Origin of the sequence: Caulobacter segnis (assembly GCF_023935105.1) — a bacterium.
Lineage (GTDB): Bacteria > Pseudomonadota > Alphaproteobacteria > Caulobacterales > Caulobacteraceae > Caulobacter > Caulobacter segnis_B.
The window spans coordinates 999,504-1,057,174 of the sequence record NZ_CP096040.1; the positions used below are offsets into that span (position 1 = coordinate 999,504).

A 57,671-nucleotide genomic window follows, 5' to 3' on the forward strand; every position below is an offset into this window, starting at 1 on the left:
TCTCGCTCAGGCTGTCGCCGCCTTTGCCAGGCGCGGTGAGAAGCACGCCGGCCTTGATGCGGGGCTCGAGCAGGTTGACGTCCTGGGCGTCCGGATCCTTCGGGTCGGTGAGCCGAGCGCCCAGCAGCATGCCGGCGGTTTGACCGCCCATGGAATGACCCACAACCGCGACCTTGCCGTGATCCAGACGTCCCTTGAAGGCCGGGGCCGCCGCCTCGATCTCGTCGAGACGGTCTAGGATCAGGCGCATGTCCTCGACGCGAGACCGCCAGAAGAGCGGTCCGCCGGCGGCGCCGGCCGGAAGCCCCGCGACCTTGGAGTTCAGATGGGTGGGCTGGATCACGACGAAGCCGCGCTCGGCATAGAAATTGACCAGCGGGCCGTAGCCATCCTTGGAGGGGATGTAGTTCGAGGGGCCGTGACCGTGTGACAGCAGCACGATGGGCAGGCCGTCGCCTTCGGCGGGGCCCGTGACGCGCAGTTCGAGCGGCAGCGGCCGCTCCGTCGTGGCCAGGGTGATCGGACTGACCGAGATCGTCGTCCGGGCCTCGTCCACCGGGATGTGACGCGCGTCTTTGATGAGGTTGTTCATGGCTGCCTGCTCCGGGATCATGCCGCGCGGCGATGAGCGCCGGCGTCGTGATGGAAGCTAAGGCGTCCGCGAAATGCTTCACTCACGGAGCGCGCCATTCAACTGGCGGAATGCGCCAAAGGACTGGCCGCGGAGCGCCACGAATAGGATTCAAACCAAGCGTCGGAAGCTGCCGCGCTCGCCTTCGGCTTGGTGTCATTGACGCCTCTTGAACTCTTTCCCGTTTCGCCCGAAGCCAAGGTCCTCGAACCACCTCGGCAGGGCTTCATGAACCGCAGAGACGTCATCCTCGCCGGCGCGGCCATGGCGGCCACCCCTGCCTTCGCCGCGCCGGGGATCGGCGGGATCCGCATGCCCGCGTCCGTCGCCGACAGCGAGTTGCGTGGCCTGTCGCCGACGGGGGGCAAGACTTACTGGGCCTCCGGCTCCAAGGGCTGGCTGATCCGGGGTCGGGACGAGCGCCAGGATCCGATGCGGATCATCGGGGCCGAGGATCTGGACTTCCGAGGGCTGCACGCCTTCGACGACCACCACGTGCTGGCGATGAGCGCGGGGCCGGGCGGCGCGTCCCAGCTGTGGCGCACCCAGGATGGCGGCAAGACGTGGAAGCGGCTGGCGGCCAACCAGGACCCCGATGGCTTCTGGGACTCGATCGCCTTCGTCGACAAGCGGCGCGGCTTCATCCTGGGCGACCCGACGCAGGGGCGCTTCACCGTGCTCTATACAGCCGACGGCGGCGAGACCTGGGCGCGGTTGCCGCCGGAGGGCGTGCCGCCGGCCGCCGAGGGGAGGGGGCGTTCGCCGCCAGCAACGGCTGCGTCGCCATCGGCCGCCATGGCCAGGTGGCGTTCTGCACCGGCGGGGCGGGCGTGGCGCGGGTCTATCTGTCGCGCGGCGGCGGCGGGGTCTTCGTGGCGATGGACACGCCGATCCTCGCCGACGCGCCCTCGCGCGGGGCTTTCGCCATCGCTTTTGGACAGCGCGGCGAGCTGTGGGTCTGCGGCGGCGACTACAAGAACCCCAGGGGCGAGGGCGTGAACCTGGCCTGGCTGGCGCCGGGCAGCCTGGCCTTCCAGCCGGTGGCCGCCCCGGCGGGCTATCTGTCGGGGATCTCGGTCGAGGGCGAGACGGTGATGGCCACGGGCCTGGCCGGCACGATCCTGGCCCGCGATGGCCGCCACTTCGAGCGGGTCTCGGCCGCGCCGATGAACAGCGTGCGCCTGACGTCGGAAAAGTCCGGCGTGCTGTGCGGCCCGATGGGATCGATCGGCCTCTGGCGGGCGTGATGGTTCGGTGTGGTGGAACGCTTCGTCCCGCCCCACGTTCACCCCGCATGCTCAAGCTCGCTGGTGTCCTGCTCGCCCTCATGATCCTGTTCGGGATCCTCGGCTTCGTCGTCAACGTGGCCGGCGCGATCACCAAGGTGGCGTTCTTCGTCTGTCTGATCGCCCTGGGCGTCTCGCTGGCGATGAAGGCGTTGAAGAAAACGCCATAGCGTCCGGGCGACGCCTTCGCGGCGGATGACGGCGGGCCGAAGGCCCGGCCGGCCGCCTGTTTACGTCGCCTGACGAATCCCCCTTTTCTTCCGCCTTCGCATCCCCTATATCCCCGCGTTCACGATTACATCGGCGGAGCGCTCGCGCGCGTCCGTATTACGCCCCGAGGCGCGATCAGCCGCCCTCCGATCAGCGCGAAGGGGCGCCCGTCAGGCTTCCGATCCCGGTCGCCCGACAGGGGAATTCCAGCGTCCGCAGCTTCCCGAACAGGGAAGCAGCGAGGGTGGACGCTAAGGACATTCGAATTTCACACGCGGAGTCCGTCCGCGTTCAGGGAAACAACATGGCGCAATCCTTCACCGGCAAGAAGCGGATCCGGAAGTCGTTCGGCCGCATCCCCGAAGCTGTGCAGATGCCGAACCTCATCGAGGTTCAGCGCTCGTCGTACGAGCAGTTCCTCCAGCGCGAGGTCCGTCCGGGCCAGCGCCGCGACGAGGGCGTCGAGGCGGTCTTCAAGTCGGTGTTCCCGATCAAGGACTTCAACGAGCGCGCCGTGCTCGAATACGTCTCGTACGAATTCGAAGAGCCCAAGTACGACGTCGAGGAATGCATCCAGCGCGACATGACCTTCGCCGCGCCGCTGAAGGTCAAGCTGCGCCTGATCGTCTTTGAAACCGAAGAAGAGACCGGGGCTCGATCCGTCAAGGACATCAAGGAGCAGGACGTCTACATGGGCGACATCCCGCTCATGACGGACAAGGGCACCTTCATCGTCAACGGCACCGAGCGCGTCATCGTCTCGCAGATGCACCGCTCGCCGGGCGTGTTCTTCGACCACGACAAGGGCAAGACCCACGCTTCGGGCAAGCTGCTGTTCGCCGCCCGCGTGATCCCGTACCGCGGCTCGTGGCTGGACTTCGAGTTCGACGCCAAGGACATCGTCTATGTCCGCATCGACCGTCGCCGCAAGCTGCCGGCCACGACTTTCCTCTATGCCCTGGGCATGGACGGCGAAGAGATCCTGACCACGTTCTACGACGTCGTCCCGTTCGAAAAGCGCGCGGGTGGCTGGGCCACCCCGTACAAGCCCGAGCGCTGGCGCGGCGTGAAGCCGGAGTTCCCGCTGGTCGACGCCGACACGGGTGAGGAAGTCGCTCCGGCTGGCACCAAGATCACCGCCCGCCAGGCCAAGAAGTTCGCCGACGCGGGTCTGAAGACCCTGCTGCTGGCCCCGGAAGCCCTGACCGGCCGCTACCTGGCCCGTGACGCCGTCAACTTCTCGACCGGCGAGATCTATTCGGAAGCAGGCGACGAGCTGGACGTTCCGGCGATCCAGGCCCTGGCCGACCAAGGCTTCGACACCATCGACGTGCTGGACATCGACCACGTCACGGTCGGCGCCTACATGCGCAACACCCTGCGCGTGGACAAGAACGCCGTCCGCGAGGACGCGCTGTTCGACATCTATCGCGTCATGCGTCCGGGCGAGCCGCCGACCGTCGAAGCCGCCGAAGCGATGTTCAAGTCGCTGTTCTTCGACGCCGAGCGCTACGACCTGTCGTCGGTGGGCCGCGTGAAGATGAACATGCGCCTGGAGCAGGACGTGTCGGACGAAGTCCGCATCCTGCGCAAGGACGACGTCCTGGCCGTGCTGAAGGTCCTGGTGGGCCTGCGCGACGGTCGCGGCGAAATCGACGACATCGACAACCTGGGCAACCGTCGCGTCCGCTCGGTCGGTGAGCTGCTGGAAAACCAGTACCGCGTCGGCCTGCTGCGCATGGAACGCGCCATCAAGGAACGCATGTCGTCCGTCGACATCGACACCGTGATGCCGCACGACCTGATCAACGCCAAGCCGGCCGCCGCCGCTGTTCGTGAATTCTTCGGCTCCTCGCAGCTGTCGCAGTTCATGGACCAGACGAACCCGCTGTCGGAAATCACCCACAAGCGTCGTCTCTCGGCCCTCGGCCCGGGCGGTCTGACCCGCGAGCGCGCCGGCTTCGAAGTCCGCGACGTTCACCCGACCCACTACGGCCGGATCTGCCCGATTGAAACGCCGGAAGGCCCGAACATCGGTCTGATCAACTCGCTGGCCACCCACGCGCGCGTCAACAAGTACGGCTTCATCGAGAGCCCGTACCGTCGCGTGAAGGACGGCAAGCCGCAGGACGAAGTCGTCTACATGTCGGCTATGGAGGAATCCAAGCACGTCATCGCGCAATCGAACATCTCGGTGGCGCAAGGCGAGATCGTCGACGACCTGGTCCCGGGCCGCATCAACGGCGAACCGACCCTCCTGCAAAAGGAGACGGTGGACCTGATGGACGTGTCGCCGCGCCAAGTCGTGTCGGTGGCCGCCGCCCTGATCCCGTTCCTCGAAAACGATGACGCCAACCGCGCGCTCATGGGTTCGAACATGCAACGTCAGGCCGTGCCGCTGGTGCAGTCGGACGCCCCGCTGGTCGGCACCGGCATGGAAGCCGTCGTCGCCCGTGACTCGGGCGCCGTCGTCATCGCCAAGCGCACCGGCGTCGTGGAGCAGATCGACGGTACGCGTATCGTCATCCGCGCCACCGAGGAAACCGACGCGGCCCGCTCGGGCGTCGACATCTACCGCATGTCGAAGTTCCAGCGCTCGAACCAGTCGACCTGCATCAACCAGCGTCCGCTGGTGAAGGTGGGCGACAAGATCAGCGCCGGCGACATCATCGCCGACGGTCCGTCGACCGAGCTGGGCGAACTGGCCCTGGGCCGCAACGCGCTCGTCGCGTTCATGCCCTGGAACGGCTACAACTTCGAAGACTCGATCCTGATTTCCGAACGCATCGTCCGTGACGACGTCTTCACCTCGATCCACATCGAGGAATTCGAAGTCATGGCCCGCGATACGAAGCTGGGTCCGGAAGAAATCACCCGCGACATCCCGAACGTCGGCGAGGAAGCCCTGCGCAACCTCGACGAAGCCGGCATCGTGGCGATCGGCGCCGAAGTCCAGCCGGGCGACATCCTGGTCGGCAAGGTCACGCCGAAGGGCGAAAGCCCGATGACGCCGGAAGAAAAGCTGCTGCGCGCCATCTTCGGTGAAAAGGCCTCGGACGTCCGCGACACCAGCCTGCGCCTGCCCCCGGGCGTCGCCGGCACGATCGTCGACGTGCGCGTCTTCAACCGCCACGGCGTCGACAAGGACGAACGCGCCCTGGCCATCGAACGCGCCGAGATCGACCGCCTGGGCAAAGACCGCGACGACGAGTTCGCGATCCTGAACCGCAACATCTCGGGCCGCCTGAAGGAACTGCTGATCGGCAAGGTTGCGCTGTCGGGCCCGAAGGGTCTGTCGCGCGGCGAGATCACCGCCGACGGCCTGTCGCAGGTCGCCTCGGGCCTGTGGTGGCAGATCGCCCTGGAAGACGAAAAGGCGATGGGCGAACTGGAAAGCCTGCGCCGCCTGTTCGACGAGAACCGCAAGCGCCTCGACCGTCGTTTCGAAGACAAGGTCGACAAGCTGCAGCGCGGCGACGAACTGCCTCCGGGCGTCATGAAGATGGTCAAGGTCTTCGTGGCCGTGAAGCGCAAGCTGCAGCCGGGCGACAAGATGGCCGGCCGTCACGGCAACAAGGGCGTCATCTCGCGCATCCTGCCGATCGAGGACATGCCGTTCCTCGCCGACGGGACGCACGTCGACGTCGTTCTGAACCCGCTGGGCGTGCCTTCGCGCATGAACGTCGGTCAGATCTTCGAGACCCACCTGGGCTGGGCCTGCGCCAACCTTGGCAAGCAGATCACCAACCTGCTGGAAGACTGGCAGCACGGCGGTCAGAAGCAGGCCCTGATCGATCGCCTGCGTGACGTCTACGGTCCGGACGAAGAACTGCCGGAGTCGGAAGAAGAGCTGGTCGAGCTGGCCCGCAACCTCGGCAAGGGCGTTCCGATCGCCACCCCGGTGTTCGACGGCGCGCGCATGGACGACATCGAGGACCACCTCGAAATGGCCGGCGTGAACCGCTCGGGTCAGTCGATCCTGTTCGACGGTCTGACCGGCGAGCAGTTCAAGCGCCCGGTCACGGTCGGCTACATCTACATGCTGAAGCTGCACCACCTGGTCGACGACAAGATCCACGCCCGTTCGATCGGTCCGTACTCGCTGGTCACCCAGCAGCCGCTGGGCGGCAAGGCCCAGTTCGGCGGTCAGCGCTTCGGGGAAATGGAAGTGTGGGCTCTGGAAGCCTACGGCGCGGCCTACACCCTGCAGGAAATGCTGACGGTGAAGTCCGACGACGTGGCCGGCCGGACCAAGGTCTACGAGTCGATCGTCCGCGGCGACGACACGTTCGAAGCCGGTATCCCGGAAAGCTTCAACGTGCTGGTCAAGGAAATGCGCTCGCTCGGCCTGAACGTCGAGCTGGAGAACAGCTGATCCGGATCTCCCTCCTCCGCCCCCTCTTTCTGAAGAAGAAAGTCGGCGGGGGAGGGGCCTCCCCTTCAGCCCATTCTCCACTTTGAATTTTCGCGGGTGATCCCGCAGAAGGAACCAAGATGAACCAGGAAGTCCTGAACATCTTCAATCCGGTCCAGGCCGCTCCGACCTTCGACCAGATCCGCATCTCGCTGGCCTCGCCGGAAAAGATCCGCTCGTGGTCGTTCGGCGAGATCAAGAAGCCGGAAACCATCAACTACCGTACGTTCAAGCCCGAGCGTGACGGCCTGTTCTGCGCCCGTATCTTTGGCCCGACCAAGGACTACGAATGCCTGTGCGGCAAGTATAAGCGCATGAAGTACAAGGGCATCATCTGCGAGAAGTGCGGCGTCGAAGTCACCCTGGCCCGCGTCCGTCGCGAGCGCATGGGCCACATCGAACTGGCCTCGCCGGTCGCCCACATCTGGTTCCTGAAGTCGCTGCCGTCGCGCATCGCCATGATGCTCGACATGCCGCTGAAGGACATCGAGCGCGTCCTGTACTTCGAGTACTACATCGTCACCGAGCCAGGCCTGACGCCTCTGAAGCAGCACCAGCTGCTGTCGGAAGACGACTACATGCGCGCCCAGGAAGAGTACGGCGACGACAGCTTCACCGCCGAGATCGGCGCCGAGGCCATCCAGAACCTGCTCAAGGCCATCGACCTCGAAAAAGAGGCCGAGCGTCTGCGCGAGGAACTGTCCGGCACCGTCTCGGACATGAAGCAGAAGAAGTTCAGCAAGCGCCTGAAGATCCTGGAAGCCTTCCAGGAGTCGGGCAACCGTCCCGAGTGGATGGTGCTGACGGTCGTTCCGGTCATCCCGCCGGAACTGCGTCCGCTGGTGCCGCTGGACGGCGGCCGCTTCGCGACCTCGGACCTCAACGACCTGTATCGCCGGGTCATCAACCGTAACAACCGCCTGAAGCGCCTGATCGAGCTGCGCGCGCCCGACATCATCATCCGCAACGAAAAGCGGATGCTGCAGGAGTCGGTCGACGCCCTGTTCGACAACGGTCGTCGCGGTCGCGTGATCACGGGCGCCAACAAGCGTCCGCTGAAGTCGCTGGCCGACATGCTGAAGGGCAAGCAAGGCCGCTTCCGTCAGAACCTGCTGGGCAAGCGCGTCGACTATTCGGGCCGTTCGGTCATCGTGGTCGGTCCCGAGCTGAAGCTGCACGAGTGCGGCCTGCCCAAGAAGATGGCGCTGGAGCTGTTCAAGCCGTTCATCTACGCGCGCCTGGACGCCAAGGGCCTGTCGGGCACCGTCAAGCAGTCCAAGCGCATGGTCGAGCGCGAGCAGCCGCAGGTGTGGGACATCCTCGAAGAGGTGATCCGCGAGCACCCGGTGCTGCTGAACCGCGCCCCGACCCTGCACCGTCTGGGCATTCAGGCGTTCGAGCCGAAGCTGATCGAGGGCAAGGCCATCCAGCTGCACCCGCTGGTCTGCGCCGCGTTCAACGCCGACTTCGACGGCGACCAGATGGCCGTGCACGTCCCGCTGAGCCTGGAAGCTCAGCTGGAAGCGCGCGTCCTGATGATGTCGACCAACAACATCCTGTCGCCCGCCAACGGTCGCCCGATCATCGTGCCGTCGCAGGACATCGTCCTGGGTCTGTACTACCTGTCGGTCGCCCGCGAGGGTGAGCCGGGCGAAGGCAAGATCTTCGCCGACCTGGGTGAAATCGAAGCCGCCATGGACGCCGGCGTCGTCTCGCTGCACGCCAAGATCAAGGCGCGCCACACCGAGATGAATTCGGAAGGCGTTCTGGTCCGCAAGGTGATCGACACCACGCCGGGCCGCATGAAGATCGCCGCCCTGCTGCCGCAGCACCCCCAGATCGGCCACCGCCTGATCGAAAAGGCGCTGACCAAGAAGGAAATCGGCAACCTGATCGACATCGTCTACCGCCACTGCGGTCAGAAGGCGACGGTCATCTTCGCCGACAAGGTCATGGGTCTGGGCTTCAAGGAAGCCGCCAAGGCGGGCATCTCGTTCGGCAAGGACGACATCATCATCCCGGTCCGCAAGACCGCGATCGTGGAAGAGACCCGCAAGCTGGCCGAGGAGTACGAGCAACAGTACGCCGACGGCCTGATCACCAAGGGTGAGAAGTACAACAAGGTCGTTGACGCCTGGGCCAAGGCCACCGACCGCGTCGCCGACGAGATGATGGCCGAGCTTCAGACGAAGCATAAGGACGAGAACGGCCGCGAGAAGGAAATCAACGCCATCTACATGATGGCCCACTCCGGCGCCCGCGGTTCGCAAGCCCAGATGAAGCAGCTGGGCGGCATGCGCGGCCTGATGGCCAAGCCGTCCGGTGAAATCATCGAGACCCCGATCGTTTCGAACTTCAAGGAAGGCCTGACCGTTCAGGAGTACTTCAACTCGACCCACGGCGCTCGTAAGGGCCTCGCGGACACCGCGCTGAAGACCGCCAACTCGGGCTACCTGACCCGTCGTCTGGTCGACGTCGCGCAGGACTGCATCATCGTCGAGGAAGACTGCGGCACCACCCGGGGCATCACCCTGCGCGCCGTGGTCGAAGGCGGCGACGTGCTGGTCTCGCTGGGCACGCGCGTCCTGGGCCGCTTCACGGCCGAGGACGTCAAGGATCCGGGCACCGGCGAGCTGGTCGTTCCGGCCGACACCTATATCGACGAGAACATCGCCGACGCCATCGAGGCGGCGGTCGTCCAGTCGGTCAAGGTCCGCTCGGTCCTGACCTGCGAAGCCAAGATCGGCGTCTGCGGCGCCTGCTACGGTCGCGACCTGGCGCGCGGCACTCCGGTGAACATCGGCGAAGCGGTCGGCGTCATCGCCGCCCAGTCGATCGGTGAGCCCGGCACGCAGCTGACCATGCGGACGTTCCACATCGGCGGCACCGCCCAGGTGGCCGAGCAGTCGTTCTTCGAGGCCTCGAACGAAGGTACGGTCCGCGTGATCGGCCCGACGGTCGTGGGCGCCGACGGCGCGCTGGTCATCATGAGCCGCAACACCTCGGTCAGCGTACTGGTCGACGGCAAGGAGCGCGAAACCTACAAGCCGCCGTACGGCGCCCGCCTGCGGGTCAAGGACGGCGACGCGGTCAAGCGCGGCCAGCGTCTCGGCGACTGGGACCCGTACACCACCCCGATCATCACCGAAGTCGGTGGTCGAATCCGCGCCGAAGACCTGGTCGACGGCCTGTCGATCCGCGAGGAAGTCGACGAAGCGACGGGTATCGCCCAGCGCGTCGTCGCCGACTGGCGTACGTCGGCCCGCGGTTCGGACCTGCGTCCGGCCATGGGCGTGCTGTCGGAAGACGGCTCGTACAAGCGCCTGTCGAACGGCGGCGAGGCTCGTTACCTTCTGTCGGCCGGCGCCATTCTCTCCGTCGCCGATGGCGACGAGGTGAAGCCGGGTGAAGTGATCGCGCGTATCCCGACCGAAGGCGCCAAGACCCGGGACATCACCGGTGGTCTGCCGCGCGTCGCCGAACTCTTCGAAGCCCGCCGTCCGAAGGACTGCGCGGTCATCGCGGAAATGGACGGCCGTGTCGAATTCGGCAAGGATTACAAGAACAAGCGCCGGATCAAGATCACGCCGGACGTCGACGCCGATGGCAACCAGCCCGAGGCGGTCGAGTTCCTGATCCCGAAGGGCAAGCACATCGCCGTCCACGACGGGGACTACATCTCCAAGGGCGAGTACATCATCGACGGCAACCCGGATCCGCACGACATCCTGCGCATCCTGGGCGTCGAGGCCCTGGCGAACTTCCTCGTCGACGAGATCCAGGAGGTCTATCGACTGCAGGGCGTGCCGATCAACGACAAGCACATCGAGACGATCGTTCGTCAGATGCTGCAGAAGGTCGAGATCCTCGAGCCCGGCGACACCGGCCTGATCAAGGGTGACCACCTCGACAAGCCGGAGTTCGACAAGGAACAGGACAAGGCGGTTGCTCGCGGCGGTCGTCCGGCTGTGACCCAGCCGGTGCTGCTGGGCATCACCAAGGCCTCGCTGCAGACCAAGAGCTTCATCTCGGCCGCGTCGTTCCAGGAAACGACCCGCGTCCTGACCGAAGCCTCGGTGCACGGCAAGACCGACACCCTGGAAGGCCTGAAGGAAAACGTCATCGTGGGTCGCCTGATCCCCGCTGGCACGGGTTCCTACCTGCGCAGCCTGCAGCGCGTCGCCGCCAAGCGCGACGAGCAGCTGGCTCAGCAGCGCGAAGAAGCGATGGAGCCGCTGCCGGCCGAGATCGCGCTCTCGGACGCCGAATAGGCGTCCGAGACACTCAAGAAAGCCGGACGCCGAATAGGCGTCCAAGACACTTAGAAAGTCGGACGCCGAATAGGCGTCCGAGACACCTAGAAAGTCGGACGCCGAATAGGCGCCGGCTTCGAGCGAAATACGGAAAGGCCCGGGAGCGATCCCGGGCCTTTTTCGTTGGCTGATAAGGCATGACCGATGTCGTCGGCGTGAAGGCGCGACGAGGTCGAAATCGACGCGCGCCCGCCCGCCATGCGTCAGATCGTCGCGATTGCTGCGCTGCACACCTTCAAAACAGCGTTATTAATCCGAGCTTTAGCTATGTGACGCGAAGGAAGCTTGATCCCGATCAATTCCTGGACCCTCCATGCGCGCGAGCATCTCCACCAAGGTCAGCCTGACCATCGCCCTGGCCTTTCTGGTCTTGACCCTCGCGGTCCTGGGGATCGTGGCCAAGAGCTCCCTGGATTTCGCCCGCCGTCAGGCGACGCAGGCGCAGGAATCCAGCATGCGGGTGGCCTGGGACGTGATCGGGCAGCGGGGCAAGAGCTTCCGCCGCGAGGGCGACCATCTGCTGGTCGGCGATCACGCCGTGAACGGCGACTTCGACGGCGTCGATCGCGTGAAAGCCCTGGTCGGCGGCACCGCCACCGTCTTCATGGGCGACAAGCGGGTCACCACCAACGTCACCAAGCCGGACGGCTCGCGCGCCGTCGGCACCAGCCTGGCCAAGGGGCCCGTCTATGACGCCGTGCTGGGCCGCGGCGAGCCCTATCGCGGCGAGGCCAAGATCCTGGGCCGCCCGTTCTTCGTCGCCTATGACCCGATCAAGGACTCCGCTGGCCAGGTGATCGGCGTGATGTATGTCGGCGTGCCGCAGGCCGACTTCTTCGCGCCCGTCTATCGCCAGCTGACCATCCTGGCCGTGGCCTGCGTGCTGCTGGGCGCGGCCGGCGCGGGGGCGTCGGTGCTGATGACCCGCCGCCAGCTGTCGCCGCTGGGCGCGATGCGCGACGCCATGAGCCGCCTGATGGGCGGCGATCTGACCGTCAGCCTGCCGTTCGCCGGCCGGGCCGACGACATCGGCCTGATGGCCGACGCCGTGCACCAGTTCCGCGACGCCGCCCTGGAGAAGAACCGCATCGCCGCCGAGGCCGCCGCCCACCGCGAGGCCTCCGAAGCTGAGCGCGACGCCGCCGGCGCCGACAGCGCCCGCCGCTCGGCCGAGCAGGCCCAGGTGGTCCGCCGCCTGGCCGAGAGCCTGCACAGCCTGTCGGCCGGCGACCTGACCGTGCGCCTGACCGAACCCTTCGCCCACGACTACGAGGGCCTGCGCGCCGACTTCAACCGCGCTGTCGAGGGCCTGGAAGGCGCCATGGCCGCCGTCGTCTCGGCCGTGTCGGGCCTGAACAGCGGGGCCGGCGGCATCGCCTCGGCCGCCGACGACCTGTCGCGCCGCAGCGAGCAGCAGGCCGCCAGCCTGGAAGAGACCGCCGCCGCCCTGGACGAGATCACCGCCACCGTCCGCAGGACGGCTGACGGCGCCAAGGAAGCTCACCGCGCCGTCGGCGACGCCCAGGCCGAGGCCGGTCGCAGCCGTGAGGTCGTCGCCTCGGCCGTCGAGGCCATCGGCGGCATCGAGGCCTCGTCCCGCCAGGTCGCCCAGATCATCGGCGTGATCGACGAGATCGCCTTCCAGACCAACCTGCTGGCCCTGAACGCCGGCGTCGAGGCCGCCCGCGCCGGGGAAGCCGGTCGTGGCTTCGCGGTCGTCGCCCAGGAAGTGCGGGCCCTGGCCCAGCGCTCGGCCGACGCGGCCAAGGAGATCAAGATCCACATCGCCGACTCCGAACGCCAGGTGGGGGCGGGCGTGTCGCTGGTCGGCGCGGCCGGCGAGACCCTGCAGCGCATCGCCGGCCAGGTCGGTGCGATCAGCAGCGTGATCACCGAGATCGCCGCCTCGGCCCAGGAGCAGGCCGCCGGCCTTTCGCAAGTCAACACCGCCGTCAACCAGATGGACCAGGGCACGCAACACACCACGGCCATGGCCAGCCGCTCGGCGTCGTCCAGCCAGTCGCTGCTGGACGAGGTGCGGGGCCTGGCCGAGCTGGTCCAGCGCTTCCGCGTCGGCGGCGGCGCGAGCCAAGGCGTGCGCCGCGCCGCCTGAAGTCTCGCGGCCCGGTCCACCTTGGGTGGGGGAGGCGCAACCACGCCTTGATCCGACAAGCGTCGCCATAGTAGACCCCGCTCATCGCGGGGGCGCGATCGCTTACGGAGTTCAGTAAGTGTTGAGTCCACTCCACCGCGTCGGCGCAGGTTCGCCGGTCGCGGCACGCTGCCGGCCGCCCAGCGTCAAATCGGCCGCCATCACCGCCCTGGCCCTGATCCTGTCGACGCCGTTCGCGGCGTACGCCGAGGACGGCGCCAAGGAACCCAGCCGAACCTTCGGCGACACGCCACTCACCGACGGCGACGACGCCGTCACCAACGACAAGACCGTCGACCTGGTCGACAGCGTCGACTTCGGCGGCGGATCCAACGGCCTGTTCAACAACGGCGTCATCACGATCGGCGCCAAGGCCACAGCGCCCGTCCAGGTTTCGCTGTTGCAGCTGGAGGCGCTGAAGAACAGCGGTCTCATCGACCTGCGCAATGGCCACGGCGGCGACGTCCTGACCTTGTCGGGCGACTATAACGGGGCGACCAAGGCGCGCCTGGGCCTGGATGTCGGACCCAGCGGCGTCGATCGTCTGGTCGTCGGGGACATCGCCAATGGCAAGACCGCCGTCGTCCTGGGCGGCCTGTCGGCCAAGACCGCCGCCCTGACCGGCGACAAGGGCCCGGTGCTGATCCAGGCCGGCGCCGGTTCGACCAAGGACGCCTTCCACGTCGAGAACGCCGAGATCGGCTTCGTCCGCTATAGCCTGGTCCAGGACACGGGGACGACGGTCACCTATCGCCTGAAGGGCGTGGCCGGCCAGCGAGCCTACGAGATGCTGAAGGTGTCCGAGGGCGTCAGCGGCGTCTGGCGTCAGTCGGCCGACGCCTGGAGCGCCCACGTGGCCAATCTGCGCGACGCCGACGGCGAGGCGGATGGCGCGGCCGTCTGGGGGCAGGCCTTCGGCGGTCGCCTGGATCGCGACGACGAGGTCACCGGCGCCGCCGGCGTGGTCTCCACCGACTACCGCCTGACCACCTATGGCGGGCAGATGGGCGCGGACCTGATCAACGCCGGCCTGGACGGCGGCCGGGTCCTGCTGGGCCTGACCGGCGGCTATGCCGACTCGCGGATGCGCTTCAGCGGCGCGGCCGGCCAGGAGGCCAAGCTGCGCGTCGTCAATCTGGGCGGCTATCTGGCCCTGACGCGCGGCGGCTATTTCCTGAACGCCCTGGCCAAGGTCGACCGCCAGTCGATCAAGGTCAGCAATGGCCCCGACGCCATCGATCTCGACTTCGACGGCACCGCCTACGGCGCCCAGGTCGAGGCCGGCAGCCGGTCCGAGGACGACGGCCTGGTCTACGAGAAGCTGCTGAGCATCACCTATGTCAGCGCGCGCCTCGACGACGTGGATGTCTTCTCGCAGCGGCTGGACTTCGACAACGCGGCCGGCTTCGTGGCCAAGGCCGGCGTGCGGGGCGCCCTGCGCAGCGACGCCCTGGGCGGGGTGTTCACCTCGTACGGGGCGGCCTTCGTCGTTCACGACTTCACGGTCAAGAACGGCCTGGATCTGGTCGGCGGCGACCAGGTCGAGCACCTGTCCCGCGACGGCGGCCGCACGTTCGGCCAGGTCACCGTCGGACTGAGCTATCAGGCCGGCGGAGCGATGCTCACCTTCGTGGAGGCCACCGGCGAGAACGGCGGCGGCCGTTCGGGCGGGACCTTGCGCCTGGGGACGCGGATCGGCTTCTAGGCGTGACGGCCGCCGGGCTCTGGTCCGGCGGCCGCGCTCTAGTTCTGCTTCTTCTGCAGCTCGAGGAACTTGCGAGCCCGGTCGGCGGAGTCCTTCTCCTTGCGGATCTGGTCGACCACGTCCTTGCGCGGCCGGCCCAGGCCGTCCTGCTCGGCGCCCAGGACGAAGGGGATCTCCTTCATCGTGCCGGGATGGTCCTTGCTGCGATGGTCGACGCCCGGGGCCATCGGGGCGTCGAGATAGTCCTTGTAGGCCTGCTGAGCCGCGCCCTGGGCCTCGAGCGCCCGGCGCTTGTCGGCGGACATGCCCGACAGGGGATCGCCTTTGGCCTTGGCGGCCCCGAAGCGCTCGTCGCACTTCTCGCGTTCACGGCGGTTGAGGCCCACGGCGTCGGCGCTGACGCAGCCCGTGCTGGTCCGCAGGGCCGTGCGCAGGTCGCCAGCGCCTTCGCCCGGCAGGGGCGCGGGGCGGGTAGCGGTTCCTGGCCGGACGATCCCGGCGGCGGGAACGGCCAGGCGCGGAACCCCGGCCGGGGCCGGCCGGGCCGGCGGGCGGATCCGGAAGGGCAGAACCGGCGAGGGCGCGCTGGCCGCCGAGGCCGGGGCGGGGCGGGGCTGTTCCGCCTGGCGAGGACGGACCAGGTCCACCGTCACCGTCGGCAGGTCGTCGGCGGTCAGGGTCTCCAGCAGCGGTGGAACGGGCAGGGCCAGCCAGGTCAGCAGGATCACGTGCAGCAGCAGCGAGCCGGCGAGAATCGTCGCCCTCCGACGGTCGCGTCCGCTGATCTTCACGCCGACGCTCACCCGTCCTCCCGCCCGCCCTTGGACCTTGCTCGTCTCTTCCCCACATGGCGAGGCGAGGTGCGCAAACAAGATGCTCCATCCCAGCGTGAGCCTGTGCAGCTTGCGGTGGCGAAAACGGGGCTGGAATTTGGGCCTTAAGGCGGCGTTAACCGACGCGGGAACAGGCGGTTGACGTTCGGCCCCTTCGCGAGTACATACCGCGCTCTTTTTCGAGGCGTGCGTTCGCGTGCGTCCTGATGAGCTTCCGTTTTTGGCGGAGAACCCGTCGGTGTGCTACCGCGCCCCGGCGAGTTTCGTGTTTATCGGGTCTCCAAGCGGAGCCTTGAACCAAGAACAACAAAGACAAGGACCTGAAGCGCTTCGGCCGAAAGGCACACGCTTCCATCAGAGCAGAGACTTAATGCCTACCATTAACCAGCTCATCCGTAAGCCGCGCTCCCCGAAGCCGGTCCGGAACAAGGTGCCGGCCCTGAAGGGCTGCCCCCAACGTCGCGGCGTTTGCACGCGCGTCTACACCACGACCCCGAAGAAGCCGAACTCGGCTCTGCGTAAGGTCGCCAAGGTCCGTCTGACCACCGGCATCGAAGCCGTGTGCTACATCCCGGGCGAAGGTCACAATCTGCAGGAGCACTCGGTGGTGCTCATCCGCGGCGGCCGCGTCAAGGATTTGCCCGGCGTCCGTTATCACATCCTGCGCGGCGTCCTCGACACCCAAGGTGTCAAGGATCGTAAGCAGCGTCGTTCGCTCTACGGCGCCAAGCGTCCGAAGTAAGGAATAGAAGAAGATGTCCCGCCGCCGTCGCGCCGAGAAACGCCAAGTCCTGCCGGATCCCAAGTTTGGGGATCTGGTTGTCACGAAGTTCATGAACTACGTGATGTACGAGGGCAAAAAAGCCGTCGCCGAAAACATCATCTATGGTGCTTTCGACATCCTGGAAAACAAGCGCAAGGACCAAGGTCCGCTTGAGACCTTCCACTCCGCCCTGGACAACGTCGCCCCGGCGATCGAAGTCCGGTCGCGCCGCGTCGGCGGCGCCACCTATCAGGTGCCGGTCGAAGTCCGTCCGGACCGTCGCCGCGCCCTGGCCATCCGTTGGCTGGTGACCGCCGCGCGCAAGCGTGGTGAGAACACCATGACCGAGAAGCTGGCCGGTGAGCTGCTCGACGCCTCGAACAACCGCGGCACCGCCGTGAAGAAGCGCGAAGACACCCACAAGATGGCTGAAGCCAACCGGGCGTTCTCGCACTACCGCTGGTAATCTTCCTTACCAGCACTCTTTCAGGCGCGGGCGGTTTGCGATAAACCGCCCGCGCCGCACGTTTAATCCCGGTCGTGTCCGTTCTGGGCCGCCCCGTTTCGCAGAGCGATCGCTATGCCCCGCACGCATAAAATCGAAGACTACCGCAACTTCGGCATCATGGCCCACATCGACGCGGGCAAGACGACGACGACCGAGCGGATCCTGTATTACACCGGTAAGTCGCACAAGATCGGCGAAGTCCACGACGGCGCCGCGACCATGGACTGGATGGAACAGGAACAAGAGCGCGGCATCACGATCACGTCGGCCGCGACCACCGCTTTCTGGCAAGAAAAGCGCCTGAACATCATCGACACCCCCGGGCACGTCGACTTCACCATCGAAGTCGAGCGCTCGCTGCGCGTCCTCGACGGCGCCGTGACGGTGCTGGACGGTAACGCCGGCGTCGAGCCGCAGACCGAAACCGTCTGGCGCCAGGCCGACAAGTACAAGGTTCCGCGGATCGTGTTCGTCAACAAGATGGACAAGATCGGCGCCGACTTCGACAAGTCGGTCGAATCGATCCGCGACCGTCTGGGCGCGAAGGCTGTTCCGATCCAATTCCCGATCGGCTCGGAATCGAGCCTGAAGGGCCTCGTGGACCTAGTCCGCATGAAGGCCGTGGTCTGGGACAACGACGGCCTGGGCGCGTCGTACAAGGACGAAGAAATTCCGGCCGACCTGATGGACAAGGCCGTGGAAGCGCGCGCCTACCTGGTCGAGAACGCCGTCGAGCTCGACGACGACGCCATGGAAGCTTACCTGGGCGGCGAAGAGCCCTCGGAAGCCACCATCAAGAAGTGCATCCGCAAGGCCGTGCTGACCGGCGCCTTCTATCCGATCCTCTGCGGCTCGGCCTTCAAGAACAAGGGCGTGCAGACGCTGCTGGACGCCGTCGTCGACTACCTGCCGTCGCCGCTGGACATCCCGCCGACCAAGGGCATCGACTTCAAGACCGAAGAAGAAGTGGTCCGCAAGGCCTCGGACGAAGAGCCGCTGTCGGTTCTGGCGTTCAAGATCATGGACGACCCCTTCGTCGGTTCGCTGACCTTCTGCCGCATCTACTCGGGCAAGCTGGAAACCGGCATGTCCCTGATGAACTCGACCCGCGACAAGCGCGAGCGCGTCGGTCGCATGCTGCTGATGCACTCGAACAACCGCGAAGACATCAAGGAAGCCTATGCCGGCGACATCGTCGCCCTGGCCGGCCTGAAGGAAACCCGCACCGGTGACACCCTGTGCGACCCGCTGAAGTCGCCGGTCATCCTGGAGCGCATGGAATTCCCGGCTCCGGTCATCGAGATCGCCGTCGAACCCAAGTCGAAGGCCGACCAGGAGAAGCTGGGCGTCGCCCTGCAGAAGCTGGCCGCCGAAGATCCGTCCTTCACCGTCTCGACCGACTTCGAGTCGGGCCAGACGATCCTGAAGGGCATGGGCGAGCTGCACCTCGACATCAAGATCGACATCCTGAAGCGCACCTACAAGGTCGAGGCCAACATCGGCGCGCCGCAGGTCGCCTATCGTGAATCGCTGGGCCGCAAGGTCGACATCGACTACACGCACAAGAAGCAGACCGGTGGTACGGGCCAGTTCGCCCGCGTCATGATCACCTTCGAGCCGGGCGAGCCGGGTTCGGGCTTCGTGTTCGAAAACTCGATCGTCGGCGGCGCGGTGCCGAAGGAATACATCCCCGGCGTCCAGAAGGGCCTGGAATCGGTCAAGGACAACGGCCTGCTGGCCGGCTTCCCGCTGATCGACTTCAAGGCGACCCTGACGGACGGCAAGTTCCACGACGTCGACTCGTCGGTCCTGGCCTTCGAAATCGCCGCTCGCGCCGCCTTCAAGGAACTGCGCGAGAAGGGCAACCCGAAGCTGCTCGAGCCGATCATGAAGGTCGAGGTCGTGACGCCGGAAGAATACCTGGGCTCGGTCATCGGCGATCTGAACAGCCGCCGTGGCATGATCCAGGGTCAAGACATGCGCGGCAACGCCACGGTGGTGAACGCCTTCGTGCCGCTGGCCAACATGTTCGGCTATGTGAACACGCTGCGGGGCATGTCCCAGGGCCGCGCCCAGTTCAGCATGGTCTACGATCACTACGAGCCGGTGCCGCAACACGTCGCCGACGAAGTGATCAAGAAGTACGCCTAACTAAGAACCCCAGAAGTCCAACCATTGAAGGCCCCGCTGGGGTCCTGGAGCTAAGAAGATGGCCAAGGAAAAGTTCGAACGCACTAAGCCGCACTGCAACATCGGCACGATTGGTCACGTTGACCATGGCAAGACGACGCTGACGGCCGCGATCACGATCACGCTGGCGAAGTCGGGCGGCGCGACCGCCAAGAACTACGCCGACATCGACGCGGCGCCGGAAGAAAAGGCCCGCGGCATCACGATCAACACCGCGCACGTCGAGTATGAGACGGCCAACCGTCACTACGCGCACGTCGACTGCCCCGGCCACGCCGACTACGTGAAGAACATGATCACGGGCGCGGCCCAGATGGACGGCGCGATCCTGGTCGTGTCGGCCGCCGACGGCCCGATGCCGCAGACCCGCGAGCACATCCTGCTGGCCCGTCAGGTCGGCGTGCCGGCCCTGGTCGTGTTCATGAACAAGGTCGACATGGTCGACGACGAAGAGCTGCTGGAGCTCGTCGAAATGGAGGTGCGCGAGCTGCTGAGCAGCTACCAGTTCCCGGGCGACGACATCCCGATCACCAAGGGTTCGGCCCTGGCCGCGGTCGAAGGCCGTGACGCCAAGATCGGCGAAGAAGCGATCCTGGCCCTGATGGCCTCGGTGGACGAGTACATCCCGCAGCCGGAACGCCCGATCGACCTGCCGTTCCTGATGCCGGTCGAAGACGTGTTCTCGATCTCGGGCCGCGGCACCGTGGTCACCGGTCGCGTCGAGCGCGGCATCGTCAAGGTCGGCGAAGAAGTCGAAATCGTCGGCATCCGTCCGGTCCAGAAGACGACCTGCACGGGCGTCGAAATGTTCCGCAAGCTGCTGGACCAAGGTCAAGCCGGCGACAACGTGGGCGTGCTGCTGCGCGGCACCAAGCGTGAAGACGTCGAGCGCGGCCAAGTGCTGTGCAAGCCCGGTTCGATCACGCCGCACACCAAGTTCGTGGCCGAAGCCTACATCCTGACCAAGGAAGAAGGCGGCCGTCACACCCCGTTCTTCACCAACTACCGTCCGCAGTTCTACTTCCGCACGACGGACGTCACCGGGATCATCAAGCTGCGCGAAGGCGTGGAAATGATCATGCCGGGCGACAACGCCGAGCTGGACGTCGAGCTGATCACCCCGATCGCCATGGAAGAGAAGCTGCGCTTCGCCATCCGTGAAGGCGGCCGCACCGTCGGCGCCGGCGTCGTCGCGAAAATCGTCGAGTAATCTCGAACGGTCTTCAGCGACAGCTGATCTAAGCGAAGGCCCCGGAGAGCAATCTCCGGGGCCTTTTGCTATCCAATATCCACCGTCATTCCCGCCCTTGTGGCGGGAACCCCTCCGTCCGCCGCTGGTGCGGGAGGGGCGAACCGCTGGCGGTTCGCTTGTATCTCACGTGTCAGCTGAACCAGAGGTTCCCGCCACAAGGGCGGGAATGACGATGGTTAGGGTGTAAACGGAACGCCCGCGCGTGCATCCAACGTCGCTCGCCCGCTTGACGCCGCGCCCCGAAAGGCCCAGCACCGCTAGCGGGGAAGGGGAGAACGGCGCTTGAATCTGCGGCGAAGGATCAGGGACAGTCTCGTCGCGCGCTACGGCCTGGCCGTCGGCCTGACGATGCTGGCGGTGCTGCTGCGCTTTGGCCTGAACGCGGTGTTCCCGCCGGGCTTTCCCTATGTGACCTTCTTCCCGGCCATCGTGGTGGCTGTCTATCTGGGCGGCCTGGGCCCCGGCGTTCTGTGCGCCGTCCTGAGCGGCGTCAGCGCCTGGTACTTCTTCATCCCGCCGACCTTCGCCTTCAGTTTCGATGTTTCGGTGCTGGTGGCCCTGGCCTTCTACGCCTTCGTCGTGGCGGTCGACATCTTCTTCATCGACGGCATGCGCAAGGCGCTGGACCAGCTGGAGGGCGAGCGGGAGCGCTATCGCGAACTGGCCGACAGCCGCGACCTGCTCTATCGCGAACTGCATCACCGGGTGAGCAACAACCTGCAGGTCGCCGGCGCCTTGCTGCGGCTGCAGGGGCAGGGCGTCACCGACGTCGACGCCCGTCACGCGCTGGAACAGGCCGGCGAGCGGATCGAGATCATCGCCCGCATCCAGCGCGAACTGCACAACCGCATGGGCGAGCCCGTGCCGTTCCGCGACTTCGCCGAGGCCCTGCTGGCCAGCGCCGCCGCCGCGGCCGGGGCCCGCGTGCGCCTGACCCTGCAGGGCGGCGAGCAGCCCCTGCATCCCGACCAAGCCACGCCCGTCACCCTGGTGATGCTGGAGAACTTCAATAACGCGCTGGAGCACGGCTTCGGCGAGGCCGGGCCGAATGGGGAAGAGGTCGGAGAGGTCAGGATCGTGCTGGACCAGACCGGCCTGACCCACCTGCTGACGGTCAGCAACGACGGCGCCGGCCCGCCCACGGGCTTCGACCCGGCGCGGTCGAAGAGCCTGGGCCTGCGGATCGTCAGGGCCATGGCCCAGCAGTTGGGCGGCAAGTTCGAGATGGCCCGCGAGGACGGCTGGACCGTCTGCCGCCTCAGCTACGCGCCGAAGCGGGACTAGAGCATCGTGCGTTTAATGTGACGCATAGCCAGCGGCCTTGAAGTAGTTCCAGCACTCTTGGGGCTCGTAGAGGCTGCAGATGTCGCCGACGGCCCTCCAGAGGTCGTCGAAGGTGCGAGCGCAGGCGCCGCGCAGATGGGCTTTTAGCTTTGAGAAGGCCATCTCGATCGGGTTGAGGTCGGGCGAGTAGGGCGGGAGGAACAGGAACCAGGCTCCCCGCGCCTTGAGGGCCTGGACGGCTCTTGGTCCCTTGTGGGCGGCGAGGTTGTCGAGAACCACGACGTCACCGGGGCTGAGCGTCGGCGCTAGCTGGGTCTCGACATAGGCGTCGAAGGCGTCGCGGTTCATCGGGCCATCGAGCACCCAGGGCGCGGTCAGCTGCGCGCATCGCAGGCCAGCGATGAAGGTCTGGGTTCTCCAGTGGCCGAAGGGCGCATCGGCCGCCAGGCGCTTACCGCGCAGGCTGCGGCCGCGCAGCCGGGTCATCTTGGTGGTGACCGCCGTCTCGTCAATGAACACCAGCCGCGCCGGCTGCTGGCGCATGACGGGCTGGCGGTGCTCGATCCACTCCCTGCGCCGTTCACGCACCGCTTCGCGTGCGCGCTCCGAGGCCATCAGGGCTTTTTTTATATGTGAACCCAGCCGCGCGAAGCGCCCGCGACAGCGAACTGGGATCCGCGCTCACCCCGCGTTGCGCCTCCAGCAAGGCCGCCAGTTGCGGCAGGGTGATATCCGGCTTGGCTTCGACCTGTTCGATCAGGAACGACCGATGCGCCGCCAGCTTGCCGTCTCCCGGCGGCCGTCCCTGGCGCGCTGGCGCACAAGAGCCCGTCTGCTCCACCCGCGCCAGCAGCTTCACCGCGCAACTGTTGCTGACCCCAAAGTGCTTGGCCGCACCACGACGTGATCCACCGGCGCTGACGTAGCCAATGATCCGATCTCGAAGATCACCCGAATAGCTCTTGCCCATGATCCACCTCCAACCACGGTGAATCATGCTTCGCGCAAACCTGGAATCCCTTCGATTCCGATTTCATGTCCGACGCTCTAGAGCGCCAGCCGATAGAACCGCGTGTCGACCGCCATGCGGGGAAAGGCGTCCGGCAGATCCTCGACGGCGACCGGATCGAAGCCGTTCTTCTCGTAGAACCGGTGCGCGGCCGTGAACCGGTCCGTGGTCCCCAGCCAGACGGTCGCGACGCCGTTCATCCTGGCGTGCGCGAGGGCGGCGTCGAGCAGCGCCTGGGCCGCCCCGACCGATCCGCGCGCCTCGGGCTTCACGAACATCTTGCGCAAGGCCGCGGCCGCGCCGCCGATGTCCTTCAGGGCCACCGTGCCGACCGCTTGGCCGTCAAGCTCGGCCAGCCAGAACTGGCCGGTCCCGGTCTGGTACCACTCGGGGATGGCGCCCAGGTCGGGCTGGTCGGCGGCGGTGATGGCGATCCCGAACTCGTCCCGCTGGATAGGCAGGATCACCGCGATGACGGCGTCCTCGTCCCCCGGTCGGAAGGGTCTGACGATCACAAGCGGTCGGCCGGCGCGGGATGGCCGTCGGTCGCCTCGCGCGGCGTGGTCAGGCGGGCCAGTTTCGGCTGCAGCCAGCGCTCGATGTCGTCGACGATCTCGTAGACCACCGGCACCAGCACCAGCGACAGCACCGTCGAGGTGATCAGGCCGCCGATCACGGCCACGGCCATGGGCTGGCGGAACTCCGAGCCGGTGCCGATGCCCAGGGCCGTCGGCAGCATGCCGGCCATCATCGCCAGGGTGGTCATGACGATCGGGCGGGCCCGCTCGTGACAGGCGTCGAGGATGGCGTCGCGCTGGCTCATGCCGTCACGCTCCTGCTCGATGGCGTATTCGACCAGCAGGATCGAGTTCTTGGCCGCCAGGCCCATCAGCATCAGGAAGCCGATCAGCGACGGCATCGACAGCGATTGGCCGGTGATCAGCAGGGCGAAGAACGCGCCGCCGATCGCCAGGGGCAGGGCCGACAGGATGGTGATCGGCTTGAAGAAGCTGCGGAACAGCAGGATCAGCACGCCGAACACCAGGCCCACGGCCGACAGCAGGGCGACCGCGAAGCCGGTGAACAGCTCGACGAACGCCTCCTGGTCGCCGGCCGAGGCGGGCCCGACGCCGGCCGGCAGCTTCTTCATGGTCGGCAGGTTGCCGACGTCCGTCATCGCCTGGCCCAGCTGGGCGCCGTTGTTGAGGTCGGCCTCGATGGTCACCTGCCGCTTGCGGGCGAAGCGGTCGATCTTGGCCGGACCGGCCTGGAACGACAGGTCCGCGACGGTGTCGAGCCGGGTCGTACCGCCGCTGGCGGTCGGCACGCGCAGGGCGCCCAGGGCGTCGAGGTCGCGACGGCTCTCGGCCGGCAGGCGCACGCGGATGGGAATCCGCCGCTCGCCCTGGGTCATCTTGGCGACGTTGGCGTCGATGTCGCCGACCGTGGCCACCCGGGCGATGGCGGCGATGTCGGCCGAGCTGACGCCCAGCCGCGCGGCCTCGTCGGCCTTGGGCCGGATCAGGATCTCCGGACCGCTGGGCGGCGACGAGGGGCGCGGGTCGGCGACGGTGTCGAGCTTCTGCATCTCGCGCTCGATCTGGGCGGCGGTGCGCTCCAGCAGCGGGCCGTCCTCGGAGATCAGGATGGTCTGGACCTCCGACGTGCCCCAGTCGCCCAGCAGGTTGACGCGGGCGTCGGGGATGTCGTGCAGGCCGTTGCGGACCTCCTGCTTGATCTCGGTGACCGTCAGGTCGCGCTTATGGTTCAGCACGATGGTGATGGTGGCGTCGCGAATGTCGGTCCCGCTCTGGCCACCCCAGCCGCTGCCGATGTTCGAGCCGACCTGGGCGAAGACGTGGGCCACCTCGGGACGCTTGCGGAACATGGTCGTCACCGACTGCACCGTGCGATCCATGTCGGCCACGGTCGCGCCGGGCGGGCCCTGGACCTTGAGGTAGTAGTAGTTGTTGTTGGCCGCGGGCTGGAAGGCGGTGGGCAGGAAGCCGGCCAGCATGATCGAGCCGATGAAGATCGCCCCGCCGATGATGCAGGCCAGGATCCGGTGATCCAGCGACCAGTCCAGGACGTTGCGATAGAAGCCCTTGAAGTCCCGGCGCGGATGCGGGTCCTTGGCGGGCTTCAGGAAATAGGCGGCCAGCAGCGGGGTCAGCAGGCGGGCCACGACCAGCGAGAACAGCACGGCCACGGCGACCGTCAGGCCGAACTCCTTGAAGAACTGGCCGGGCGTGCCGGGCATGTACGACACCGGCACGAACACCGCGACGATGGTGAAGGTGGTGGCCACGACCGCCAGGCCGATCGCGTCGGCGCCTTCGATGGCCGCCTGGAAGGGACGCTGCCCCCGGGCGACGCGCTTTTCGATGTTCTCGATCTCGACCACGGCGTCGTCGACCAGGATGCCGATCACCAAGGTCAGGGCCAGCAGGGTCACGACGTTCAGCGAGAAGCCCATGATCGCCATGAAGGCGAAGGTGGGCACCAGCGACACCGGCATGGCGATGGCGGTGATCAGGGTCGCCCGCCACTCGCGCAGGAACAGGAACACCACCAGCGAAGCCAGCAGCATGCCTTCCAGCAGGGTGTGCTCGGTGGCCGCGAAGCTGGCGCGGGTCTCGTCGACGGTCGAGAAGATCTTCACGAAGCTGACGCCGGCCTGCTTCTGTTCGAGGGCGTCGATGGCCGCCTTCACGCGGTCCTCGACGGCGACGTCGCTGCTGTCGCGGGTCTTCATCACCTGGAAGGCGACGACGGGGCGGCCGTCCAGGCGGGCGAAGCCGCGCTGCTCCTCGGCGCCCTGGCCGACCTGGGCCACGTCGGTCAGCTTGACGTAGCGGCCGCCGGCGATCGGGATGGTGATCTGGCGCAGCTGTTCGACCGTGGTGGCCGCACCCAGCACGCGCAGGGTCTGCTCGCGACCGCCGACATTGGCGCGGCCGCCGGGGGCGTCGACGCTGAAGCTGGCCAGGGCGGTGTTCAGCTGCGGGGCCGTCACGCCGAACGAGGCCATGCGGTCGGGATCGATGATGACGTTGATCTCGCGATCGACGCCGCCCACACGGGCCACCTGGGCCACGCCCTTCTCGCCCTGCAGGGCGCGGGTGACGGTGTCGTCGATGAACCACGACAGCTCGGTGGCGCTCATGCCCGGGGCCGAGACGGCGTAGGTGATGATCGGGGCGCTGGTGATCTCCAGCCGCTGGACGATCGGCTCGTCGACCTCCTTGGGCAGGACGGCGCGGGTCTGGTCGACCTTGGAGCGCACCTCGTCGGTGACCTTCTGCAGGTCCTCGCCGAGGTTGAACTCGATCGTCGTGGTCGAGGCGCCCTGGACCACCGACGAGCGGATGGTCTTGACGTTGGAGATGCTGGCCACCGCGTCCTCGATGGGGCGGGTGACCTGGGTCTCCATCTCGCCGGGCGCGGCGCCGCTCTGGGTGACCGTCACGGTCACGGCGGGGAACTCGACGTTCGGGAACTGCTTGATCGGCAGGGTCAGATAGCAGCCGATCCCGGCGATCATCAGGGCGATGAACAGCACCGCGACCGGAATCGGGTTGCGGATCGCCCAGGCGGAGACCTTGAGCTCGCCGGTTTTCCTGTGCTGGTCGCTCATCAGCGGGCCGCCTGCGGGGCCGGACGCACGACGTCGCCATCGGTGACGAAGGACGCGCCGCCCAGGACGATGCGCGTTCCGGCGGGCGGACCCTGAACCAGCTGAGCCCAGCCGCCGCCCTTCTGGCCGATCTTCACCGCGACCTGATGGGCGCGGTTGTTGCTGTCGACCGTCATCACCGACAGGCCGTCGGCCTCATAGCGGATGGCCGATTCCGGAATGGCGGTCACCGTCGCGCTCGAGGCGCCGAAATTGGCGCGGCCGAAGCCGCCGGGGCGCAGGTCGTCGCGCACGGGCAGGCGCACGCGCACCTTGCCCAGGCGGTTGTTGCTATCGACGCGCGGGCTGACCAGGCGCACGACGCCGGAGATCGACTGGCCGCCGGGCAAGGACACCTGGGCCGACTGGCCGACGCGGATGCCGGGCAGGTCGGCCTCGTTGACCTCGGCGTCCAGCTCGACCAGGCCGTCGCGGGCGATGGTGAACCAAGGCGTCGTGCCGCCGCCGGCGATCTGGCCGGGCTGGACGCCGCGCGACAGCACCCGGCCGCTGACCGGCGAGGTGATGGTCATGCGCGAGACGCGGGTGCGCAGCTCCTTCAGCGCCGCCGCCTGGGCCTTGGCCTGGTAGCGGCGGGTCTCGATCTGCTCCTGGCTGAGCACGCCCTGGCCGTCCAGGCCGGAGACGCGGGCGGCCTCGGCCTGGGACTGGGCGGTGACGGCCGCCTGCTGGTCGACCTGGGCGCGCAGCAGGGTGTCATCCAGCTGGGCCAGGGGCTGGCCGGCGCGGACCCAGTCGCCTTCGTCGGCATAGAGGCGCGCGACACGATAGCCGGTCAGCTCGGAGCCGACGGCGGCTTCCTCGCGCGAGACCAGCAGGCCCGAGGCCTCGACCCCGCCGCCCAGGGGGCGGGTCTCGACGCTGCCGACGCTGACCGTCCGCGCCTGGGCGGCGGCGGCGGCGGCGGCGGTCTTGGCGGGGGCCTTCTTGTCGTCTTCCTTCTTGCCGCAAGCGGTCAGGCCCACGGCGGAGCAGACCAGGGCGGTGGCGATCATGTAACGGGTCGTCATCGGGGCGGGTCTCATTGCGCGGAGGGCTTGCCGAGATCGGCAGGCTTGGAGGGAACGGACTCGGGCGACCAGCCGCCGCCGAGCGCCTTGTAAGTCTGGACGGCGCGTTGCAGCGCCTGGGTCTGGGCCCCGGTCAGGGCCGTGCGGCTGCTGCGCCAGGACTGCTCGGCCTGCAGGGCCGTGGTCAGGTCCGTCAGGCCGGCGGCGTAACCCTTGCGGCTGGCCTCGTAGGCGGCGGCCGCCCGGCGTTCGCCGGCGGCCAGCAGCGTCACCCGACGCTCGTCGGCGTCCTGCTGGACCAAGGCGTTCTCGGTCTCGCCGAAGGCCTTCTGGACGGTCTGTTCGTAGGTGACGGCGGCCTGCTCGACGCGGGCCCCCTGGGCCTTGATGTCGGTCATCAGCTTGGGAATGTTCAGCACCGGGACCGACAGGCCCGCGCCCAGGGTCCAGGCCGAGCTGGTGGTCGACTGTTCGGCGCCCGGCGCCAGGAAGCTCGGGCTGGTCTGCTTCTGGATCCCGACGCCCGGCTGCAGGGTCAGGGTGGGAAACAGCGCCAGCTCGTTGATGTTCAGATTGCCCGAGGCCGAGGCCAGGCGCGCGGCCGCCTCGCGCACGTCGGGGCGGCGGGCCAGCAGCTCGGCGGGGGCGGCGGCCGGGATCGGCGGCGTCTTGTCCAGCACCGGTTGGACCGGGAGGCTGGCCAGCGGATCGACGCCCTTGCCGACCAGGATCAACAGGCTGCGGCGGGCGGCCTGCAACTGGGCTTCCACCTGGGCGACCTGGGCCTGGGCCTGGGCCAGGTCGGCGGCGGTGCGGTCGCCCTCGGTGGTCGCCGACAGGCCCCGGCGGCCCTTCTCGGCCGAGACGTCGTACAGCGACTGGCTGATGCGGGCGTTCTGGCGGGCGTCCTCCAGCTGCACGGCGTAGCCGCGGGCCTCGAAATAGGACTGGGCGACATTGGCGGCGAGGGCCGCGCGGGCGCCCTCGTACGAGAAGCGGGCGGCGGCCAGGTCGTTGTCGACCACGCGGCGGGCGGCCGCGCGGCGGCCGATCAGGTCCAGCTCCCACGAGACGTCGAAATTGGCCGAATAGGTCTTGGTCACCCCGCCCAGGGTGAAGCCGCCCGTGCCGCTCTGGTCGAGGATGTCGGTGTCGGTGCGCTTGACCGAGCCGGTCAGCGGCGTCTGCGGGATATAGAGCTCGCGGATCTGGCCCCGGCGGACGGCGCGGGCCTCTTCCAGGCGCGCGGCGGCGAGGCGGGCGTCGGGCGCCTTGGCCAGGGCCGTCGTGACCAGATCGTTCAAGACCGGATCGTTGAAGGCGGTCCACCACTGGTCCAGCGCCTGGGGCGCCAGCGGCGTCCCCTTCGGCGCCTCGTAGGCGGCCGGCAGCTTGGCGTCGACCTGACGGGCGGGCGTCGTGCAGGCCGAGAGGCCCGCGCCCAGGACGAGCGCCGCCCCGACGAGAAGGACTGGAGACGAGCCAGAAGGCCGGCCTGGACGCCACGGGGCGCCGGTCTTGGCGAGACGCATGAAGTTTCGAACCCGGTAATTCCGCCCGCTGGGCGGCTGGCGACCAATGGTTTCCCACTTAGGCGCCCCTAAGCCGCTGGAAAACCCCCCGAGCAACGCTTTAGCGAAGCTTGTGTTGCGACGCACCTGTCCTTGAAGGGGCTCGATCCCATACCTGTCAGCAGTGCGGCGCGATGACGCGGGTCATGTTGCCTGGTCCTGACGGCTGTTGACGGCGCTGTAAAACATACCGCATCATCGAAACAGATGTTCGACCTGATTTATCGGCATCCGCCTCGGTTGCTAAATCGAGGGAGTATGCGTGGCTTTTCAAGCGTCCGGCTCTGGGGGAACCAAGGCTTGTCGGCTCTAGAAGGCGCATCACCAAGTTTCGAAAACGAACGCTCTCCGTGGGCTGTCGGGCGGCGCGCCGATCCGTCCGCTCGCGTGCTTGCGCGCGTCTGTCTCGGGAGACCGCCACCCAGCTGAACAGCCCCTGGCCCCGCGAAGACGAGCGGCCAGTCAAAAAACAATCGAGGGAGGGAAAATCAAATGACACGAACCAGCTTCCTGCGCGGAGGCTCTCGCCTCGCGCTGGGCGTCGCTCTGATGGGCGGCCTGACGAGCGTGGCCCACGCCCAGGCGCAGCGCCCCAACGATGTCCCGGTCGAGGTCGAGGAGGTGGTCGTCACCGGCTCGTTCATCCGCGGCACGCCCGAGGACGCGGCCCTGCCGGTCGATGTGATCGGCGCCGAGGAACTGCAGAAGCGCGGTTCGCCCTCCACCGTCGAACTGTTGAAGGCGCTGTCGGTGTCCAGCGGGGTGCTGGGCGACACCAACCAGTTCGACAGCCGCGCCCAGGGCTCGGAAGGCTCGGGCTCGGTCAATCTGCGCGGCCTGGGCTCACAGCGCACCCTGGTGCTGCTGAACGGCCGCCGCCTGGCGATCAACCCCTTCGGCCAGGCCGGGGCGGGCATCGTCGACACCAACATCATTCCCGCCGCCGCCATCGGCCGCCTGGAAGTGCTGAAGGACGGCGCGGCGGCGACCTACGGCTCGGACGCCATCGCCGGCGTCGTCAACTTCATCACCAAGAAGAGCTTCGAAGGGCTGGAGGCGGCGGCCGACTACCGGCACATCGACGGCTCCAAGGGCGACTACGGGGCCAGCGTCACCTGGGGCAAGGTCTGGGACAACGGCAACGTCCTGGCCAGCGTCGGCTGGCAGCACCGCTCGAAGCTGTCGGTCGCCGACCGGGAATGGGCCAACCGGCCCTACCTGTCCAACCCCGAGGCCGGCTGGTCCGCCGCCGGCAATCCGTCGACCTTCATCCCGCTGGCCAGCACCACTAGCGGCATGCGCGACCCGGCCTGTTCGGGAGTGGGCGGCTTTCCGGGCTTCAGCGGCCTGACGCCGGTCTGCTACTGGCACTACACGCCGTTCGACAACCTTGTCGAGAAGTCCAACGCCGTGCAGGCCTATGCGGAGGCCAATGCCGACCTGTCGGCCAAGACCAAGTTCCACGCCGAACTGCTTTACGCCCACACCGACGTGCCCGACTGGAACACCTCGCCGTCGTACGCCGCCCTGGCCGTGCCGACCTCGGAAGTGGCGCCCAGCGCCGCCCTGGCGGGCCGCTATTACGTGCCGGCGACCAATCCCGGCCTGATCGCCTTCATGGCCGCCAACCCGACCGTCAACCTGACCAATCTGGCGACGGGGGCCAGTTCGACGGTCCCCAGTTCGATCTTCGCCTTCGGGGCGCTGAACGTCGCCAACCGGCCGTTCGCCATCGGCGGCAATCCCAAGTTCGGCTACGGCCCCTCGATCGGCGCGCGGTCATTCGACGCCTTCCGCGTCTCGGCCGACCTGACCGGCGAGTTCGACAACGGCATCGGCTGGAACGTCGCCCTGACCTATTCGCAGGAAGTCGGCATCCGCACCGGCTACGACACGCTGGTCAATCGGTTCGCGCTGGCCCTGCAGGGCCTGGGCGGGCCGCTGTGCGACAGCAATCCGTCGCTGGCGGGCATCCAGGGCACGCCGGGCGTCGGCCAGTGCATGTATTACAACCCCTTCGCCAGCGCGATCCCCAGCAACGTCATCACCGGGACCACCAATTCGGCCTACAACGCGGCCCTGGCCAACAACAAGGATCTGGTCGACTGGTTCTTCAAGAAGCTGTCGACCAAGCAGTCCTCGCGCCTGTTCGTCGGCGAGGCGGTGCTGAACGGCAAGACCAGCATCACCCTGCCGGGCGGCGACATCGCCTGGGCCGCCGGCGTCCAATATCGCCGAACCTACTTCAAGGCCGACTACAACGACATCAGCAACGCGGCGATCAATCCGTGCGTCAACACCCCCGACTTCGGGGTGACCACCTGCACCGGCTCGGCCCGCAACGGCCCCTTCATGTTCCTGGGCGTCGGCAACGAGGCCGACAACCAAAGCGACGTGACGGCCGGGTTCGGCGAGCTCTCCGTGCCGGTCACCGAGACCTTCCAGGCCCAGTTCGCCGCCCGCTACGAGGACTATGGCGGCGCGATCGGCTCGACCTTCAATCCCAAGGCCTCGCTGCGCTGGCAGGCCCTGCCGTGGGTGGCGATCCGCGCCTCGGCCGGCTCGACCTTCCGCGGACCGCCGGACCCGCTGACCACCACCACCTCGGTGACCTCCCTGCAGGGCATCCTGGGGGTGTTCCGCGCCGTCGACATCTTCGGCAACCCGAACCTCGCGCCCGAGAAGGCCAAGACCTACAACTTCGGCCTGCTGTTCAACGCCGGCGCGTTCAAGGCCAGCATCGACTACTTCCTGTTCGACTTCAAAAACCCGATCGTCGCCGAGCCGGTGGCCGGGATCGTCGCGGCGCTGTACCCGAACGGCGCGGCCGGCGCGAACAACTGCGCCAATGCGGCCTACGCGGCCCTGGTGGCGCGCTTCACCTTCAACGGCTCGTGCTCGACCCCGACGACCAGCATCGCCCGCCTGCGGACCAACTACATCAATGGCGCGCCGGTGAAGAACGCGGGCCTCGATTTCTCCGCCGACTACCGCTTCAAGAACGTGGCGGGCGGCGACATCCAGATCGGCGGCAACGCCACCTACATCCAGAAGTACGAGGTCGGCTCGACCGTCGTGGAAGGCATCACGGTCGAGAAGGCCTTCGACGCCGTCGGCCTGCTGAACTACCAGACCACCGTCGTGCCGATCCCGAAGTGGAAGGGCGACGTGTTCGCCGAGTACAACGCCGGCGCCCATAACCTGCGGCTGTCGGTCAACTACATCGGCGCCTATACCGACCAGCGCACCGCGCCGTTCGCGGCCAACGCCTACAAGGACACCTCGGGCGCGGGCGTGACGGTCAGCGCCGGCAAGAAGATCAAGAAGCAGGTCCTGACCAACCTGGCCTATCGCGTCTTCCTGCCCTGGGACACCACGGCGACCCTGGCGATCACCAACGTCTTCGACAAGAACCCGTCCTATGCCCGCCTCGACCTGGGCTATGACCCGTTCACGGGCGATCCGCTGGGCCGCACCTACAAGGTGGGTCTGCGCAAGAAGTTCTAGAGCTTTCCTCGAAGCGTTGAACCTCGCGGCGCGCCTCGACCAGGGGCGCGCCGTCCTCTTGGGAAGCCCGCGGCCACGCCCGTAGAGGGAGGCTTGCTCCGCCATAGCCCCGCTAGCCTTGCGGCGACCGTCTCCGAGACAAGGCGTCTACAGGAAATCCAGCAGGCTGGGCGGGCCGGCCAGGGCGCCGTCGGCGTTGAACATCTGGGCCAGCTTGTCGCGCGAGGCCTGCAGTTCGACCATCTTGCCATAGACCGCCGGGGTCCAGCCGGACGCCTCGCGCTCTTCCGCGGTCATGCCGGCGTAGCGGGTGATCATCGCCTTGCCGAAGTCGCCGTCGTCTTCCGAGGTCGACTGGAAGCTGGCCTTGATCGTGGCGCTGTCGCGGCTTCGGATCTCGGCCTTGGCCTGGGCTGTCTCATGGGCCGAGAACTGCTCGTCCTTGTTCAGGGCGATGGCCGACAGCGAGCGGTCGTCGAAGCGGCGGAAGTCGATCTCGCCGCTGCTGGAATCCTTGGCGGCGCCGGGCGCGAAGGCGATCGCGTACTGCTTGTCCAGAGCCGCTCGGACGTCGCTGGCCACCTTGCCGAAGTCGCGGGTCTTGGCCCCGGCCACGGCGCTGCCGGTCTCGGCCATGTAGGCGGCGACGCTGTCTTTGGCGATGCCGGCGGGGGCCAGGCCCGGACGAGCGATGGCCTGCTTGCGGCCTTCGACCAGCGCCTCGCGCTCCTGGCTCCAGGCGGCCGAGGCCTTCTCCTCGGGACCGGCGGCGTCCAGCTGGTCGAGGGCGGTCTGATACAGGGCGGCGTAGTCGCCGGTCAGCCGCGCCTGGGCGGCGGGTCCGGCCAAGGCGGTGTCGTGCTGGCTCTTCAGGCCCAGGGCCGCGACCACCTGCTGGTCCAATGGAAACTGGCCGCTCCTGTTGCTGGCCACGGCGAAGAGCGAGCGGCGATCCAGGCCGGTGAGGTCGATCGTGGCGTTCCCGTCCTTCAGCGCGCTGGACGCCTTGGCCGCCTTGAGCTGGGCGGCGATCTGGGCGCGGGCGTCGGCGACGACGGTCTCGAGGGTGCGGGAGTCGGTCTGGGCCTTCAGCGCCGCCTGGGCGGCCGCCGACAGCGTGACATTGACCGCCGGGGTGTTGATCGTCGGGCTCTGATCGCGCGTCTGGCCATAGCCCGTCGCCTGGTTGGCGCGCTGCGTCGCCGTCTGCCCGGCGGTGAGGCCAGGGGCGTAGGTCGACGAATACGGATTGATCGTCGTCATGACCGGGCGGAACTCGAAGCGAATCAGACGCTTGAAGGTACCAGCCGTCCCCGGGGCAAGACCACCCTATGGTTAATACGTCGCAACCTTTGGCTTCGTGGCGCTAGTTCAGCACCCCGGTCAGCAGCGGCTTGGCGAAAAGTTCGGCGGCTTCCTCGCGCTCCAGGCCCGGCGCCCACGCGCCCAGCGATGCGGCGGCGTTCAGCATCGAATTGATCATGTGGGCGGCGATGCTGGGGTCGATCGGGCGGATCGAGCCATCGGCGATGCCGTCCGAGACGATCGAGGCGAAGCGCTGCCAGCCGCGCATATAGCCGTCGGCCATGTCGCTGCGCAGCGGCTCGGGCAGGGCGCCCAGCGACGAGGCGCGCAGCAGCGGACCGTGCTCGGACAGCTGGTAGCTGGTCAGGCCGGCGGCGGTGGAGACCAGCTGCGTCCAGCTGTCGGTCGGCAGGGCGCGGGCGTCCAGCTGCGAACGTCGGGTGACGGTGAAGGTCCGCTCGAAGCACTCGGCGACCAGGGCGTCCTTGTCCTCGTGGTGGTGGTAGAACGAGCCCTTGGTGACGTTCAGCGCCGCCGAGATGTCCTCGACCGAGGCGCCGCGATAGCCGCGTTGGTTGATCAGGCGGGTGGCGGCCACCAGGAAGGTCTCGCGCCATTCCAGCCCTTCGGGCGCCGAGCCCTCGTAGGATTGCGGCGTCGGGTCGGGCAGGGGTTCGGGGGCCCAGGTCCGGCCGTCGGCGGGCAGGCCGTTCAGCAGGATGTCGCCCATCCGGTCGCGCACCCGGCCATAGTCCTCGACGTCGTAGCGGCGCAGCCACCGGCCCGACCAGAACACCTGCTCCATCAACAGGTGGGTGCGGGCGTTGCGCTGGCGCTTGTCCAGGTGGGCCAGGGACGGGTCGTCGAAGAAGCCCCGCACCCGGCGGAACAGATCGTTGAACGCGCCGATGACCGAGCCGCGCAGCGGTTCCTTGAGCGCCTTGATCTCGGTGAAGCTGGTCAGGGGAGTCGCTTCGCCCAGCCGGACCTGGCGGTTCAGGTCGAGATAGAGGTCCAGGAACTTGAGGATCCGCGCGGCGGGCGTGGCCTCGGCGGCGGCCTCCTCGACCATGGCCTCGAAACGCTCCAGGCCGCGCATGAAGCAGGCGGCGGCCAGGTCGTCCTTCTTGCGGTAGTAGTAGGTGACGCTGGTGGTGTTCAGTCCGACCTTGGCGGCGACGTCGGCCAGGGTCATGCCGCGCACGCCCTGGCGGTTCAGGATCGCCGTGGCCGCGGCCAGGATCGTCTCTTTCTTGCGGGCGTAGCGCGCCGTCGCGACCCCCGCGATCCGACCGTCATCCATCGAAGCAAACCCCTAATACGTCGTCGCGCGCCGGTTGCGCCGGCCACTGGACGATCGGGTCCAATTTAGGCGCCCGATGGGCCGGCTTAAAGGCCAGCTCCGTCCGTCACGGGACAATTACACTGCCCTAACGTCAGGGTTTGTCAGGAATGTTGCAGCGAACCCCGTTTCGAGGCGCTTTCCCGGGCGATTTCGACCTCGACCAAGTCCAGGAACTTGCGGCCGACCGCCCCGCCGGTCTGGCTCTCGACCTGCTCGAGCACCACGATGTCGGCGGCCATCAGCGCCTTCAGCACGGTCGGCGGCGTCGCGGTCAGGGCGTGGGCGCCGCCGTCGCGATACTCCACCGGGGCGAGCGTCAGGTAGCCGTAGTTTTGCGCCCGGCCGACCACCTTGGCCTGGTTCAGGAACAGGGCCAGCGGATCGAAGAAGCTGTCATTGACCGCGGCCATGGTCAGCTGGCCCGCGCCGACCGGATGGGGCGTCACCGCGGGGGCCTTCCAACCCTTGGGCGGGCGGCGCAGGTTCAGGAGGCCCGAGAGGTCGCGGTCCAGGCCCGTCTCGTCGGGCGCTTCGGCGACATCCCAGGTCAGGTCGGGGGTCGAGACGCCCTGGCGGTTCAGTTCCTCGCCGAACGCCCTGGCGGCCAGGGCCACGCCCAGCTGGTTCCAGTGGATGCCGTTTCGCGGAAAGAATTCGTAGCCCAGCTTGCCGCGCTGCGCCTCCAACACGGCGCGGCCATCGACCCAGTGGACGCCGGCGGCGTCCAGGGCCTGGCGAGCGGCGGGGTAGACGCTGTCGCGCCGGGGCGGTTCGCACGGATAGCCGGGCGGGATCTTGTCGGGGAACCAGGTCGTCTTGATCGGCGCCAGGACGTAGACGAACGTCTGGCCGCGCGCCTCGAACCAGTCCTGCGCGCGGCGCAGGCGGCGGGCGTAGTCGGGCATGGCCGCGACGTCGACCTTCAGCCGCAGGCCGCAATGGGCCTCGATGTAGCTCTCCTCGAACAGCGCGCCCTTGCGGCCCCGGATGATCGAGCCCGAGGCCATGGACGAGGTCCCGAACGTGTCCCATTGCCACTGGTTGTAGGCCCGCACGACCTTGGCGCGCGGGGGCAGGGCGGCGGCGGCCCGGGCCTCGGCCGCCTTCTGGTACGCGCCGCGCCAGAGGGCGGCGGGAGACAGGGTGACCTTTTCCGGCGGGATCTGCATGCCGATCAGGGTGGTGTCGGCCGGATGCTCGCGCAGCGCCCAGGCGCCGACCGCGCCGAGGCCGGCCAGCACCGCCAGGGCCAGGATCCGGGGTATCCAGGTGAGCAGAGCGCGCATGGCCTAGAACCGGAAATAGAGGAAGGGGTTGAACGTCGTCGTCAGGGCCTTGGCGATGGCCAGGACGCCCAGCAGGACGATGGCCAGCGACGCGGCCGCGCGGGCGGCGGGGATCGCGGAGGCGCGCGCGGTCAGGTCCTTGACCCATGGCGTGGCGGCGATCAGGGCGGCGATCAGGCCGATGGCCATGGCCGTGGCCTCGTGGGCGCGCACCGCCAGGAACTGGCCCTCCAGCCCCGGCCGGGCCATGGCGCCCAGCACCTGGCCCAGCTGCGGCAGGCCGTGGCTGCGGAAGATCGCCCAGCCGATCATGACCAGAGCCAGCGTGCCGGCGACCCGCAGCGGGCTGGGCAGTTTCCCCGTCCATTTCCACCAGCTCTGGCGGTCCAGCACCATGAACGCCCCGTGCCAGGCGCCCCACAGCACGAAGGTCCAGGCCGCCCCGTGCCACAGGCCCGACAGCAGGAAGCACAGCCACAGGTTCAGATAGGTCCGCGCCGGCCCACGCCGGTTGCCGCCCAGCGGGATGTAGAGATAGCTGCGGATCCAGGTGGTCAGCGAGATGTGCCAGCGCTTCCAGAACTCGGTGAAGCTGGTCGCGCCGTAGGGGTGGGCGAAGTTCTCGCGCAGGCGGAAGCCGAAGATCCGCGCCAGGCCCAGGGCCATGTCCGAATAGCCCGCGAAGTCGAAATAGATCTGCACGGTGAAGGCCAGCACCCCGATCCAGGCGCCGGCGAAGCCGATCGGCGCGTTGGCCGGGTCGAAGGCGCGGTCGGCGACCTGGCCGCAGACGTCGGCGATCAGCACCTTGCGGGCCAGGCCCCACAGAAACCGCAACAGGCCCCAGGCGCGGTCGTCCCAATCGGCGCGGCGGTCGCGCAGGGCGTCGTCGATCTCGTGGTACTTGATGATCGGTCCGGCCAGGACCTTGGGGAAGAAGAACACGAACAGCAGGTAGTCGCGCAAGGACCGCGCGCGCCGGCTCTCGCCTCGGCGCAGGTCGACCAGGTAGGTGATCTTCTCGAAGACGATGAACGACACGCCCAGCGGCAGCGCCAGGTTCAGGTGCGGCAGGGGACCCAGGATCGGTCGCGCCAGCGGCTGGACGGTGTCGAGCAGGAAGTCGGCGTACTTGTAGACGAACAGCAGCAGAAGGTTGGCGCAGACGCCCAGCGCCAGCCAGCGTTCGCCTTCACGCCCCGGGCGCTCGACGCGCGGACCCAGGGCGTAGTCGAGCAGGGCCGAGGCCAGAACCACCAGAACCGCGACCGGCTCGCCCCAGGCATAGAACAGCAGGCTGGCGACCAGCAGCGCCGTGTTCTTCAGGACTCTGGGCGCCAGCACGTAGAGCAGCAACGTCGGCGGCAGAACGAAGAACAGGAACAGCGGCGATGAAAAGAGCATGGCGTCTCGGGAGGCGTCGCCGGCGGACCCGGGGCTCGACCTTGGCCTGGAGGGTTATCCGGGCGGCGGTGCTTTGAACAGAGGCAAGGACTGGTCCAAAGGCCTGCCTGGACGCTCTGTCGGAAAACCGTCTTTCGACCTCCGCGCGAACTGTGCCTATAAGAGGGTTCGGGGCGGGCGCGCGAACTTTGGAAAAAGGAGCGTTCGCAGGATGTCGGTTGTTGATGGTGGATCGGCGGGGACCGGTCTGGTGGCGAGGGTCAAGGGCATACTGCTTTCGCCCTCCACGGAATGGGAACGGATCGAGCGGGAGCCCGCCACGATCGGCGGCCTGTTCACGGGTTATGTCTGCATCCTGGCCGCGATCCCGGCCGTTGCGGGCTTGATCGGCGGCCAGGTGTTCGGCCACGGAATTCCCGGATTCTCGTTCAAGCCCGGCCTGGGCTTCGCGATCGCCACGGCGGTGATCGGCTATGTCGGCGCGCTGCTGATGACCTTCATCCTGGGCATGGTGATCGACGGCCTGGCGCCCAGCTTCGGAGCCGAGAAGAACCGCGTGCAGGCTTTCAAGGTCGCGGCCTATTCCGGCACCGCCGGCTGGGTGGCGGGCGTGCTGCAGATCGTTCCCGCCCTGGGGATCATCACCCTGCTGGCCAGCCTCTATGGATGCTATCTGCTGTATCTGGGGCTGCCCCGCGTGATGAAGGCGCCGGCCGACAAGGCGCCTGGCTACGCCATCGTCACGATCATCGTGGCCATCGTGGTGTCCATCGTCATCAGCATGGTCACGGCGGCGGTTGGCGGCCTGGCCGGACTGGGCGGGCTTTCCGCCATGAACCATGCCGGCAAGGCCTCCGGCACGGTCGAGGTCAACGGCGCCAAGATCGACGTCGGCCGCATGCAGGCCGCGGCCGAGCGCGCCGAGGCCCTGTCGAAGAACCCGGGCAAGGCCGCTTCGCCGGAAGCGCTGAAGGCCCTGCTGCCCGCCAGCGCCGCCGGCTATTCGCGCGCCAGCGTCGAGACCAGCTCGAGCGGGACCGACCAGGCCGCGATCGTGGTGGCCACCGGCCAGTACGAGAAGCCGGACGGCGCCGCGTTCCGCCTGGAGATCACCGACCTTGGTCCGATGGCCGGCCTGACCGCCCTGGCCGCCGGCATGAACGGCCACGCGACCAAGGAGACCGCCAGCGGCTACGAGAAGACCGAGACCATCGACGGGCGCCTGACGACCGAGGAATGGGATCGCGACAGCAAGTCGGGCAAGTACTCGGTGGTGTACGGCGACCGCTTCTCGGTCCAGGCGGACGGCTCGGCCGCCAGCATCGACGACCTGAAGGCCGCGGTGCGGGCGGTCGACGGTGGACGCCTGGAAGCGATGGCCAAGTAGGGGCGAGCCACCTCATCGGCGTCATCCCGGCCGGAGCGCTTAGCGCTGAGAGCCGGGGGGCGCACTGCGCTTGGCCCCTGGGTCCCGGATAGCCTCCGCGAGGCTTCCGGGATGACACGGGATTGGGTCGTTCCTACGACGCCTTGCGCGTCCTGGGTCGTTCGGCGGTCAGCGCCGTGGCGATGGCCTGGGTCAAGGCGGTCGGCGACAGCGGCTTGGCGATCGCGCCATCCATGCCGGCGGCCAGATAGGCGGCCTGCTGGTGGGCCATGGCGTTGGCGGTCATGGCCAGGATCGGCGCGGCGCCCGCGTGGCCCTTGAGGGCGCGGATGCGCTGGGTGGCCTCGACGCCGTCCATGCCGGGCATCTGGATGTCCATCAGGATCAGGTCGAAGCCGGCGCGGGCGGCGGCCACGCCCTGCACTCCGTCCTCGGCGGTGGTCACCCGTGCGCCCAGAGCCTCCAGCATGCGGCTGGCGATCAGGCGGTTGGTGGCGTTGTCCTCGACCAGGAGCACGCGCAGGCCGGCGAACAGCGGGGCGTCGGCCTCGTCGTCGTGCGCGGCGGGGGCGGGGCAGGCGTCGGCCTCGACCTCCAGCCAGAAGGTCGAGCCCTGGCCCAGGGTGCTCTCGAACCCGACCTCGCCGCCCATCATCTCGGCCAGGCGCCGGCAAATGGCCAGGCCCAGGCCCGAACCGCCGAAGCGGCGAGTCGTCGAGCCGTCGCCCTGGTGGAAGCGCTCGAACAGCGTCTTGCCGGCCTCCTCGCCGATGCCGACGCCGGTATCCTGGATCTCGAAGCGCAACCGCGGGCGATCGCCCGCGCGCGCTCCGGACAGTCGGGCCACGACGCCCCCCTGCAGGGTGAACTTCACCGCGTTGCCCAGCAGGTTGAACAGGGCCTGGCGCAGGCGCAGCGGATCGGTGGCGACCCAGCCCAGGTCGCCTTCGCCCGCTGGGGGCGCCTCGACGCGCAGATACAGGCCCTTGGCCTCGGCCTGGGGGCGCAGCATGTCGGCCACGCCCGCCAGCAGATCGGCGGGTTCCACCGGCTCGGCCGTCAGCTCCAGCTTGCCGGCCTCGATCTTCGAGAAGTCGATGATGTCGTTCAGCAGCTCCGACAGCATCGCGCCGCAGCCCAGGGCCTCGGTCAGCAGGCGGCGGCCGTCGTCGGTCAGCCGCTCGCTCTTCAGCAGGTGCAGCACGCCCAGCACGCCATTCATCGGGGTGCGGATCTCGTGGCTCATATTGGCCAGGAACTGGCTCTTGGCCTCGCCGGCGGCCAGGGCCGCGTCGCGGGCGTCGACCAGCTCGGTGACGTTCTGGCTGATGCCGATCACGTCCCAGGCGTGGGGGCTGGCCCCGCGCACGCCGCGCCAGGCCGCGTGCATGTGCGCCCAGGCCTCGTTGCCGGGATCCAGGTAGCGGTAGTCGATCTCGACATGCTCGCCGGTGCGCAGGGTGCGGGAGAAGGCCTCCCAGACCCGCTCGCGGTCCTCGGCGTGGATCGACATCGTCATCTCGGCCACGGTCATCGTCCGCATGCCGCCTTGCGGCGCGCTGGGCGTGGGGATGTCCTGGTCGAAGACGTAGACGCCCTTGCGCGGGTTGAAGCGCCAGACATAGACGCCGGCGGCGGTGCGCAGCAGCTCGTTCGAGCGCTCGGCCTGCTGGCGGACGATCTCGCGGGCGCGGTCCTCGCTGAAGTCCTGGAACACGATCATCAGGCCGCCGCCTTCCAGGACCTTGGACTGCGAGCGCACCCACAGCCAGCCGCCGCCTTTGCGGGCCAGGCGGTGCTGCGAGCGGGCGTGGCCGACGACGCGCAGGGCGTCGGCGATCGCGTGGATCACCTCGGTGTCGTGCAGGTGGAAGAAGTCGCGGATCGGCCGGCCCAGGGTGTCCTCGGCGGTCCAGCCGGTCAGGTTGGTCCAGGCGGGATTGACGCGGATGATGGCGTCGTCCTGCAGGATGACGAACATGTCGAGGCTGCTCTGGAAGAACCAGTCGGCCGCCGCCGCTTCGATTCTGGAGGCAGCCTCGGCGTCCAAGCGCTTGCCCATCCCGTTTCCCTCGTTTTCAATCGATATGCGCAGGATCGGGTAAAGTTTACGTTGCGACGAAAGGTCTCGGCGGCGATTTCGATCCATGGGTATGCAAGCATGACCGGAAAAGGTCGCGAGGGGAGTCCAGGACTTTGAGTACACCAGAAGCCGTAGGGCTATCGAGTGATCGACTGAATCGCATCGATCGTTTCATAAAGACTAAGTATATCGACAGCGGAAAACTACCCTGCGCGCTCACCCAAGTCTGGCGGCGTGGGCAACTGGCCTATACGTCGGTACTGGGCAGCGCCGATATCGAGCGCGGGAAGCCGTTGAAGGCTGACAGCCTGTTTCGCATCTACTCGATGACCAAGCCGGTCACCAGCGTGGCCTTCATGATGCTGGTCGAGGACGGGCTGGTGGCCCTGGACGACCCGGTGCACCGCTTCATCCCGGCCTGGCGCGACCAGGGCGTGTTCGTGGCCGGAACGCCGGGCGCGTTCCAGACCCGGCGCGCGGCCGAGCCGATGCGGATGATCGACCTGCTGCGCCACACCTCCGGTCTGACGTACGGCTTCCAGCAGCGGACCAATGTCGACGCGGCCTATCGCAAGCTGAAGCTGGACGGCGTCGACAGCGAGGGCGGGCTGCAGGGCTATGTCGACGCCCTGGCGACCGTGCCGCTGGAGTTCTCGCCTGGCGAGTCCTGGAACTATTCGGTGTCGACCGACGTCCTCGGCTATCTGGTCGAGAAGATCTCGGGCCTGCCGTTCGACGTCTTCCTGAAGACCCGCATCTTCGACCCGCTGAAGATGGTCGACACCGGCTTCTTCGTCCCCGAAGGCCAGCGCGATCGCTTCACCGCGTGCTACGCCCTGACGCCGACGGGCAAGGTGGTGCTGCAGGACGATCCCGAGAAGAGCCGCTTCCTGACCGATCCGTCGGTCAAGTCCGGCGGCGGCGGCCTGGTCTCGACCGCCGACGACTACATGCGCTTCTGCCGCATGCTGCTGAACGGTGGCGAGCTGGATGGCGCGCGCCTGCTCAGCCCCAAGACCATCAGGCTGATGACCATGAACCACCTGCCCGGCGGCAAGGAGCTGGTGCATCTGTCCAAGTCGCTGTTCAGCGAGGCGGTGTTCGAGGGGCTGGGCTTCGGCCTCGGCTTCGCCATGACCATCGACCAGGCCCGGACCAAGAACCTGGGCTCGCTGGGCGAATACTTCTGGGGCGGCATGGCCTCGACGGCGTTCTGGATCGATCCGGTCGAGGACCTGGCGGTGGTGTTCATGACCCAGCTGATGCCCTCGACCGCGTATCCGATCCGTCGGGAACTGCGGACGCTGGTGTATTCGAGCTTCACGGAAGCGGCGGGGTAGATGAGCAATCCTCCCCCTAGCGGGGGAGGTGGTCCGAAGGACCGGAGGGGGAAGTGCCGGAGAGCTTGCCTCTTCCCCCTCGTCTCTTCGAGCCGACACCTCCCCCGCCGGGGGGAGGATTGGAGCTGGCTTCACCCGCAAAGAAAACGGCGCGGGAGGTCTTCCCGCGCCGAGTTGCGCTTTACCAAAGTCCGACGCATTGCGAGCAATACGCCACGCTCGCGGATCCACCGACTTCGAAACGTCAGGACGCGTGCAAGTCGCGCCCAAAGCCCATGACTTTCCGCGAACGCCCTCCCCAGCGCGGATCATTCTCTCTGGATTTCAGCTAAATGCGAAGGTGGCGCTCGTCCGACCTCGCACCCGCTCCCATGGATGACCTCGGCTGAAACTGTGATTTCGAATTTGGAGTATGCCGTTTGAGCCGTCAACGGCCGGCGCCGCGAAAACAGGCGCCCGCGCCGGGGTCTGGACATCTTCGCCGGAGCGTGCAGGCTGGCTTCAAACAATCGTTCAATGAACAAGACAGGGGTGGAAGCCGTCATGGCCGCGATCAACGCCGTCACCGATCTTTCCGTCGAAGGCGACATTGGCGTCGTCACGCTGAACTCGCCGCCGGTCAACGCGCTGTCGGCCCAGGTCCGCGAAGGCCTGAAGGGCGCGTTCGAGGGCGCGATCGCCGATCCGGCCGTCAAGGCGATCGTGCTGATCTGCGACGGCCGCACCTTCATCGCCGGCGCCGACATCACCGAGTTCGGCAAGGCCATGACCGGGCCGTCGCTGCAGGACGTCCAGGCCATCATCGAAAACTCGCCCAAGCCCGTCGTGGCCGCGATCCACGGTACGGCCCTGGGCGGCGGCTTGGAGGTGGCGCTGGTCGCCAACTACCGCGTGGCCGTGCCGTCGGCCAAGGCCGGCCTGCCCGAGGTCAACATCGGCCTGCTGCCTGGCGCCGGCGGCACCCAGCGCCTGCCGCGCATCGTCGGCGTCGAGAAGGCGCTGGAGATGGTCACCAGCGGCCAGCACGTTCCGGCCAAGGCGGCGCTCGCCATGGGCCTGTTCGACGAACTGGTCGAGGAGGGGGACCTGCGCGCCGGGGCGATCGCCTTCGCCCATAAGGTGTTGGCCGAGGGCCGACCGCTGAACAAGGTCCGCGACCTCAACGCCAAGGTCGAGGCGGCGCGCGGCAAGCCCGAGATCTTCGCCGACTTCCGCAAGGCCAACGCCAAGAAGTTCCGCGGCTTCATGGCCCCCGAGAACAACATCAAGTGCATCGAGGCGGCGGTGAACCTGTCCTTCGACGAGGGGCTAAAGGAAGAGCGCAAGCTGTTCATGGAGCTGATGACCGGCAGCCAGTCGGCCGCCCAGCGCTATGTGTTCTTCGCCGAACGCCAAGCCGCCAAGATCCCGGACGTGCCGGACGACACCCCGACCATCCCGGTCAAGAAGGTCGGTGTCATCGGGGCCGGCACCATGGGTGGCGGCATCTCGATGAACTTCCTCAACGCCGGCATCCCGGTGACGATCATCGAGGCCAAGCAGGAGAACCTGGAGCGCGGCGTCGGCGTCATCCGCAAGAACTACGAGAACACCGCCAAGAAGGGCCGTCTGACCCAGGACGACGTCGAAAAGCGCATGGGCCTGCTGACGCCCTCGATGAACCTCGAGGACCTCGCCGACTGCGACCTGATCATCGAGGCGGTGTTCGAGCTGATGGAGATCAAGAAGGAGGTCTTCGGCAAGCTGGACAAGATCGCCAAGCCCGGCGCGATCCTGGCCTCGAACACCTCGTACCTGGACATCGACGTGATCGCCGCCTCGACCTCGCGACCCGAGAGCGTGATCGGCCTGCACTTCTTCTCGCCGGCCAATGTCATGCGCCTGCTGGAGATCGTGCGCGGGGCCAAGACCGACAAGTCGGTGATCGCCACGTCGATGCAGATCGGCAAGAAGATCGGCAAGGTCGCCGTGCTGGTCGGCAACTGCCACGGCTTCGTCGGCAACCGCATGCTGGCCCAGCGCCAGCGCGAGGCCCAGAAGCTGATCCTGGAAGGCGCCATGCCCTGGGACGTCGACCGGGTGCTGTTCGACTTCGGCCTGCCGATGGGGCCGTTCGCGATGAGTGACCTGGCCGGTCTCGACATCGGTTGGGATCCGGCCAAGACCAGTTCCTCGACCGTGCGCGAGGTGCTGTGCGAGATGGACCGCCGCGGCCAGAAGAACGGCAAGGGCTTCTACGACTACGACGAGAACCGCAACGCCAAGCCGTCGCCCGTGGTCGAGCAGGTGATCCGCGACTTCGCCGAGAAGCGCCAGATCCAGCGCCGCGAGATCAGCGACCAGGAGATCCTGGAGCGGTGCCTGTATCCGATGGTCAATGAGGGGGCGAAGATCCTGGAAGAGGGCAAGGCCATCCGGGCGTCCGACATCGATATCGTCTGGATCAACGGCTATGGCTGGCCGGTCTATCGCGGCGGCCCGATGTTCTGGGGCGAGCTGGTGGGTCTCGACAAGATCCTGGCCAAGATGCGCGAGTTCCACGAGACGCTCGGCGACGACTTCAAGCCGTCGGCTCTGCTGGAGCGCCTGGTGGCCGAGGGCAAGGGTTTCAAGGACGCCTGACCGTTCCCTCCCCCTTGATGGGGGAGTGTGACCCCAATCCGCTCATCCCCGCGAAAGCGGGGACCCAAGCGGACTTCGATTTGTAGCGCCGTTCAGGATTGATCGTCGGACTCGGCTTGGATCCCCGCTTTCGCGGAGATGAGCGGTGTTTGGTGGATCGGGTTACGTAAGGAAAAGCCATGACCATCGCCGCCATGATGTCCGCCGACTACGGCGTGATGGGCGATATCCTTCGCGAGCGGGCCAAGGCCGGCCCCAACCACCCGGCCGTGATCATGGAGACCGGCGAGAGCGTCACCTACGCCGAATTCGATGCCCTGGCCAACCGGGTCGCCGCCGCCCTGCAGCGTGACGGGATTGAGCTCGGCGAGGCGATCGCCGTCTGCGCCCTGTCGTCGATCCCCTACGCGGCGCTTTTCCTGGGCGCCTTGCGGGCCGGGGTGGCGGTGGCGCCGATCGCCCCGTCCTCGACGCCCGAGGCCATCGCCGGCATGGTCGCCGACTGCGGCGCCAAGCTGTTCTTCCTCGACGCCGGCGTGGAGGAAGCCCAGAAGCCCGCGCCGATCGCCGTCCGCCAAGTCCGTCTCGACACCGACGCCTTCGACGCCTGGCTGGCCCCGCTAAACGCCCGCCCGAGGCCGGTCGAGATCGGTCCCGACCACCCCTTCAACATCATCTATTCCAGCGGCACGACCGGCACGCCCAAGGGCATCGTCCAGTCGCACGGCATGCGCTGGCGGCACGTGTTCCGGGGCGACGCGGTCGGCTATGGGCCCGACGCGGTCACCGTGCTGTCGACCCCGCTCTATTCGAACACCACCCTGGTCTGCTTCTTCCCCACCCTGGCGGGCGGCGGGACCGTGGTGCTGATGAAGAAGTTCGACGCCGGCCGCTATCTGGAGCTGGCCCAGGCCCATCGCATGACCCACACCATGCTGGTGCCGGTGCAGTACCGCCGCCTGATGGAGCGGCCGGACTTCGACCGCTACGACCTGTCGTCGACGCATCTGAAGTTCTGCACCAGCGCGCCGTTCGCGGCCGAGCTGAAGGCCGACGTGCTGCGCCGCTGGCCCGGCGGACTGGTGGAATACTTCGGCATGACCGAGGGCGGCGGCACCTGCATCCTGATCGCCCACGAGCATCCGGACAAGCTGCACACGGTCGGCCAGCCCGCGCCAGGCCACGACATTCGCCTGATCGACGAGGACGGCGTCCAGGTCGGCCCGGGCGTGGTCGGCGAGATCGTCGGCCGCTCGGCCGGCATGATGAACGGGTATCACGGCCGCCCGGACAAGACCGCCGAGGCGACCTGGACCTCGCCCGAGGGTTGGCGCTTCATTCGAACGGGGGATGTCGGCCGCTTCGACGAGGACGGCTTCCTGACGCTGATGGATCGCAAGAAGGACATGATCATCAGCGGCGGTTTCAACATCTATCCGTCCGACCTGGAGGCGGTGCTGATCCAGCATCCGGCCGTGGTCGAGGCGGCGGTGGTCGGCGTGCCGTCGGACGCCTGGGGCGAGACACCGGTGGCCTTCGTGGCGCTGAAAGGCGGGCAAGCGGCTGATCCGGGCGAGATCAAGGCCTTCGTCAACGGCCAGGTCGGTAAGACCCAGCGCCTGGCGGACGTTCGTGTCGTCGATAGCCTGCCGCGCAGCCATATCGGCAAGGTTTTGAAGCGAGAGCTGAGGGACTCCTGGCAAAAATCGCCTAGTGCTTGATCGTTTTTGCCGCGACCGCGCGCCGCATTAGGCCCGGTGGAATCGATAATTACGGTTGCTTAACCATGAGGTGCGGCCATCGGGTCGCCCGGTTCGTCGTGGATTGCGCCCGTTATGCCGCCGAAGCCCGTCGCCGCTCCGATCAACGCCCTTCAGGGAAGCGCCTTCGTTCGCGCCGCCCAGGATGTCGCGCCGATCGACTTCCAGGCCGTCGCCCGCGCCCTGGGCGCGGCCGGCCATGCCTCCGACCTGGATCAGCGTCTGGCCGGCCGCTTCGCCCGTCCCGTCGCCGTCCGCGCCTTCGCCGACCGCATCGAGGCCACCGCCGCCGCGCTGCGGGCCCTGGGCGCCCGCGCTGGCGGGGTCTGCGTCGTCTCGGCCCTGGCCGATCCCGAAACCCTGGCCGGCGTCGCCGCCGCGGGCCTGAAGGCCTGGCTGGTCGACGTCGATCCGTTCAGCGCCATGTTCGACACCGCCCACCTGCGCGAGCGCCTGCCCGAGGCGCCGGGGCCGCTGGAGGCTATCGTCCCCGCCGCCGCCCATGGCCGCGCGCCCGACATGCGCGCCTGGGCCGCCTTCCGCGCCGAGACCGGCCTGCCGATCCTGGTCGACGCCACCGGCGCCTTCGACGTGGTGATCGAGGCGCCTGTTCCTGTTGTCGTGGGCCTCCCCGCTGGGGCGGGCGTGTTCGTGGCCTGCGAGGACGCCACCCCGGTCAACGCCATCGAGGCGCGGCCCTTCGCTGGCGATGACGGCCTCTCGACCTGGCCCGGCCTGCGTCAGCGCCTGTGCGGCATGGCCCAGCAGCTGCGTGTCCTGTTGCTGGACAGCGGCGTCGGCTTCCAGCCCGGCTGGGGCATGAGCTGGATCTCGCCGACCTGCGCGCTCAGCCTGCCCACCGACGACGCCGGCGCCGTGGCCTGGAGGCTTCAGGCCGCCGGCGTGGCGGCCAGCTGCGCCGTCCGCGACCGCAACCTCGTCGCCGACGACACCCCGGCGGCCGACCGCCTGGCCGCCTCGACCGTGGTGCTGACCCTGGATCCGAACCTCGACATCGAGGCGCTGGACCGCCTATGCGACGCGCTGCGGGACGCGGTGGGCTAGAGCCGGCCAGCGACTTGGCCTAAGCCTTCGCGCGTGGACCCACACCGAAGGCAAGTGATGGCCGAAGACTTCTCCTGCGCGATCTGTGGCGATCGTCACGACAGCCTGTCCCGCGACTGGGGCTATGGCCTGCCCGACGAGGTCTGGGCCCTGTCCGAGGAAGACCGCGAGGGCCAGGTCCGCTTCAACGACGACCTGTGCCAGTGGGGCGAGCGCGCTTTCATCCGCTGCATCCTGCCCGTGCCGCTGAAGGGCGCGGACGACTATTTCGGCTGGGGCCCGTGGGTCGAGGTCGATGCCGAAGTGTTCGCGCGCTATCTCGAACTCTATGACGAGGACGGGCGCGAGGAGCCGCCGGTTCCCGGCAAGCTGGCCAACAAGCTGGAGGCCTATCCTGGCGTGACGCTGGGCACGCGCCTGCTGATCCAGTTCCAGGATCCCGGCGAGCGGCCGATCCTGACCCTGCTCGAAAGCGACAAGAGCCGCCTGGCGCAGGAGCAGCGCGACGGCATCGACGCCGCCCGACACCACGAGATCCTGGAGATCTGTAAGGCGTAGAGCGGGTGTTTGACTCTTAAATCTATATATGTAGATTTAAGGAATGCAGCGAAAACGCAAGCCCTCCCGGCAAGCCCTGGTCCTCTTCACCGCTCTCCTGGCCGATCAGTCGGCCTGGCGGCACGGCTATGACCTTTCGCGCGAAACGGGATTGGCGTCGGGCACGCTCTATCCCTTGTTGGCGCGCCTCCAGGCTGGGGGATTGCTGGAGGCCGAGTGGCAGGTGTCCGCCGAGCCTGGACGTCCATCCCGTCACGCGTATCGCCTGACCGCCGAGGGACGTTCGATCGCTCGCGAGGCGACTCAGGCGCAACCGATGATGATCCTGAAAGGAGCATTGGCATGACGTGGGCGGAGCGCGTGGCCGATTTGGCGATCCGGGTCGCTCCGGAAGCGCGACGTGACTGGGCGTTGGCCGCAAGGGCCGAACTCGAGCATGTGCCAGCCTTCCGAAGCTTGGGCTTCGCGCTGGGTGGCCTGGCGGCGGCGATCGGCTGGCGAGTTGGTGATCCCTCGTTCCTGACGTTTGGGGCGCGTTGGGGCCTGGCTGCGGGCATGATGCTCTGGGCGGGACTGCTGGTCCGCTTGGCCCTGAAGTTGACGGCCGTGGACGCCGCTTTCGCGACCGGTGTGGGGATGTTGGGACTGGTCGCCGGCGTCGGCGCTATTCTCACGGCCTGGTTGGGGTTAGGTGTGGTGATCCGCGCGGGCGCGCCACTGCTGGCGCTGACGGTGGGATACGCGGGCCTCGTCGAACACCTGGCGCCGGACTACCCCTATCTGCGCTATTGCCGCGCCCTGTCGATCGAGATCGCCGTCCTGCTCGCCGCGGCCATCGGCGTGGCGACACTGGTCCGGGCTTACGGTCTCAAAGCCAGCCAGTCTTCTTGAAGCGCCGGTACAGCATCGCGCAGATGGCCGCGATCGCCGCCAGAACGCCGTAGTAGCCGTAGGCCCACTTCAGCTCGGGCATGTGCTCGAAGTTCATGCCGTAGATGCCGGCCACCGCCGTCGGCACGGCCAGGATGGCGGCCCAGGCGGCCAGCTGGCGGGTGATCACGCCCTGGCGCTGCTGCTCCAGCAGGCTGCTGATCTCGAACACCGAGGTCAGCACCTCGCGCAGGCCGTCGACCAGGATCTCGGTGCGCTGGATGTGGTCGCGCACGTCGCGGAAATAGGCCCGCACCTCGGTGTCGATGCAGGGCAGCTCGTGATGCTCCAGCGCGCTGACCACCTGGGTCATCGGGCCCAGCAGCTTCTTGAACTTCATCAGCGCCCGGCGAAGATTGAAGATGCGGGCGATCTCGGCGCGGCTGAGGAAGGCGTCCAGCGCCCGCCGCTCGAAGGCGTGCAGGTCTTCCTCGATGGTGTCGACGATCGGCATGTAGCCGTCGACGATGAAGTCCAGCACCGCGTGCAGCACATAGTCGACGCCGTGGGCCAGCAGGGCCGGGGCCGCCTCCAGCTGGGCGCGCAGCTCGGTATGGGCCCGGGCCGAACCGTGGCGGACGGTGATCAGGTGCCTGCGGCCGACGAAGAAGTCGGTCTCGCCATAGACGATGTGATCGTTGTCGAGGTGGGCGGTCTTGGCGACGACGAACAGCTGATCGCCATAGACGTCGACCTTGGGCGTCTGGCGAGCATTCAGCGCGTCCTCGATCGCCAGCGGATGCAGGTGGAAGACCTGCTGCAGCACGCGCAGTTCGGCTTCGTCGGGCTCGACCAGGCCGATCCAGACGAACTCGCCGTCGCGCGGCGGCAGGCTGTCCGGATCGTCCAGGCTGAGCGGCCGGACGGCCTTGCCGTCGACATAGGCGCTGGCGGCGACGACGGTCATGGCGGGCCTCAGTGCGCCGCCGCGTAGGCCTCGACCTTGGCCACCCGCTCGGCCTTCTCGGTCTCGCTGAGGAACGAGCCGGTGAAGCTGTTCTTGGCCAGGGTGACGACGTCCTCGCGGGTCAAGCCCACGGCGCCGGCCGTCGCCAGGTAGTTCTCGAGCAGGTAGCCGCCGAAATAGGCCGGGTCGTCGGAATTGACCGTCGCCTTCAGGCCCAGGCTCAGCATCGTCTTCAGCGGGTGGACGTCCAGGCTGGGCACGCCGCACAGTTTCAGGTTCGACAGCGGGCAGACGGTCAGGGTCGTCCCGTCCTTGACGAGGCGCGCGGTCAGGGCCTCGTCCTCCAGGGCGCGATTGCCGTGGTCGATGCGGTCGACCTTCACCAGGTCGATGGCTTCCCAGACATAGGCCGGCGGGCCTTCCTCGCCGGCGTGGGCCACGATCTTGAGGCCCAGGTCGCGAGCGGCCTGCAGGACGCGGGCGAACTTGGCGGGCGGGTGGCCGACCTCCGAGCTGTCCAGGCCGACGCCGGCCAGGTTCGACAGCCACGGCTTGGCCTGCTCCAGGGTCTCGAAGGCGCTCTCTTCCGACAGGTGGCGCAGGAAGCACAGGATCAGCTTGGAGGTGACGCCCAGGGTTTCCTCGGCCTCCTTCATCCCGGCCAGCAGGCCCTTCATCACCGTCTCGAAGGCGACGCCCCGATCGGTGTGGGTCTGGGGATCGAAGAAGATCTCGGCATGCGTGCCGCCGTCGGCCGCCAGGCGCTTGAAATAGGCCAGGGCCAGGTCCTTGAAGTCGGCCTCGGTGATCAGCACGCCCGCGCCCTGATAGTAGATGTCCAGGAAGTCCTGCAGGTTCGAGAAGGCGTAGGCCGCGCGGATCTCGTCGACCGAACCGTAGGGCAGGGTGATCCCGTTGCGCTGGGCCAGCTCGAACATCAGCTCGGGTTCGAGGCTGCCCTCGATGTGCATATGCAGCTCGGCCTTGGGCAGGCCCCTGACGAAGTTGGCGAAGTCGGCGGAAGCGGAGGTCGTGTCGGTCATGCGGTTTTATGCGCGCGGGCGCGGGCGTCGATCAACCGGCATCACTGAAATCCTCTGGAAATGGCTTACGGCGCCGGTTAAGCCCGCAGCAGTTCAGCGTCGCTCGGGGGTGTGCCGATGACTGTTTCCCAGAAGCTTCTGCCCGGCGTGCCGCTGGTGGAGTCGATGCTGTTCGGCGCCTCGCTGGATCAGATGGGCCTGACCAACGCCGAGCGCGACGTCGCCGTCCAGCTGCACGAGAAGGGTTTCGCGGTCTTCGATTTCCCGGACGAGGATCTCGACGCGCGTATCGACCGCATCAGGGCCGACCTGACGCCGCTCTACGACTTCGACAGCTGGCGCGCGGCGGGCTGGGCGGCCAATGACGGCCTGCGGGTGCAGGACGCCTGGCGCACGAACGCGGACGTCCGCGCCATCGCCGCCAACCAGGCGGTGCTGGACCTGCTGTCCAAGCTCTACGGCCGCCGCGCCTTCCCGTTCCAGACGCTGAACTTCCCGGTCGGCACCCAGCAGCACGTCCACTCGGACTCGATCCACTTCTCCAGCGCGCCCGAGCGCTTCATGTGCGGCGTCTGGCTGGCCCTGGAGGACATCCACGAGGACGCCGGCCCGCTGGTCTACTATCCGGGCTCGCACAAGTGGCCGATCCTCTACAACGACGCGATCGGCAAGGTGGTCGGGACCGATACGGCCGAGTTCGCCCAGCCGCCGTTCGAGGCGGCCTGGCGGGCGCTGATCGACGCGACCGGGACCCAGCCGGAATATTTCCGCCCCAGGAAGGGCCAGGCGCTGATCTGGGCGGCCAACCTGCTGCACGGCGGCAGCCGCCAGAACGACCCGGCCCGGACGCGGTGGTCGCAGGTCACGCACTATTATTTCGATGACTGCGCGTACTATACGCCGGCCTTCTCGGATCCGCTGATCGGCAATCTGGACCTGCGCGACATCGTCGATGTCTCGACCGGCGAAAGGGCGCCGAACATCTATGTCGACCGACCGATCGGGGAGGTTCCCCGTCGCGGCGCGATCCAGCCGGCCGCCGCCACGGCGTCGGTCGTAAGTCCGAATCGGTGGGGATCCATGTTTTCGGCCAAGGCGCCGAAGGATTTCGACGCCCGGCGCTATCTGGAGCTGAACCCCGACGTGGCGGCTTCGGGCATGGATCCGCGCCGGCACTACGCCCGCCACGGCGCCCGCGAGCATCGGCGCTACAAGTAGGCCGCCCCTCCCGTGAGGGGAGGGGCGGACCGGGTCCTAGTGCGCGGCGTCCTTGGCCTTGTCGCCGGCCTTCTTGGCTTCGTCGCCAGCCTTTTCGGCGGCCTTGCCAGCATCGGCGGCGGCGTCGCCGGCGGCTTCCTTGGCCTGTTCAGTGGTGGCGGTGGCCGCTGCGTCGGCGCTGGCGTTGGCCGCATTGGCGGCGGCGGCCGCGGCGTTCTGGGCGTCGGCGGCGGCGGCGTTGCTTTGGGTCGCCGCCTCCTGGGCCTTCTCGGCCTTGTTCTCGCAGGCCATCACCGTCAGGCCCAGCGCGGCCACGGCCGCGATCGTCACGATACGCATGAGTATCTCCTCCCAAGCCCGGCCTTGGCGCCGGGTGGGAAGATAATCCTGAGGCGGAGGTTCGGTTGCTTCTCCCCGTCGCGCTCAGGACATCGGCGGCGCGGGCGGCGGCGGGCCTTCGGGCAGGGGGATGAATTCGTCGTGGTCCAGGTCGGGCAGCTTCATGCGGCCAGCCTTCCAGTCGGCCTTGGCCTGCTCGATGCGGTCCTTGGACGACGAGACGAAGTTCCACTCGATGAAGCGCGGTCCGATCGGCTCGCCGCCCATCAGCATGACGGTCGAGCGCTCGAGGGCCTTGAAGACCACGGTGTCGCCCGGCGCGAAGACGGCCATCTGCAGGGCCGAGAGCTCGCGGCCGTCGACCTCGACGCGGCCGTCCGCCACATAGGCCGCGCGCTCGGAATACTCGGCGGGCAGGGCAGCAGTCGTGCCCGGCTCCAGTTCCCAGTGGACGTAGAACAGCGGCGAGAAGACCGGCACACTGGCCTTGGCGCCGAACGCCTCGCCGGCGATCAGCCGCGCCTTCAGCCCGCCGCTCTCGTAGGAGGGCAGCTCGGCCGACCCTTCGTGGTGGCTGAAGCTGGGCGCGGTCTCCTCATATTCCTTGGGCAGGGCGATCCAGGCCTGCATGCCGTCCATGCGGCCGCCCTGGCGACGCAGGGTCTCGAAGCGTTCGGAATGGGTGATGCCGCTGCCGGCGGTCATCCAGTTGACCTCGCCCGGCTTGATCACGGCCAGCGAGCCGACGCTGTCGCGGTGGGTGATCTCGCCCTGGAACAGGTACGACAGGGTGGAGAGGCCGATGTGCGGATGCGGGCGGACGTCGGCGCTCTTGGGAAAGCCCGGGGCGAATTCAGCGGGACCCATGTGGTCGAGGAAGGTGAACGGGCCGACCATCCGCCGCGCGTGGAAGGGCAGCACGCGGCCGACCTCGAAGTTTCCGATATCGTGGCGGCGGGCTTCGATGACGAGGTCGATCATGGGTCGGCTCCGGCGAAATTCGCGGGGAACTTAGCCGGGAGTTGCTGTCCCAGTCTTGTGCAATTCACACCCGATCGCTCATCCCCGCGAAAGCGGGGACCCAAGCCGAGTCCGAAGGTGAAGCGCCGCCGAGCCGCATCCTGACAGCCCGCTTGGATCCCCGCTTTCGCGGGGATGAGCGGTGTTTGTGTTCTACAGCGTGTCCGGGGTCTTCTTCAGGGGCATCAGCGCCAGCAAGCTGATCAGGCCGGCGCCAGCCAGATAGAGGCCGACCAGCTTCAGGCCGCCATGCGTGGCCAGGGCCTGGGCGATGGCCGGAGTCATGCCGCCGCCGATGACGCCGCCGACATTGAAGGCGATCGACGAGCCAGTGTAGCGCACCCGCGCCGGGAACAGGCTGGGCAGCCAGGCGCCGAGCGGGCCGTAGACCAGCCCCATGACCACCAGGGCCAGGGACAGGAACACGCCGATCAGCCAGAGCGAGCCCGAGCCCATCATCGGCGCCAAGGCCGCGCCGGCGGCGATGGTCAGGAACGAGCCGGCCATCAGCACGCGGCGAGGGCTCGAGGCGTCCGACCAATAGCCGGCCCAGACGATGCCGCCGGCCATGAACAGGATGGCGACCAGCAGCACGCTCAAGAAGAGCTGGCGGCCATAGCCCAGGGCCGTGACGCCGTAACCCAGCGAGAAGGCCGTGGTCAGGTAGAACAGAGCGAAGCAGGCGACCACGGCGAAGGTGCCGCCGATCACCTCGCGGGCGTGGGTCTTGAACAGCTCGGCGACCGGCACGTGGGCCGGCGGCGCTTCATGGGCGGCGGCTTCGAAGGCTGCGGTCTCGGTCAGCTTCAGGCGGATCCACAGCCCGACCCCGACCAGCAGGATGCTGCCCAGGAACGGCAGGCGCCAGCCCCAGGCCTGGAACTGCTCCGGCGTCAGGATCGCGCCGAGGATCAAAAAGAGGCCGTTGGCGGCGATGAAGCCGACCGGCGCGCCCAGCTGGGGGAACATGCCGAAGCGCGCGCGCCAGCCGGGCGGAGCGTTCTCGACCGCCAGCAGGGCCGCGCCGCCCCACTCGCCGCCCAGGCCGAAGCCCTGGCCGAAGCGCAGGACGCACAGCATGAATGGCGCGATCCAGCCCGCCTGGTGATAGGTCGGCAGGAAGGCCACCAGCAGGGTCGAGCCGCCCATGATGATCAGCGAGGCCACCAGGGTCGACTTGCGGCCGATGCGGTCGCCGAAGTGTCCGAACACGATCGAGCCTAGCGGCCGGGCGATGAACGCGACGCTGAGGCTGGCGTAAGAGGCCAGCAGCTGCACGGCGGGGGAGGAGGCCGGGAAGAACAGCGGCCCGAACACCAGCGAGGCGGCGGTGGCGTAGATATAGAAGTCGTAGAACTCGACGGCCGTGCCGATCAGGCTGGCGGCCAGCACGCGTCGCGTCGACGCGCCGGTAGCGCTCGATTGGGCCATGCTGGCCTCCTTGGAATGTCGGATAGTGCGGAGCGCGGCCCCCCGACCGCGCTCCAAAAGGTCTTAGCCCAGCGGGCTCACATACGGGCTGATCAGGCCCAGCGGCACGGCCGTCGAGTTCTTGACGCCACGGATGACGATGCGGCTCTCGATGTTCGAGACCAGGCCCAGCGACAGCAGCTTGTCTCGCAGGAACTCGTCGAAGGCGCGCATGTCGCGGGTGACGATCCGCATCTCGTAGTCGGCGGCGCCGGTGACGGTGGCGCACTGGACGACCTCGGCCCACTTGGCGACCGCCTGTTCGAACGTGTCCAGATTTTCCTTGGTCGGCAGCGACAGCTTGACGGTGCAGTAGACCTCGAAGCCCAGGCCGAGCTTTTCGCGGTCCAGGATCGTCACGCGGCGCTGGATGACACCGGCGTCTTCCAGCCTCTTGATGCGGCGCCAGCACGGGCTGGACGACAGACCAACACGTTCGGCGATCTCGGCGACGGACAGTCCGGCGTCGTGTTGGATGAGATCGAGGATCTTGGCATCCACGGCGTCGAGTTGTTCGGACAAGAAATTCCTCCCCCCAGCGGGCGTTGACGCTCACTTCTTGCGCAAAACGACCACGAGTCGGGCACGCCTTGGGCAAACAATTTCCGCGCTTCTATAAGATATTGCGTAACGGGCGGGAAGACCCGGGAGGAAAATTTTTGCCATGCGGCACTCGGAAGTCACGCTCGACGACAAATATGTGCTCGAAGATGGTCGCGCATTCATCACTGGCGTGCAGGCGCTGCTGCGGGTCCTGCTGGATCGCAAGCGCCTGGATCGCAAGGCTGGGTTGAACACCGGCGGCTATCTGTCGGGCTATCGCGGCTCGCCGCTGGGCGGCCTGGACCAGCAGGCCGCGCGCATCAAGAAACTGCTGACCGCGCACGACGTGGTCTTCCAGGAAGGCCTGAACGAGGACCTCGCGGCGACCGCCGTATGGGGCAGCCAGCAGGCCAACCTGTTCCCCGGCGCGCTTTATGATGGCGTCTTTGGCATGTGGTACGGGAAGGCCCCTGGGGTCGACCGCACCGGCGACGTCTTCAAGCACGCCAATTTCGCGGGGACCTTCCCGACCGGCGGCGTGCTGGCGGTGGCCGGCGACGACCACGGCTGCAAGAGCTCGACCCTGCCGTCGCAATCCGAGTTCGCCTTCCAGGACTTCGAGATGCCGGTGCTGTCGCCCGCCGACGTCCAGGAGGTGCTGGATTACGGCATCCTGGGAATCGCCCTGTCGCGGTTCTCGGGCCTGTGGACCGGCATGATCGCCCTGGCCGACACCATGGATTCGGGCGTGACCATCGACGTCTCGCTGGATCGCCACCACGCCGTCATTCCCGACTTCGCCTTCCCGCCCGGCGGCCTGGGCATCCGGCTGAAGGATCAGCCGATGGAGAAGGAACGGCGCATGCGGCTGCACAAGCTGCCCGCCGCCCTGGCCTTCGCCCGCGCCAACCAGATCGACCGCGTGGTGCTGGGCGCCTCGCACGTGCGGGTGGGCAAGGCGCGCCTCGGCATCGTCTGCCAGGGGCAGGCGTACAAGGACGTGCTGGAAGCCTTCACGGCCATGGGCATGACCCTGCAGGAAGCCGCCGACCTGGGCGTCTCCATCTATAAGGTCGGCATGCCCTGGCCGCTGGAGCCGCTGGGCCTGCGCGCCTTCGCCGCCGGTCTCGAGACCCTGATGGTCATCGAGCACAAGCGCGGCCTGATCGAGCCCCAGGCCCGGGCCGCTCTTTATGACCTGCCCGCCCAGGCCCGCCCGCGCATCATCGGCAAGGTCGACGAGCGCGGCGCGCCGCTGCTGTCGGAGCTGGGTTCGCTGTCGGTCGCCGAAATCGCCCTGGCGATCTACGACCGCCTGCCGGACGGCCCGCACATGGAGCGGGCGCGCGCCTATCTGAACCGCGTCTCGGCCGCCGGCGTCGCCGCCGTCAGCTTGGCCGCCGACCAGGCCCGCAAGCCGTTCTTCTGCTCGGGCTGCCCGCACAACACCTCGACCAAGCTGCCGGAAGGCAGTCGCGCCTTGGCCGGCATCGGCTGTCACTACATGGCCGGGTTCAACGACCCGATGACCGACCTCAACACCCACATGGGCGGCGAGGGCCTGACCTGGGTGGGGGCGGCGCCGTTCACCAGCGAGAAGCACGTCTTCCAGAACCTGGGCGACGGCACCTACAACCACTCGGGATCCCTCGCCATCCGGGGCGCGGTCGCGGCCAAGGCCAACATCACCTACAAGCTGCTCTATAACGAC

General features: G+C 67.7%; 38 protein-coding genes and 4 pseudogenes (2 of these 42 cut by a window edge). 23 read left to right on the plus strand and 19 right to left on the minus strand.

Features of this window, described 5'->3' with window-relative positions; translation table 11 throughout:
- On the minus strand, positions 1-592 hold the 5' portion of the coding sequence (locus MZV50_RS05005; protein ID WP_252633304.1) for an alpha/beta hydrolase family protein. Its footprint begins 377 nt before the window's first position; the window shows 592 of its 969 coding nt (coding positions 1-592); the start codon lies at positions 590-592; its stop codon lies beyond the left edge, outside the window.
- 267 nt (positions 593-859) lie between these two features.
- On the opposite strand from MZV50_RS05005, the pseudogene MZV50_RS05010 reads away from it, so the two are divergent.
- The 6 genes and pseudogenes from MZV50_RS05010 (at position 860) to MZV50_RS05040 (ending at position 14,711) form a co-directional block, all read left to right on the plus strand.
- Positions 860-1,878 (plus strand): annotated as a pseudogene (locus MZV50_RS05010) (WD40/YVTN/BNR-like repeat-containing protein).
- Positions 1,879-1,925: 47 nt separating this feature from the next.
- Entirely contained in the window at positions 1,926-2,087 is a 162-nt protein-coding gene (locus MZV50_RS05020) for a hypothetical protein (protein ID WP_252633309.1), read from the plus strand.
- Positions 2,088-2,431: 344 nt separating this feature from the next.
- Entirely contained in the window at positions 2,432-6,502 is a 4,071-nt protein-coding gene (rpoB, locus tag MZV50_RS05025) for a DNA-directed RNA polymerase subunit beta (RefSeq protein ID WP_252633310.1), read from the plus strand.
- 119 nt (positions 6,503-6,621) lie between these two features.
- Entirely contained in the window at positions 6,622-10,812 is a 4,191-nt protein-coding gene (gene rpoC, locus MZV50_RS05030; RefSeq protein WP_252633312.1) for a DNA-directed RNA polymerase subunit beta', read from the plus strand.
- Positions 10,813-11,167: 355 nt separating this feature from the next.
- The gene (locus tag MZV50_RS05035; protein ID WP_252633313.1) at positions 11,168-12,967 is read left to right on the plus strand and encodes a methyl-accepting chemotaxis protein; all 1,800 of its coding nucleotides are present in this window, start codon (positions 11,168-11,170) and stop codon (positions 12,965-12,967) included.
- A 118-nt stretch (positions 12,968-13,085) separates the two neighbouring features.
- Positions 13,086-14,711 (plus strand): hypothetical protein, encoded by a 1,626-nt coding sequence (locus MZV50_RS05040; RefSeq protein WP_252633314.1) that lies wholly within the window; start codon positions 13,086-13,088, stop codon positions 14,709-14,711.
- 38 nt (positions 14,712-14,749) lie between these two features.
- On the opposite strand, the gene MZV50_RS05045 is transcribed toward MZV50_RS05040, so the two are convergent.
- Positions 14,750-15,514, minus strand: coding sequence for a hypothetical protein (locus MZV50_RS05045; protein ID WP_252633315.1), 765 nt, complete (start codon positions 15,512-15,514; stop codon positions 14,750-14,752).
- Positions 15,515-15,648: 134 nt separating this feature from the next.
- Positions 15,649-15,891: pseudogene (locus MZV50_RS05050) on the minus strand (hypothetical protein).
- 23 nt (positions 15,892-15,914) lie between these two features.
- Between MZV50_RS05050 and rpsL the strand changes: the two are divergent.
- The 6 genes and pseudogenes from rpsL to MZV50_RS05080 all read left to right on the plus strand — a co-directional run bounded on the left by rpsL (position 15,915) and on the right by MZV50_RS05080 (position 21,541).
- The gene (gene rpsL, locus MZV50_RS05055) at positions 15,915-16,286 is read left to right on the plus strand and encodes a 30S ribosomal protein S12 (protein ID WP_004624021.1); all 372 of its coding nucleotides are present in this window, start codon (positions 15,915-15,917) and stop codon (positions 16,284-16,286) included.
- Between the two features lie 13 nt (positions 16,287-16,299).
- A complete protein-coding gene (rpsG, locus tag MZV50_RS05060; RefSeq protein ID WP_252633316.1) occupies positions 16,300-16,773 on the plus strand; it encodes a 30S ribosomal protein S7 in 474 nt (157 codons plus the stop codon).
- Positions 16,774-16,887: 114 nt separating this feature from the next.
- Positions 16,888-18,966, plus strand: a complete 2,079-nt coding sequence (gene fusA, locus MZV50_RS05065) for an elongation factor G (RefSeq protein WP_252633317.1) — start codon at positions 16,888-16,890, stop codon at positions 18,964-18,966.
- Positions 18,967-19,024: 58 nt separating this feature from the next.
- Positions 19,025-20,215, plus strand: coding sequence for an elongation factor Tu (gene tuf, locus MZV50_RS05070; protein ID WP_252633318.1), 1,191 nt, complete (start codon positions 19,025-19,027; stop codon positions 20,213-20,215).
- 70 nt (positions 20,216-20,285) lie between these two features.
- Positions 20,286-20,429: pseudogene (locus tag MZV50_RS05075) on the plus strand (hypothetical protein); the annotation flags it as partial.
- Between the two features lie 110 nt (positions 20,430-20,539).
- A complete protein-coding gene (locus tag MZV50_RS05080; RefSeq protein WP_252633320.1) occupies positions 20,540-21,541 on the plus strand; it encodes a sensor histidine kinase in 1,002 nt (333 codons plus the stop codon).
- 12 nt (positions 21,542-21,553) lie between these two features.
- Here MZV50_RS05080 and MZV50_RS05085 read toward each other — a convergent pair.
- The 5 genes from MZV50_RS05085 to MZV50_RS05105 all read right to left on the minus strand — a co-directional run bounded on the left by MZV50_RS05085 (position 21,554) and on the right by MZV50_RS05105 (position 28,789).
- A protein-coding gene (locus tag MZV50_RS05085) for an IS630 family transposase (protein ID WP_252629765.1) occupies positions 21,554-22,511 on the minus strand; the annotation gives its coding sequence in 2 pieces (ribosomal slippage) (positions 21,554-22,187 and positions 22,186-22,511; 960 coding nt in all).
- A gap of 77 nt (positions 22,512-22,588) precedes the next feature.
- Positions 22,589-23,017, minus strand: a complete 429-nt coding sequence (locus tag MZV50_RS05090; protein WP_252633322.1) for a GNAT family N-acetyltransferase — start codon at positions 23,015-23,017, stop codon at positions 22,589-22,591.
- 44 nt (positions 23,018-23,061) lie between these two features.
- A complete protein-coding gene (locus MZV50_RS05095; protein ID WP_252633323.1) occupies positions 23,062-26,187 on the minus strand; it encodes an efflux RND transporter permease subunit in 3,126 nt (1,041 codons plus the stop codon).
- On the minus strand, positions 26,187-27,272 hold the full coding sequence (locus MZV50_RS05100) for an efflux RND transporter periplasmic adaptor subunit (protein ID WP_252633324.1): 1,086 nt from the start codon (positions 27,270-27,272) through the stop codon (positions 26,187-26,189). The genes MZV50_RS05095 and MZV50_RS05100 overlap by 1 nt, the downstream gene beginning before the upstream one ends.
- A complete protein-coding gene (locus MZV50_RS05105; RefSeq protein ID WP_252633325.1) occupies positions 27,269-28,789 on the minus strand; it encodes an efflux transporter outer membrane subunit in 1,521 nt (506 codons plus the stop codon). The genes MZV50_RS05100 and MZV50_RS05105 overlap by 4 nt, the downstream gene beginning before the upstream one ends.
- A gap of 394 nt (positions 28,790-29,183) precedes the next feature.
- Between MZV50_RS05105 and MZV50_RS05110 the strand changes: the two are divergent.
- Positions 29,184-32,335, plus strand: a pseudogene (locus MZV50_RS05110) (TonB-dependent receptor).
- Positions 32,336-32,482: 147 nt separating this feature from the next.
- On the opposite strand, the gene MZV50_RS05115 reads toward MZV50_RS05110, so the two are convergent.
- From MZV50_RS05115 to MZV50_RS05130, 4 genes are all read right to left on the minus strand, one after another.
- Complete coding sequence (locus MZV50_RS05115; protein WP_252633326.1) at positions 32,483-33,598, minus strand: hypothetical protein; 1,116 nt, start codon at positions 33,596-33,598, stop codon at positions 32,483-32,485.
- A 103-nt stretch (positions 33,599-33,701) separates the two neighbouring features.
- Positions 33,702-34,943, minus strand: coding sequence for a TetR/AcrR family transcriptional regulator (locus MZV50_RS05120; RefSeq protein WP_252633328.1), 1,242 nt, complete (start codon positions 34,941-34,943; stop codon positions 33,702-33,704).
- 143 nt (positions 34,944-35,086) lie between these two features.
- Complete coding sequence (locus MZV50_RS05125) at positions 35,087-36,271, minus strand: alginate O-acetyltransferase AlgX-related protein (protein WP_252633329.1); 1,185 nt, start codon at positions 36,269-36,271, stop codon at positions 35,087-35,089.
- A gap of 3 nt (positions 36,272-36,274) precedes the next feature.
- Complete coding sequence (locus MZV50_RS05130) at positions 36,275-37,675, minus strand: MBOAT family O-acyltransferase (protein ID WP_252633330.1); 1,401 nt, start codon at positions 37,673-37,675, stop codon at positions 36,275-36,277.
- Between the two features lie 211 nt (positions 37,676-37,886).
- Here MZV50_RS05130 and MZV50_RS05135 point away from each other — a divergent pair, with 211 nt between their 5' ends.
- Positions 37,887-39,062 carry a YIP1 family protein gene (locus tag MZV50_RS05135; RefSeq protein ID WP_252633331.1) on the plus strand — a complete coding sequence of 392 codons (1,176 nt, stop codon included), beginning with the start codon at positions 37,887-37,889 and terminating at the stop codon, positions 39,060-39,062.
- Positions 39,063-39,195: 133 nt separating this feature from the next.
- On the opposite strand, the gene MZV50_RS05140 is transcribed toward MZV50_RS05135, so the two are convergent.
- Positions 39,196-41,124, minus strand: coding sequence for an ATP-binding protein (locus MZV50_RS05140; RefSeq protein ID WP_252633332.1), 1,929 nt, complete (start codon positions 41,122-41,124; stop codon positions 39,196-39,198).
- 134 nt (positions 41,125-41,258) lie between these two features.
- Between MZV50_RS05140 and MZV50_RS05145 the strand changes: the two genes are divergently transcribed.
- The 7 genes from MZV50_RS05145 (at position 41,259) to MZV50_RS05175 (ending at position 49,381) form a co-directional block, all read left to right on the plus strand.
- Positions 41,259-42,485 carry a serine hydrolase domain-containing protein gene (locus tag MZV50_RS05145; protein ID WP_252633334.1) on the plus strand — a complete coding sequence of 409 codons (1,227 nt, stop codon included), beginning with the start codon at positions 41,259-41,261 and terminating at the stop codon, positions 42,483-42,485.
- A 531-nt stretch (positions 42,486-43,016) separates the two neighbouring features.
- Complete coding sequence (locus tag MZV50_RS05150; RefSeq protein ID WP_252635182.1) at positions 43,017-45,107, plus strand: 3-hydroxyacyl-CoA dehydrogenase NAD-binding domain-containing protein; 2,091 nt, start codon at positions 43,017-43,019, stop codon at positions 45,105-45,107.
- Positions 45,108-45,286: 179 nt separating this feature from the next.
- Entirely contained in the window at positions 45,287-46,828 is a 1,542-nt protein-coding gene (locus MZV50_RS05155; RefSeq protein ID WP_252633335.1) for a class I adenylate-forming enzyme family protein, read from the plus strand.
- A gap of 114 nt (positions 46,829-46,942) precedes the next feature.
- The gene (locus MZV50_RS05160) at positions 46,943-47,932 is read left to right on the plus strand and encodes a DegT/DnrJ/EryC1/StrS family aminotransferase (RefSeq protein WP_252633337.1); all 990 of its coding nucleotides are present in this window, start codon (positions 46,943-46,945) and stop codon (positions 47,930-47,932) included.
- A gap of 57 nt (positions 47,933-47,989) precedes the next feature.
- Entirely contained in the window at positions 47,990-48,490 is a 501-nt protein-coding gene (locus tag MZV50_RS05165) for a DUF2199 domain-containing protein (RefSeq protein WP_252633339.1), read from the plus strand.
- A gap of 43 nt (positions 48,491-48,533) precedes the next feature.
- Positions 48,534-48,836 carry a PadR family transcriptional regulator gene (locus MZV50_RS05170; protein ID WP_252633340.1) on the plus strand — a complete coding sequence of 101 codons (303 nt, stop codon included), beginning with the start codon at positions 48,534-48,536 and terminating at the stop codon, positions 48,834-48,836.
- Positions 48,833-49,381: a transporter gene (locus tag MZV50_RS05175; protein ID WP_252633341.1), complete on the plus strand. Its 549-nt coding sequence runs from the start codon at positions 48,833-48,835 to the stop codon at positions 49,379-49,381. The genes MZV50_RS05170 and MZV50_RS05175 overlap by 4 nt, the downstream gene beginning before the upstream one ends.
- Here the strand turns inward: MZV50_RS05175 and corA are convergent.
- Positions 49,359-50,327 (minus strand): magnesium/cobalt transporter CorA, encoded by a 969-nt coding sequence (gene corA, locus MZV50_RS05180; RefSeq protein ID WP_252633343.1) that lies wholly within the window; start codon positions 50,325-50,327, stop codon positions 49,359-49,361. The two genes, MZV50_RS05175 and corA, sit on opposite strands and share 23 nt — an antisense overlap.
- Before the next feature lie 8 nt (positions 50,328-50,335).
- Positions 50,336-51,370, minus strand: coding sequence for an adenosine deaminase (locus MZV50_RS05185; protein ID WP_252633345.1), 1,035 nt, complete (start codon positions 51,368-51,370; stop codon positions 50,336-50,338).
- A gap of 117 nt (positions 51,371-51,487) precedes the next feature.
- On the opposite strand from MZV50_RS05185, the gene MZV50_RS05190 reads away from it, so the two are divergent.
- On the plus strand, positions 51,488-52,588 hold the full coding sequence (locus MZV50_RS05190) for a phytanoyl-CoA dioxygenase family protein (protein ID WP_252633346.1): 1,101 nt from the start codon (positions 51,488-51,490) through the stop codon (positions 52,586-52,588).
- A 36-nt stretch (positions 52,589-52,624) separates the two neighbouring features.
- Here MZV50_RS05190 and MZV50_RS05195 read toward each other — a convergent pair whose 3' ends face one another.
- The 4 genes from MZV50_RS05195 to MZV50_RS05210 all read right to left on the minus strand — a co-directional run bounded on the left by MZV50_RS05195 (position 52,625) and on the right by MZV50_RS05210 (position 55,939).
- The gene (locus tag MZV50_RS05195; RefSeq protein ID WP_252633348.1) at positions 52,625-52,927 is read right to left on the minus strand and encodes a hypothetical protein; all 303 of its coding nucleotides are present in this window, start codon (positions 52,925-52,927) and stop codon (positions 52,625-52,627) included.
- An 84-nt stretch (positions 52,928-53,011) separates the two neighbouring features.
- A complete protein-coding gene (locus MZV50_RS05200) occupies positions 53,012-53,908 on the minus strand; it encodes a pirin family protein (protein ID WP_252633349.1) in 897 nt (298 codons plus the stop codon).
- 192 nt (positions 53,909-54,100) lie between these two features.
- Positions 54,101-55,378 carry an MFS transporter gene (locus MZV50_RS05205; protein WP_252633350.1) on the minus strand — a complete coding sequence of 426 codons (1,278 nt, stop codon included), beginning with the start codon at positions 55,376-55,378 and terminating at the stop codon, positions 54,101-54,103.
- Between the two features lie 63 nt (positions 55,379-55,441).
- Positions 55,442-55,939: an Lrp/AsnC family transcriptional regulator gene (locus MZV50_RS05210; protein WP_004620861.1), complete on the minus strand. Its 498-nt coding sequence runs from the start codon at positions 55,937-55,939 to the stop codon at positions 55,442-55,444.
- 142 nt (positions 55,940-56,081) lie between these two features.
- On the opposite strand from MZV50_RS05210, the gene MZV50_RS05215 reads away from it, so the two are divergent.
- Positions 56,082-57,671: the 5' end (the start) of an indolepyruvate ferredoxin oxidoreductase family protein gene (locus MZV50_RS05215; RefSeq protein WP_252633351.1), read on the plus strand. It continues 1,854 nt past the right edge of the window; 1,590 of the gene's 3,444 nt are visible here — the first part of the coding sequence; it begins with the start codon at positions 56,082-56,084; the stop codon falls past the right edge of the window.

What these genes read in the sequence shown, in the direction of transcription:
- MZV50_RS05200 (WP_252633349.1), bottom strand. Translation starts at nt 53,908, where the DNA reads ATGATCGACCTCGTCATCGAAGCCCGCCGCCACGATATCGGAAACTTC.
- MZV50_RS05120 (WP_252633328.1), bottom strand. Translation starts at nt 34,943, where the DNA reads ATGGATGACGGTCGGATCGCGGGGGTCGCGACGGCGCGCTACGCCCGC.
- corA (WP_252633343.1), bottom strand. Translation starts at nt 50,327, where the DNA reads ATGACCGTCGTCGCCGCCAGCGCCTATGTCGACGGCAAGGCCGTCCGG.
- MZV50_RS05175 (WP_252633341.1), top strand. Translation starts at nt 48,833, where the DNA reads ATGACGTGGGCGGAGCGCGTGGCCGATTTGGCGATCCGGGTCGCTCCG.
- MZV50_RS05155 (WP_252633335.1), top strand. Translation starts at nt 45,287, where the DNA reads ATGACCATCGCCGCCATGATGTCCGCCGACTACGGCGTGATGGGCGAT.
- MZV50_RS05135 (WP_252633331.1), top strand. Translation starts at nt 37,887, where the DNA reads ATGTCGGTTGTTGATGGTGGATCGGCGGGGACCGGTCTGGTGGCGAGG.
- MZV50_RS05205 (WP_252633350.1), bottom strand. Translation starts at nt 55,378, where the DNA reads ATGGCCCAATCGAGCGCTACCGGCGCGTCGACGCGACGCGTGCTGGCC.
- MZV50_RS05125 (WP_252633329.1), bottom strand. Translation starts at nt 36,271, where the DNA reads ATGCGCGCTCTGCTCACCTGGATACCCCGGATCCTGGCCCTGGCGGTG.
- MZV50_RS05020 (WP_252633309.1), top strand. Translation starts at nt 1,926, where the DNA reads ATGCTCAAGCTCGCTGGTGTCCTGCTCGCCCTCATGATCCTGTTCGGG.
- MZV50_RS05140 (WP_252633332.1), bottom strand. Translation starts at nt 41,124, where the DNA reads ATGGGCAAGCGCTTGGACGCCGAGGCTGCCTCCAGAATCGAAGCGGCG.
- MZV50_RS05190 (WP_252633346.1), top strand. Translation starts at nt 51,488, where the DNA reads ATGACTGTTTCCCAGAAGCTTCTGCCCGGCGTGCCGCTGGTGGAGTCG.
- MZV50_RS05100 (WP_252633324.1), bottom strand. Translation starts at nt 27,272, where the DNA reads ATGAGACCCGCCCCGATGACGACCCGTTACATGATCGCCACCGCCCTG.
- rpsG (WP_252633316.1), top strand. Translation starts at nt 16,300, where the DNA reads ATGTCCCGCCGCCGTCGCGCCGAGAAACGCCAAGTCCTGCCGGATCCC.
- MZV50_RS05195 (WP_252633348.1), bottom strand. Translation starts at nt 52,927, where the DNA reads ATGCGTATCGTGACGATCGCGGCCGTGGCCGCGCTGGGCCTGACGGTG.
- MZV50_RS05185 (WP_252633345.1), bottom strand. Translation starts at nt 51,370, where the DNA reads ATGACCGACACGACCTCCGCTTCCGCCGACTTCGCCAACTTCGTCAGG.
- fusA (WP_252633317.1), top strand. Translation starts at nt 16,888, where the DNA reads ATGCCCCGCACGCATAAAATCGAAGACTACCGCAACTTCGGCATCATG.
- rpoB (WP_252633310.1), top strand. Translation starts at nt 2,432, where the DNA reads ATGGCGCAATCCTTCACCGGCAAGAAGCGGATCCGGAAGTCGTTCGGC.
- MZV50_RS05160 (WP_252633337.1), top strand. Translation starts at nt 46,943, where the DNA reads ATGCCGCCGAAGCCCGTCGCCGCTCCGATCAACGCCCTTCAGGGAAGC.
- MZV50_RS05105 (WP_252633325.1), bottom strand. Translation starts at nt 28,789, where the DNA reads ATGCGTCTCGCCAAGACCGGCGCCCCGTGGCGTCCAGGCCGGCCTTCT.
- MZV50_RS05035 (WP_252633313.1), top strand. Translation starts at nt 11,168, where the DNA reads ATGCGCGCGAGCATCTCCACCAAGGTCAGCCTGACCATCGCCCTGGCC.
- MZV50_RS05115 (WP_252633326.1), bottom strand. Translation starts at nt 33,598, where the DNA reads ATGACGACGATCAATCCGTATTCGTCGACCTACGCCCCTGGCCTCACC.
- tuf (WP_252633318.1), top strand. Translation starts at nt 19,025, where the DNA reads ATGGCCAAGGAAAAGTTCGAACGCACTAAGCCGCACTGCAACATCGGC.
- MZV50_RS05165 (WP_252633339.1), top strand. Translation starts at nt 47,990, where the DNA reads ATGGCCGAAGACTTCTCCTGCGCGATCTGTGGCGATCGTCACGACAGC.
- MZV50_RS05130 (WP_252633330.1), bottom strand. Translation starts at nt 37,675, where the DNA reads ATGCTCTTTTCATCGCCGCTGTTCCTGTTCTTCGTTCTGCCGCCGACG.
- rpoC (WP_252633312.1), top strand. Translation starts at nt 6,622, where the DNA reads ATGAACCAGGAAGTCCTGAACATCTTCAATCCGGTCCAGGCCGCTCCG.
- MZV50_RS05170 (WP_252633340.1), top strand. Translation starts at nt 48,534, where the DNA reads ATGCAGCGAAAACGCAAGCCCTCCCGGCAAGCCCTGGTCCTCTTCACC.
- MZV50_RS05095 (WP_252633323.1), bottom strand. Translation starts at nt 26,187, where the DNA reads ATGAGCGACCAGCACAGGAAAACCGGCGAGCTCAAGGTCTCCGCCTGG.
- rpsL (WP_004624021.1), top strand. Translation starts at nt 15,915, where the DNA reads ATGCCTACCATTAACCAGCTCATCCGTAAGCCGCGCTCCCCGAAGCCG.